This is a genomic window from Azospirillum sp. A29, assembly GCF_042604625.1.
GTDB classification, from domain to species: Bacteria; Pseudomonadota; Alphaproteobacteria; order Azospirillales; family Azospirillaceae; genus Azospirillum; species Azospirillum palustre.
In genome coordinates this window covers 1,225,001-1,280,423 of sequence record NZ_CP170466.1, presented here as the reverse complement: position 1 = coordinate 1,280,423, position 55,423 = coordinate 1,225,001, and the positions used below count along the sequence as shown (strand labels likewise).

52 protein-coding genes, 4 tRNA genes and 1 riboswitch (2 of these 57 cut by a window edge) are annotated in these 55,423 nt (G+C 67.7%); of the genes, 34 read left to right on the top strand and 22 right to left on the bottom strand.

Annotated elements, in window-relative coordinates:
* The 7 genes from yidC to thiC all read left to right on the top strand — a co-directional run.
* A protein-coding gene (yidC, locus tag ABNQ38_RS20915; RefSeq protein WP_377810010.1) for a membrane protein insertase YidC crosses the window boundary here: on the top strand, positions 1 to 263 show its final stretch. 1,465 nt of this gene lie to the left of the window's left edge; only the last 263 of its 1,728 coding nucleotides appear in the window; its start codon lies beyond the left edge, outside the window; its stop codon occupies positions 261 to 263.
* A gap of 205 nt (positions 264 to 468) precedes the next feature.
* Positions 469 to 1,152: a ribosome biogenesis GTP-binding protein YihA/YsxC gene (yihA, locus tag ABNQ38_RS20910; RefSeq protein ID WP_109047278.1), complete on the top strand. Its 684-nt coding sequence runs from the start codon at positions 469 to 471 to the stop codon at positions 1,150 to 1,152.
* A gap of 12 nt (positions 1,153 to 1,164) precedes the next feature.
* The gene (locus ABNQ38_RS20905) at positions 1,165 to 2,463 is read left to right on the top strand and encodes a cation:proton antiporter (protein ID WP_377810009.1); all 1,299 of its coding nucleotides are present in this window, start codon (positions 1,165 to 1,167) and stop codon (positions 2,461 to 2,463) included.
* An 82-nt stretch (positions 2,464 to 2,545) separates the two neighbouring features.
* The gene (argB, locus tag ABNQ38_RS20900; RefSeq protein ID WP_194914345.1) at positions 2,546 to 3,445 is read left to right on the top strand and encodes an acetylglutamate kinase; all 900 of its coding nucleotides are present in this window, start codon (positions 2,546 to 2,548) and stop codon (positions 3,443 to 3,445) included.
* A 32-nt stretch (positions 3,446 to 3,477) separates the two neighbouring features.
* Positions 3,478 to 3,762: a hypothetical protein gene (locus ABNQ38_RS20895; protein WP_377810008.1), complete on the top strand. Its 285-nt coding sequence runs from the start codon at positions 3,478 to 3,480 to the stop codon at positions 3,760 to 3,762.
* Between the two features lie 39 nt (positions 3,763 to 3,801).
* Positions 3,802 to 4,785, top strand: a complete 984-nt coding sequence (locus ABNQ38_RS20890; protein ID WP_109051378.1) for a magnesium transporter CorA family protein — start codon at positions 3,802 to 3,804, stop codon at positions 4,783 to 4,785.
* Positions 4,786 to 4,862: 77 nt separating this feature from the next.
* Positions 4,863 to 4,997, top strand: a riboswitch (TPP riboswitch).
* A gap of 131 nt (positions 4,998 to 5,128) precedes the next feature.
* The gene (gene thiC / locus ABNQ38_RS20885) at positions 5,129 to 6,856 is read left to right on the top strand and encodes a phosphomethylpyrimidine synthase ThiC (RefSeq protein ID WP_377810007.1); all 1,728 of its coding nucleotides are present in this window, start codon (positions 5,129 to 5,131) and stop codon (positions 6,854 to 6,856) included.
* Between the two features lie 48 nt (positions 6,857 to 6,904).
* Here thiC and greB read toward each other — a convergent pair whose 3' ends face one another.
* Both greB and ABNQ38_RS20875 read right to left on the bottom strand, forming a co-directional pair.
* Positions 6,905 to 7,456 carry a transcription elongation factor GreB gene (gene greB / locus ABNQ38_RS20880; RefSeq protein WP_109051376.1) on the bottom strand — a complete coding sequence of 184 codons (552 nt, stop codon included), beginning with the start codon at positions 7,454 to 7,456 and terminating at the stop codon, positions 6,905 to 6,907.
* 102 nt (positions 7,457 to 7,558) lie between these two features.
* Positions 7,559 to 10,552: a ribonuclease E/G gene (locus ABNQ38_RS20875; protein WP_377810006.1), complete on the bottom strand. Its 2,994-nt coding sequence runs from the start codon at positions 10,550 to 10,552 to the stop codon at positions 7,559 to 7,561.
* Between the two features lie 716 nt (positions 10,553 to 11,268).
* Between ABNQ38_RS20875 and ABNQ38_RS20870 the strand changes: the two genes are divergently transcribed.
* Positions 11,269 to 12,768 (top strand): N-acetylmuramoyl-L-alanine amidase, encoded by a 1,500-nt coding sequence (locus tag ABNQ38_RS20870; RefSeq protein WP_377810005.1) that lies wholly within the window; start codon positions 11,269 to 11,271, stop codon positions 12,766 to 12,768.
* Between the two features lie 215 nt (positions 12,769 to 12,983).
* A complete protein-coding gene (locus ABNQ38_RS20865) occupies positions 12,984 to 15,521 on the top strand; it encodes a penicillin-binding protein 1A (protein ID WP_377810004.1) in 2,538 nt (845 codons plus the stop codon).
* 71 nt (positions 15,522 to 15,592) lie between these two features.
* Here ABNQ38_RS20865 and ABNQ38_RS20860 read toward each other — a convergent pair whose 3' ends face one another.
* Together ABNQ38_RS20860 and ABNQ38_RS20855 are read right to left on the bottom strand one after the other, a co-directional pair.
* Positions 15,593 to 16,717 (bottom strand): hypothetical protein, encoded by a 1,125-nt coding sequence (locus ABNQ38_RS20860; RefSeq protein ID WP_174472689.1) that lies wholly within the window; start codon positions 16,715 to 16,717, stop codon positions 15,593 to 15,595.
* Positions 16,718 to 16,735: 18 nt separating this feature from the next.
* Positions 16,736 to 18,172 (bottom strand): MBOAT family O-acyltransferase, encoded by a 1,437-nt coding sequence (locus ABNQ38_RS20855; protein WP_377810003.1) that lies wholly within the window; start codon positions 18,170 to 18,172, stop codon positions 16,736 to 16,738.
* Between the two features lie 385 nt (positions 18,173 to 18,557).
* On the opposite strand from ABNQ38_RS20855, the gene prfB reads away from it, so the two are divergent.
* A protein-coding gene (gene prfB / locus ABNQ38_RS20850) for a peptide chain release factor 2 (protein ID WP_377810002.1) occupies positions 18,558 to 19,689 on the top strand; the annotation gives its coding sequence in 2 pieces (ribosomal slippage) (positions 18,558 to 18,626 and positions 18,628 to 19,689; 1,131 coding nt in all).
* A 140-nt stretch (positions 19,690 to 19,829) separates the two neighbouring features.
* On the top strand, positions 19,830 to 20,156 hold the full coding sequence (locus tag ABNQ38_RS20845; protein WP_377810001.1) for a peptidoglycan-binding protein: 327 nt from the start codon (positions 19,830 to 19,832) through the stop codon (positions 20,154 to 20,156).
* 25 nt (positions 20,157 to 20,181) lie between these two features.
* Here ABNQ38_RS20845 and ABNQ38_RS20840 read toward each other — a convergent pair whose 3' ends face one another.
* From ABNQ38_RS20840 to ABNQ38_RS20825, 4 genes are all read right to left on the bottom strand, one after another.
* Complete coding sequence (locus ABNQ38_RS20840) at positions 20,182 to 20,418, bottom strand: hypothetical protein (RefSeq protein WP_377810000.1); 237 nt, start codon at positions 20,416 to 20,418, stop codon at positions 20,182 to 20,184.
* Between the two features lie 99 nt (positions 20,419 to 20,517).
* A complete protein-coding gene (gene otsB, locus ABNQ38_RS20835; RefSeq protein ID WP_377809999.1) occupies positions 20,518 to 21,318 on the bottom strand; it encodes a trehalose-phosphatase in 801 nt (266 codons plus the stop codon).
* An 874-nt stretch (positions 21,319 to 22,192) separates the two neighbouring features.
* Complete coding sequence (locus ABNQ38_RS20830) at positions 22,193 to 22,348, bottom strand: hypothetical protein (protein ID WP_377809998.1); 156 nt, start codon at positions 22,346 to 22,348, stop codon at positions 22,193 to 22,195.
* 291 nt (positions 22,349 to 22,639) lie between these two features.
* Positions 22,640 to 23,530, bottom strand: a complete 891-nt coding sequence (locus ABNQ38_RS20825; RefSeq protein ID WP_377809997.1) for an ROK family protein — start codon at positions 23,528 to 23,530, stop codon at positions 22,640 to 22,642.
* Between the two features lie 218 nt (positions 23,531 to 23,748).
* Between ABNQ38_RS20825 and ABNQ38_RS20820 the strand changes: the two genes are divergently transcribed.
* Positions 23,749 to 26,184, top strand: a complete 2,436-nt coding sequence (locus tag ABNQ38_RS20820; RefSeq protein WP_377809996.1) for an ankyrin repeat domain-containing protein — start codon at positions 23,749 to 23,751, stop codon at positions 26,182 to 26,184.
* 43 nt (positions 26,185 to 26,227) lie between these two features.
* Here the strand turns inward: ABNQ38_RS20820 and ABNQ38_RS20815 are convergent, their stop codons facing one another.
* Positions 26,228 to 27,961 carry a caspase family protein gene (locus ABNQ38_RS20815; RefSeq protein ID WP_377809995.1) on the bottom strand — a complete coding sequence of 578 codons (1,734 nt, stop codon included), beginning with the start codon at positions 27,959 to 27,961 and terminating at the stop codon, positions 26,228 to 26,230.
* A 319-nt stretch (positions 27,962 to 28,280) separates the two neighbouring features.
* Between ABNQ38_RS20815 and ABNQ38_RS20810 the strand changes: the two genes are divergently transcribed.
* Entirely contained in the window at positions 28,281 to 28,544 is a 264-nt protein-coding gene (locus tag ABNQ38_RS20810) for a DUF3126 family protein (protein ID WP_098740518.1), read from the top strand.
* Positions 28,545 to 28,697: 153 nt separating this feature from the next.
* Here the strand turns inward: ABNQ38_RS20810 and ABNQ38_RS20805 are convergent, their stop codons facing one another.
* On the bottom strand, positions 28,698 to 29,327 hold the full coding sequence (locus tag ABNQ38_RS20805) for a hypothetical protein (RefSeq protein ID WP_377809994.1): 630 nt from the start codon (positions 29,325 to 29,327) through the stop codon (positions 28,698 to 28,700).
* 235 nt (positions 29,328 to 29,562) lie between these two features.
* Positions 29,563 to 29,724: a hypothetical protein gene (locus tag ABNQ38_RS20800; protein WP_377809993.1), complete on the bottom strand. Its 162-nt coding sequence runs from the start codon at positions 29,722 to 29,724 to the stop codon at positions 29,563 to 29,565.
* A gap of 197 nt (positions 29,725 to 29,921) precedes the next feature.
* On the opposite strand from ABNQ38_RS20800, the gene ABNQ38_RS20795 reads away from it, so the two are divergent.
* The 7 genes from ABNQ38_RS20795 to ABNQ38_RS20765 all read left to right on the top strand — a co-directional run bounded on the left by ABNQ38_RS20795 (position 29,922) and on the right by ABNQ38_RS20765 (position 36,076).
* Complete coding sequence (locus ABNQ38_RS20795; protein WP_377809992.1) at positions 29,922 to 30,785, top strand: ABC transporter ATP-binding protein; 864 nt, start codon at positions 29,922 to 29,924, stop codon at positions 30,783 to 30,785.
* Positions 30,778 to 31,641: an ABC transporter permease gene (locus ABNQ38_RS20790; protein WP_377809991.1), complete on the top strand. Its 864-nt coding sequence runs from the start codon at positions 30,778 to 30,780 to the stop codon at positions 31,639 to 31,641. The genes ABNQ38_RS20795 and ABNQ38_RS20790 overlap by 8 nt, the downstream gene beginning before the upstream one ends.
* On the top strand, positions 31,638 to 32,810 hold the full coding sequence (locus ABNQ38_RS20785; protein ID WP_377809990.1) for an ABC transporter permease: 1,173 nt from the start codon (positions 31,638 to 31,640) through the stop codon (positions 32,808 to 32,810). The genes ABNQ38_RS20790 and ABNQ38_RS20785 overlap by 4 nt, the downstream gene beginning before the upstream one ends.
* Positions 32,811 to 32,880: 70 nt before the next feature.
* Positions 32,881 to 33,207, top strand: a complete 327-nt coding sequence (locus tag ABNQ38_RS20780) for a hypothetical protein (protein ID WP_377809989.1) — start codon at positions 32,881 to 32,883, stop codon at positions 33,205 to 33,207.
* A 176-nt stretch (positions 33,208 to 33,383) separates the two neighbouring features.
* Positions 33,384 to 34,157 carry an ABC transporter ATP-binding protein gene (locus ABNQ38_RS20775; RefSeq protein WP_377809988.1) on the top strand — a complete coding sequence of 258 codons (774 nt, stop codon included), beginning with the start codon at positions 33,384 to 33,386 and terminating at the stop codon, positions 34,155 to 34,157.
* Positions 34,150 to 34,977 (top strand): ABC transporter permease, encoded by an 828-nt coding sequence (locus tag ABNQ38_RS20770; RefSeq protein WP_377809987.1) that lies wholly within the window; start codon positions 34,150 to 34,152, stop codon positions 34,975 to 34,977. Before ABNQ38_RS20775 ends, ABNQ38_RS20770 begins: the two co-directional genes overlap by 8 nt.
* A gap of 49 nt (positions 34,978 to 35,026) precedes the next feature.
* Positions 35,027 to 36,076, top strand: coding sequence for an ABC transporter substrate-binding protein (locus ABNQ38_RS20765; RefSeq protein ID WP_377809986.1), 1,050 nt, complete (start codon positions 35,027 to 35,029; stop codon positions 36,074 to 36,076).
* Positions 36,077 to 36,107: 31 nt separating this feature from the next.
* Here ABNQ38_RS20765 and ABNQ38_RS20760 read toward each other — a convergent pair whose 3' ends face one another.
* The 6 genes from ABNQ38_RS20760 to ABNQ38_RS20735 form a co-directional block, all read right to left on the bottom strand.
* The gene (locus ABNQ38_RS20760) at positions 36,108 to 36,821 is read right to left on the bottom strand and encodes an ABC transporter ATP-binding protein (RefSeq protein ID WP_377809985.1); all 714 of its coding nucleotides are present in this window, start codon (positions 36,819 to 36,821) and stop codon (positions 36,108 to 36,110) included.
* Complete coding sequence (locus ABNQ38_RS20755) at positions 36,818 to 37,588, bottom strand: ABC transporter ATP-binding protein (RefSeq protein WP_377809984.1); 771 nt, start codon at positions 37,586 to 37,588, stop codon at positions 36,818 to 36,820. The genes ABNQ38_RS20760 and ABNQ38_RS20755 overlap by 4 nt, the downstream gene beginning before the upstream one ends.
* Positions 37,585 to 39,417: an ABC transporter permease gene (locus tag ABNQ38_RS20750; RefSeq protein ID WP_377809983.1), complete on the bottom strand. Its 1,833-nt coding sequence runs from the start codon at positions 39,415 to 39,417 to the stop codon at positions 37,585 to 37,587. The genes ABNQ38_RS20755 and ABNQ38_RS20750 overlap by 4 nt, the downstream gene beginning before the upstream one ends.
* A gap of 28 nt (positions 39,418 to 39,445) precedes the next feature.
* Positions 39,446 to 40,729 carry an ABC transporter substrate-binding protein gene (locus ABNQ38_RS20745; RefSeq protein WP_377809982.1) on the bottom strand — a complete coding sequence of 428 codons (1,284 nt, stop codon included), beginning with the start codon at positions 40,727 to 40,729 and terminating at the stop codon, positions 39,446 to 39,448.
* A gap of 154 nt (positions 40,730 to 40,883) precedes the next feature.
* The gene (locus tag ABNQ38_RS20740; protein WP_377809981.1) at positions 40,884 to 41,324 is read right to left on the bottom strand and encodes a MarR family winged helix-turn-helix transcriptional regulator; all 441 of its coding nucleotides are present in this window, start codon (positions 41,322 to 41,324) and stop codon (positions 40,884 to 40,886) included.
* Positions 41,325 to 41,692: 368 nt separating this feature from the next.
* Positions 41,693 to 41,866: a hypothetical protein gene (locus tag ABNQ38_RS20735; RefSeq protein WP_158285612.1), complete on the bottom strand. Its 174-nt coding sequence runs from the start codon at positions 41,864 to 41,866 to the stop codon at positions 41,693 to 41,695.
* A 403-nt stretch (positions 41,867 to 42,269) separates the two neighbouring features.
* On the opposite strand from ABNQ38_RS20735, the gene ABNQ38_RS20730 reads away from it, so the two are divergent.
* Entirely contained in the window at positions 42,270 to 43,538 is a 1,269-nt protein-coding gene (locus ABNQ38_RS20730; protein ID WP_377809980.1) for an outer membrane beta-barrel protein, read from the top strand.
* Between the two features lie 350 nt (positions 43,539 to 43,888).
* Positions 43,889 to 44,473, top strand: a complete 585-nt coding sequence (locus ABNQ38_RS20725; RefSeq protein ID WP_109051350.1) for a polysaccharide biosynthesis/export family protein — start codon at positions 43,889 to 43,891, stop codon at positions 44,471 to 44,473.
* Positions 44,474 to 44,577: 104 nt separating this feature from the next.
* Here ABNQ38_RS20725 and ABNQ38_RS20720 read toward each other — a convergent pair whose 3' ends face one another.
* Entirely contained in the window at positions 44,578 to 44,772 is a 195-nt protein-coding gene (locus tag ABNQ38_RS20720) for a hypothetical protein (protein WP_377809979.1), read from the bottom strand.
* Between the two features lie 216 nt (positions 44,773 to 44,988).
* Here ABNQ38_RS20720 and ABNQ38_RS20715 point away from each other — a divergent pair, with 216 nt between their 5' ends.
* Positions 44,989 to 45,336 carry a hypothetical protein gene (locus tag ABNQ38_RS20715; protein WP_377809978.1) on the top strand — a complete coding sequence of 116 codons (348 nt, stop codon included), beginning with the start codon at positions 44,989 to 44,991 and terminating at the stop codon, positions 45,334 to 45,336.
* Between the two features lie 19 nt (positions 45,337 to 45,355).
* On the opposite strand, the gene ABNQ38_RS20710 is transcribed toward ABNQ38_RS20715, so the two are convergent.
* From ABNQ38_RS20710 to rlmB, 4 genes are all read right to left on the bottom strand, one after another.
* Complete coding sequence (locus tag ABNQ38_RS20710; RefSeq protein WP_377809977.1) at positions 45,356 to 46,492, bottom strand: hypothetical protein; 1,137 nt, start codon at positions 46,490 to 46,492, stop codon at positions 45,356 to 45,358.
* Between the two features lie 11 nt (positions 46,493 to 46,503).
* Positions 46,504 to 47,829: an MBOAT family O-acyltransferase gene (locus tag ABNQ38_RS20705; RefSeq protein WP_377809976.1), complete on the bottom strand. Its 1,326-nt coding sequence runs from the start codon at positions 47,827 to 47,829 to the stop codon at positions 46,504 to 46,506.
* 555 nt (positions 47,830 to 48,384) lie between these two features.
* A tRNA-Thr gene (locus tag ABNQ38_RS20700) sits at positions 48,385 to 48,460 on the bottom strand.
* A gap of 82 nt (positions 48,461 to 48,542) precedes the next feature.
* Positions 48,543 to 49,478 (bottom strand): 23S rRNA (guanosine(2251)-2'-O)-methyltransferase RlmB, encoded by a 936-nt coding sequence (rlmB, locus tag ABNQ38_RS20695; RefSeq protein WP_377809975.1) that lies wholly within the window; start codon positions 49,476 to 49,478, stop codon positions 48,543 to 48,545.
* 132 nt (positions 49,479 to 49,610) lie between these two features.
* Here rlmB and ABNQ38_RS20690 point away from each other — a divergent pair.
* The 11 genes from ABNQ38_RS20690 to rpoB form a co-directional block, all read left to right on the top strand.
* Positions 49,611 to 49,696, top strand: a tRNA-Tyr gene (locus ABNQ38_RS20690).
* A gap of 62 nt (positions 49,697 to 49,758) precedes the next feature.
* Positions 49,759 to 49,832, top strand: a tRNA-Gly gene (locus tag ABNQ38_RS20685).
* An 80-nt stretch (positions 49,833 to 49,912) separates the two neighbouring features.
* Positions 49,913 to 51,103 (top strand): elongation factor Tu, encoded by a 1,191-nt coding sequence (gene tuf, locus ABNQ38_RS20680; protein ID WP_109051341.1) that lies wholly within the window; start codon positions 49,913 to 49,915, stop codon positions 51,101 to 51,103.
* 191 nt (positions 51,104 to 51,294) lie between these two features.
* Positions 51,295 to 51,370, top strand: a tRNA-Trp gene (locus ABNQ38_RS20675).
* Between the two features lie 71 nt (positions 51,371 to 51,441).
* Positions 51,442 to 51,639 (top strand): preprotein translocase subunit SecE, encoded by a 198-nt coding sequence (gene secE, locus ABNQ38_RS20670; RefSeq protein ID WP_014246876.1) that lies wholly within the window; start codon positions 51,442 to 51,444, stop codon positions 51,637 to 51,639.
* A gap of 3 nt (positions 51,640 to 51,642) precedes the next feature.
* On the top strand, positions 51,643 to 52,173 hold the full coding sequence (nusG, locus tag ABNQ38_RS20665) for a transcription termination/antitermination protein NusG (RefSeq protein ID WP_012973192.1): 531 nt from the start codon (positions 51,643 to 51,645) through the stop codon (positions 52,171 to 52,173).
* 159 nt (positions 52,174 to 52,332) lie between these two features.
* A complete protein-coding gene (gene rplK, locus ABNQ38_RS20660; RefSeq protein ID WP_042690902.1) occupies positions 52,333 to 52,767 on the top strand; it encodes a 50S ribosomal protein L11 in 435 nt (144 codons plus the stop codon).
* A 4-nt stretch (positions 52,768 to 52,771) separates the two neighbouring features.
* Positions 52,772 to 53,479 carry a 50S ribosomal protein L1 gene (rplA, locus tag ABNQ38_RS20655; RefSeq protein ID WP_109051345.1) on the top strand — a complete coding sequence of 236 codons (708 nt, stop codon included), beginning with the start codon at positions 52,772 to 52,774 and terminating at the stop codon, positions 53,477 to 53,479.
* Between the two features lie 309 nt (positions 53,480 to 53,788).
* Positions 53,789 to 54,313 (top strand): 50S ribosomal protein L10, encoded by a 525-nt coding sequence (gene rplJ / locus ABNQ38_RS20650; RefSeq protein ID WP_098740499.1) that lies wholly within the window; start codon positions 53,789 to 53,791, stop codon positions 54,311 to 54,313.
* Between the two features lie 58 nt (positions 54,314 to 54,371).
* Positions 54,372 to 54,749: a 50S ribosomal protein L7/L12 gene (gene rplL, locus ABNQ38_RS20645; protein ID WP_014246882.1), complete on the top strand. Its 378-nt coding sequence runs from the start codon at positions 54,372 to 54,374 to the stop codon at positions 54,747 to 54,749.
* Positions 54,750 to 54,996: 247 nt separating this feature from the next.
* Positions 54,997 to 55,423, top strand: partial view of a DNA-directed RNA polymerase subunit beta gene (gene rpoB / locus ABNQ38_RS20640; protein WP_377809974.1) — the beginning only. It continues 3,767 nt past the right edge of the window; 427 of the gene's 4,194 nt are visible here — the first part of the coding sequence; the start codon lies at positions 54,997 to 54,999; the stop codon falls past the right edge of the window.

Below are 55,423 nucleotides of genomic sequence, written 5' to 3'. Positions count from 1 at the left end.
GCCTGATCCCCTGGGACCCGCCCGCCATGCTGCATCTCGGCCTGTGGCCGCTGATCATGGGCGTGACGATGTGGTTCCAGCAGAAGATGAACCCGGCCCCGCCGGACCCGATCCAGCAGAAGGTGTTCCAGTTCCTGCCCATCGTCTTCACCTTCATGCTCGCCGGCTTCCCGGCCGGTCTGGTGATCTACTGGGCCTGGAACAACACGTTGTCGGTCCTGCAGCAGTGGACCATCATGAAGCGCATGGGCGTGAAGGCCTGATCCTTCAGCCTCTGCCGAATGTCTGAGACCTGCCGCCGGCAAAGACCCTTGACGGGCCTCTGCCGGCGGTATGTTTTTTATAGCGTCATCCGTTTGTTGAAACGGATGACGCTATAAGCCTTTGTTTGACGATCGGATTCACGCTTCAAATCGAGTCCGATTTTACGCGATCCGATCTAGCCGACCAAAACGAAAGCGCACCGCCATGACCAGCTCCGCCACGCCGACCCCCGACACCCCCAGCATCGTTGCCGGCTTCGACGAGGCCGCGCTGGAGGCCGGCCGGCTGCTGTTCGCCAAGGAGTGCGACTTCGTCTGGGGCGCCAATGCGCTGAACCAGCTGCCCGAGGCCGACCTGCCGGAGGTCGCCTTCGCCGGCCGCTCGAATGTCGGCAAGTCGAGCCTTGTCAACGCGCTGACCGGGCGCAAGACGCTGGCCCGCACCTCCAACACGCCGGGCCGCACCCAGCAGCTCAACTTCTTCAACCTCGGCAATCGTCTGAAGCTGGTGGACATGCCCGGCTACGGCTATGCCAAGGAATCGAAGGAGAAGGTGGAGGCGTGGAACGACATGGTCCGCCGCTTCCTGCGCGGCCGGGTCACCCTGCGCCGGGCGCTGGTGTTGATCGATTCGCGCCATGGGATGAAGCCCCATGACCATGAGATCATGGAGATGCTCGACCGTACGGCGGTACCCTACGTCGTCGTGCTGACCAAGGCGGACAAGGTCAAGGCTGCGGATCTCGACAGGATCCGGCGTGAAACCCAGGCGGGGTTGAAGAAGCATCCGGCAGCCTTCCCCGACATCCACGTCACCAGCTCCGAGAAGGGCACCGGCATCGCGGAGCTGCGCGCCAGTCTGGCGGCGCTCGCCCTCGGCGCCGAATAAGGGGCGGCGGCGATGGGCGGTCTCTCTCCCGCGCTGCTGTTCCTGATGCAGGCCCTGCTGCTGATCGCCGGGCCGTTTCTGCTGTGGCGGCTCGGCGGCGGCCGTCACATCGCCCCGATGGTGGTGGTCCAGATCCTGTTCGGGGTGGCGCTGGGTCCGTCGCTGCTCGGCCGGCTGGTCCCCGATCTTTGGGGCGTTCTGTTCGCGCCCGCGGCGCTTGCGCCCTTGTCCGGGCTGGCCTTGATGGCCGTGGTGTTCTTCGCCTTCCTGACCGGCCTGCATCTCGATCCCGCCGAGTTCCGCGGGAGGGGCGGGGCCTTCGCCACCGTGGCACTGTCCAGCATGCTGGTGCCGACCCTGCTGGGCGGAGCCCTGGGCTGGTGGCTGGCCGGCGCCTTTCCCGCCATGACCGGAAAGCACGCCACCCCTGGCCTGTTCGCCGCCGGCTTCGGCATCTGCGTCGGCGTCACCGCCCTGCCGGTGCTGGGCGCCATCCTGCGCGAGATGGATTTGCTGGGCGACCGGGTGGGGCGGCTGGCGCTGGGCTATGCCGCGGTGAATGACGCGCTGCTCTGGCTGCTGATCACCGCGGTGCTGGCCTGGTCGACCGCCGATGGGGGGAACGGCGGCGGCGATGCCTGGGCGGTGGCGAAAGTCGGCCTGCTGGGCTTCGCCTATGTCGGGGCGACGGTCCTGCTCGTGCGCCCGCTGCTCGACCGCCTGCTGGAGCGGGTGGCCCCGGATGGGCGGATGGGCGACACCGCTGTGGTGGTGACCTGCGCGGCGCTGCTGGCCTCGGCCGCGGTGACCGAACTGATCGGGTTGCACTACATCCTGGGTGCCTTCATCGCCGGCAGTGCGATGCCGCGCCGCTATGCGGCGGCGATCCTCGACCGGCTGGAGCATTTCGCCACGCTGATCCTGCTGCCTTTCTTCTTCACCCTGACCGGGTTGAAGGTGAACCTGACGCTGGACGATCCGGCGCAATGGACCGTCTTCGCCCTCGCCAGCCTCGCCACCGTCGCCGGCAAGATGGCCGGCACCACGCTGCCCGCCCGCTGGACCGGGGAGCCCTGGCCCGATGCGCTCCGGCTCGGCACGCTGATGCCGTGCAAGGGGCTGATGGAGGTCATCGTCCTGACCGTCCTGCTGGAGGCGGGCGTGCTGTCCGGCCCCTGTTTCTCGGCGATGGTGCTGATGGCGGTGGCGGTGACCGCGCTGACGCAGCCGATGACGCGGCTGGCCGGATTGTGGCGTCCGGCCGGCGGCACGGCCACCGCAGCCGCGGGAGGCCGTCACGGGGGTGTGTGACCGTTAAATTGCCCCCTAGGCAACCGGCCGGCCTTTCCGTTAAAGAAGCCCGACACTCCACCCCGACAAAGGGCATCCTCCCGTGCAGACTCCCACCCGTGACGAGTGGCTCGCCAAGGCCCGTACCCTGTCCGAAGCGCTGCCCTACATGCGCCGTTATGCCGGGAGCACCTTCGTCATCAAGTACGGCGGCCACGCCATGGGCGACGCCAGCCTGGCGGAGCTGTTCGCGCGCGACATCGTCCTGTTGAAGCAGGTCGGCATCAACCCGGTGGTCGTCCATGGCGGCGGCCCGCAGATCGGCCAGATGCTGGAGCGGCTGAAGATTAAGTCCAGCTTCATCGACGGCCTGCGCGTCACCGACAAGGAGACGGTCGAGGTGGTCGAGATGGTGCTGGCCGGCTCCATCAACAAGCAGATCGTCGCCGCCATCAACGGCGCCGGCGGCCGTGCCGTCGGCCTGTCGGGCAAGGACAGCAACCTGATCACCGCCCGCCGTCTGGAGCGCGTGCAGCGCGATCCAGACAGCAACATCGAGCGGGTGCTGGACCTGGGCTTCGTCGGCGAGCCCTACAAGGTGAACCCACAGATCCTGCACGCGCTCGCCCAGTCGGACATCATCCCGGTGATCGCGCCGGTCGGCTTCGACGTGAACGGCGACACCTACAACATCAACGCCGACACGGCGGCCGGCGCGGTCGCGGCGGCGGTGAAGGCGGCGCGCTTCTTCCTGCTGACCGACGTCGCCGGCGTGCTCGACAAGGAAAAGAAGCTGATCGAGAAGATGTCGCTGGAGGATGCCCACAAGGCCATCGCCGACGGCACCGCCTCGGGCGGCATGATCCCGAAGATCGAGACCTGCATCGGCGCGGTGGAGCAGGGCGTCGATGCCGCTGTTATCCTGGATGGCCGCGTGCCGCATGCGCTGCTGCTGGAGATCTTCACCGAAGGCGGCGCCGGCACCCTGATCGGCAAGGCCTGACGCCGTCTATAGGGGACCGCCAAGGGGGGGCGATGAGCGATCTACGCAAGGAGTTGCTTCGCCAGATGAAGGCCATCCGGGAGAGGATGGACCCGAAGCTGGTGGAGCGTGCCAGACTGGCTGCTCTGGGCAAGGTCCCCTATGACAGCGACGCGGCGAAGGAGGCGGTCGGCCATTTCCTCGACGCCAAGCGGGACGGCGGTGCTTTCCGCCGCAAGCTGGAGCAGGCGCTGAAGGACGAGGGCGCAACGCTCGACCTCGATGGGGAAAAGGCTCCGCCCCCGGCGAAACCGCGGCGCGGTGGCCGGGTGACCTAGGCTGGGCGCCCGAACCGCGCCCATGCAAGGAGCACAGCCTTGCTGCATGTCTTCGTCAATGACGGCGGTCTGCTGCGCTGGGACAGGGAGGCCGCGGACGAGTCGGTCCCGTTCCCCGAGTCCGCCGTGTGGCTGGACCTGATCAACCCGACGCCCGACGAGCTGGCGCGGGCGGAGGCGCTGATCGGCACCGGCCTGCCCACCCGCGAGCAGATGGCGGAGATCGAGGAGTCGAGCCGTCTGCGCGTTGCCGGCGGTGCCTTGACCATGACCGTCACCGCCCTGGTCTGGGCCGACACCGACGAGCCGCGCATCGCCACCGTCAGCTTCGTGCTGGCCGGCCGGCGGCTGGTGACCATCCACGACATCGATCCGCAGGCGCTGCTGGCCTTCCGCCGCCGCGCCACCCATGGGCAGGTCTCCGCATCCCGCGGCGAACTGGTGCTGGCCGCACTGGTGGACGGGATGATCGACCGCACGTCGGTCGTGCTGCGGCGGACCGGGGTGGAGATGGATGCGTTGAACCGCCGCTATTTCCGTGGGCGCAAGCTGCGCTCCCGCGGCGAGACGCTGGACGACGCCCAGACGCTGAAGCGCATCGGCCATGCCGGCCACCTGATCGGCAAGGCGCGGATCAGTCTGGCCAGCCTCACCCGCATGACCGACTTCCTGGCGCGCGGCGATGGCTGGAACGCCGGCAAGGCGACTCGGCGCTGGGCCAAGACCACGCTGCAGGATCTGCGCGGGCTGGACCAGTATGCCCGCTTCCTCTCCGGCAAGGTCGCCCTGGCGCTCGACACCGCGCTGGGCCAGATCAATGTCGAGCAGAACGAGATCGTCAAGATCGTGTCGGTGTTGACCGTCCTGCTCTATCCGCCGACCCTGGTCGCCAGCATCGGCGGCATGAACTTCACCGACATGCCCGGCAGCCAGTCGCCCTTCGGCTATGCCAGCGCCTTGGGGCTGATGCTGCTGTCGGCCTTGCTGCCAATGGTCTATGTGCGGTCAAAACGCTGGATGTAGCACGTTTCCACAATATGGCAGGCGGACCGTCCGCAGCGCTTTCCTTTTGACACGACCGTCCGTCGGCGGCAGGATGGGCCGCATTCCAGGGGGGTCCCGACAGGGGGCTGAGATACCAACGGCCGGACGGCGCGATGCGCAAGCCGGCAGCGTGGTGACCCTTCGAACCTGATCCGGGTCATACCGGCGAAGGGAGGGACCTCGTGACGGGCCGAATCTCGCCCCGTCCGGCCGTATCGGCCCCGCCATGCCGGGGACACCATTCCGAAACGGCCCGCACGAAGATACCGCACCTCCGTCCGCAGTCCCGGGTTTGTCCGCCCAACTCCGACGGAGAAACCCAATGCCTAAGGACTTCAACGAGAACGCCATCCGCATTTCGACCGGCCCGCTGCCGTCGTCGCGGAAAATCCATGTGCCCGGCACGCGCTTTACCGATCTGCGCGTTGCCCTGCGCGAGATCGCGCTGTCGGGCGGCGAGCCGCCGCTGACCGTCTATGATGCCTCCGGTCCCTACACCGACGAGTCGGTCGCCATCGACGTGCGGGCCGGCCTGTCCAAGCACCGCCGTGACTGGATCCTGGCGCGCGGCGATGTCGAGACCGCCGACAACGGCGTGCTGCGCGCCAAGGATGGCGGTGCGGTGACCCAGATGGCCTACGCCCGCGCCGGCATCGTCACCGCGGAGATGGAGTACATCGCCGTGCGCGAGAATCTCGGCCGCGCCGCAGCGCTCGATGCCACGCGCGACGGCGAGGATTTCGGTGCCGAGATCCCCGACTTCATCACCCCGGAGTTCGTCCGTGACGAGGTGGCGCGCGGGCGGGCGATCATCCCGTCCAACGTCAACCACCCCGAGTCGGAGCCGATGATCATCGGCCGCAACTTCCTGACCAAGATCAACGCCAACATCGGCAACTCCGCCGTGACCTCCTCCATCGAGGAGGAGGTGGAGAAGATGGTGTGGTCGATCCGCTGGGGCGCCGACACCGTGATGGATTTGTCCACCGGCGCCGACATCCACCAGACCCGCGAGTGGATCCTGCGCAACTCCCCGGTTCCGATCGGCACCGTGCCGATCTATCAGGCTTTGGAAAAGGTGAAGGGCAAGGCCGATGATCTGACCTGGGAGCTGTTCCGCGACACGCTGATCGAACAGGCGGAACAGGGCGTCGATTACTTCACCATTCATGCCGGCCTGCGGCTGGCCCACATCCCGCTGACCGCCAAGCGAGTGACCGGCATCGTCTCGCGCGGCGGCTCGATCATCGCCAAATGGTGCCTGGCGCATCACCGCGAGAATTTCCTCTACGACCATTTCGCCGACATCGTCGAGATCTGCCGGACCTATGACGTGGCGCTCTCGATGGGCGACGGGCTGCGGCCGGGCAGCCAGGCCGATGCCAACGATGCCGCCCAGTTCGCCGAGCTGGAGACCCTGGGCGAACTGACGAAGATCGCCTGGGCGCGCGACGTGCAGGTGATGATCGAAGGGCCGGGCCATGTGCCGATGCACAAGATCAAGCACAATGTCGAGAAGCAGCTGGCGCTGTGCGGCGAGGCGCCCTTCTACACGCTGGGGCCGTTGGTGACCGACATCGCGCCGGGCTACGACCACATCACCAGCGCCATCGGTGCGGCGATGATCGGCTGGTTCGGCACGGCGATGCTCTGCTACGTCACGCCGAAGGAGCATCTCGGCCTGCCCGACCGCGACGACGTGAAGGCCGGCGTCATCGCCTACAAAATCGCCGCCCATGCCGCCGACCTCGCCAAGGGCCACCCGGCGGCGCGGTTGCGCGACGATGCCATGTCGCGTGCCCGCTTCTCCTTCCGCTGGCGCGACCAGTTCGCTCTGTCGCTCGATCCCGACACGGCGATGGCCTATCACGACGAGACCCTGCCGGCGGAAGGCGCCAAGACCGCGCATTTCTGCTCGATGTGCGGGCCGAAATTCTGCTCGATGAAGATCACGCAGGAAATCCGTGACGCCGCGGAGTCCGGCATGGCCGAGATGTCGGAGAAGTTCCGCCAGTCGGGCGGGGAAATCTACCAGCCGGCAGCGGAGTGAAATCTGGCAGAGTGAGATCTGGCAGGGGGCGGGTCGCCGCCCCCTCCGTCAGTCCGCGTACCGGATCTCCAGCACTTCGACCTGTTCCAGTCCCGCCGGAGTGCGGACATCCACCAGATCGCCCTCCCGCGCCTTCAGCAGGGCCCGGGCCATGGGGGAAATCCAGCTGACATGGCCGCGGTCGGGGTCGACCTCGTCGGCGCCGACAATGGTGATAGTGTTCTCCGCTCCATCCTCGCGGGCATAAGTGACGGTGGCGCCGAAGAAGACCTGTTCGCGATTCTTCTGGTCCTGCGGATTGACCACCACCGCCGATTCCAGCCGCTTGTTCAGGAAACGGATGCGGCGGTCGATCTCGCGCAGGCGCTTCTTGCCGTATAGATAATCGCCATTCTCCGAGCGGTCGCCGTTGCCGGCGGCCCAGGACACCACCTCCACCACCTTCGGCCGCTCCACCCGCAGCAGGTGGCGCAGTTCCTCCTGCATGCGCTGGAAGCCGGGCGGGGTCATGTAGTTCTTGAAGCCCTGCGGCAACGGTGCCGGATCGTCGAGATCGTCGTCGTCCTGCGTGTCGTTCTCGCGGGTGAAGGCCTTGCTCATGGTCCGACCTGTCCTGTGGCAGGGGTGATAACGTCCGGGAAAAGGAAAAGGCGCCTTGCGGCGCCTTTTCCCGTTCCAGAGGTCCCGGTTGGGCCGTTGGGCTTACCGCTTCCACCAGCCGCGGCGCGGCTTGGCATCGGCGTCGGCATCGTTGTCAGCCGCAGCCGGCTCGGGAGCCGGGGCCGGCTTGACGTCCGTGGGCTTGGCGGCGGCTTCGGCCGGGGCCTCGGCAGCAGCCTTGCGCTTGCGCGGCGACGCCTTCTTGGTCGGCGCGGCTTCGGCAACGGTCTCCGCCGGCGCCTCGACCGCAGCGGCGGCCTTGCGCTTGCGGCCCTTGGCCGGAGCTTCGGCGACAACCGCCGGAGTGGGCTCGGGCGCGGCTTCGACCGGAGCCTCGGCGGCGGCCTTGCGCTTGCGCGACGCCTTCTTCGGCGCGGTTTCGGCAACGGCTTCCACCGGCGCCTCGACCGGGGCAGCGACCTTGCGCTTGCGGCCCTTGGCCGGAGCTTCGGCGACGACTGCCGGAGCAGCCGCGGGGGCGGCTTCGACCGGAGCCTCGGCGGCGGCCTTGCGCTTGCGCGCCGCCTTCCTGGCGGGCGCCTTGGCGGCAGCTTCGGCCTGAGCCGGCGCGGTCACCGGAACCGGAGCGTCCTCGACTGCCGGAGCGGCTTCGCCGGCCAGGATCCAGTCGAGATCGCTCGCGTCGGCCGGAGCCTGCGCCGCCTGGGCCGGAGCGTCCTGAACCGGAGCGGCGGCGGGCTGCTGGTCGACGGCGTCCTCGCCGCCCTCCAGGCCTTCCGCACCCTCGCGGCGCGACCGGCGACGGCCACCGCGCTTGCCGCGGCGGCGCTTCTTGCGGCCATCGCCGTTGCGCTCGCCGGCATCGGCACCGGGCTCGTCCTCGCCGTCATCCTCATCCTCGTCGTCGCCTTCAGCGTCGGCGTCGGCGGAGTCGGCCGCAGGTTCGGAGATGGCGGCACCGGGGATGGCTTCGGTGGCAACCGGCAGAACGCTCTCATCGGCGTCCTGGCCGGCATCCTGATCGCCCTCGTCCGTCTCGGCATCGCCCTCGGCGCCGTCGGTCCGGCCGTCCTCGCGGTCACGGCCACGGCCGCGACGGCGGCGGCGGCGGCGGCGGCGATCCTCGCCATTGCCGTCGCCGTTGGTTTCGGCACGTTCGCCGGTCTCCTCGACCTGGACGGCCTCGGTCTCGGCTTCCGGCTCTTCCACCGTCTCGACCGGCTCGGCGGCGAGCGCGCGGTCGGTCTCGGCCATCACGCGGTCGGCGCTGACCAGCGGGGCGTCCTCGTCGGCCAAGCGGGCTTTGTTGCGCTCCAGACGGTGATCCGGGGCGATCAGCCCGTCGTCGGCCTGGACCATCACGCTGAAGGCGTGACGCTCTTCGATCTTGGCCAGTTCACCGCGCTTCTGGTTGAGGATGTAGAGCGCGATGGAGGTCGGGACGAAGATGGTGATCTCGGCCGAGCGCTTGCGGATGCCCTCTTCCTCAATGGCGCGCAGGACGTGCAGCGAGGCGGATTCGACCGACCGGACGACGCCGGTGCCCGAGCAGTGCGGGCAGCGCTCGAAGTTGGTCTCCAGCAGCGACGGACGCAGACGCTGGCGCGACAGCTCCAACAGGCCGAAGGCGGAGATGCGGCCGAGCTGGATGCGCGCCCGGTCGTTCTTCATCGCCTCCTTCATGCGGCGCTCGACGGCGGCGTTGTTCCGCGGCTCCTCCATGTCGATGAAGTCGATGACGATCAGACCGGCCAGATCGCGCAGACGCAGCTGGCGAGCCACCTCGTCGGCGGCCTCCAGGTTGGTCTTGTAGGCGGTTTCCTCGATGTTGCGCTCGCGGGTCGACTTGCCGGAGTTGACGTCGATGGAGACCAGCGCCTCGGTCGGGTTGATGACGATGTAGCCGCCGGAGCGCAGCTGAACCACCGGGCTATGGATGGCGTCGATCTGCGTTTCCACCTGATAGCGGTGGAACAGCGGGATCTGGCTGTCGCGGTACAGCTGGACGCGCTGGGAATGGCCCGGCATCAGCATGTCCATGAACTCGCGCGCCGTGCGGAAGCCGGCCTCGCCCTCGACCCAGATCTCGTCGATGTCGTTGGCGTAGAGGTCGCGGATCGACCGCTTGATCAGGTTCGCCTCTTCATAGATGAGGCAGGGCGCCGACGACTTCAGCGTCTGCTCGCGGATGTCGTCCCACAGGCGCAGGAGATATTCCAGGTCGCGCTTGATCTCGGGCTTGGAGCGCTCCAGCCCGGCGGTGCGCAGGATCACCGCCATGCCGTCGGGAATGTCGAGATCCGACAGGATTTCCTTCAGGCGCTTGCGGTCGGCCGGGTTGGTGATCTTGCGGGAAATCCCGCCGCCACGGCCGGTGTTGGGCATCAGGACGCAGTAGCGGCCGGGCAGCGACAGGTAGGTGGTCAGCGCCGCACCCTTGTTGCCGCGCTCCTCCTTCGTCACCTGCACCAGCATGACCTGCCGGCGCTTCACCACTTCCTGGATCTTGTAGGAACGCAGCGGGCGCGAGCGGCGGCGCTGGGTCTCCGCCTCCTCGTCCTCGTCGCCGCCGAGCGTATCGGGAGCGGCGCCCTCGGACGGGGCGGCCTGCTCGTCGCCGGCCTCGGCGTCTTCGCCGCTGTCGTCGCCGTCTTCCTCATCGGACGCCTCGGGCGCGATGGGGGAGGGCATCGGCGACCATTCCTCGACCACCTGCTCGGGGCGGATCGGCTCGGCCATCACGGCGCCGTCGGCGGCGGCCTCGGCCCGGGCTTCCGCCTGCTCCTCCAGCCGGCGTTCCTCGGCCAGCAGGGCCTCGCGGTCGGCCATCGGGATGCGGTAATAGTCGGGATGGATTTCGGAGAAGGCGAGGAAACCGTGGCGGTTGCCGCCATACTCCACGAAGGCCGCCTGGAGCGAAGGCTCGACCCGCGTCACCTTCGCCAGGTAGATGTTGCCCTTCAGCTGCTTGCGGCTGGCGATCTCGAAATCGAGTTCTTCCAGCCGGTTGCCATTGACCACGGCGACCCGGGTTTCTTCCGGGTGCGTGGCGTCCACCAGCATGCGCTTGGCCATATACGATCCTCAACGGCGCGACCCAGGGAACCCGCGCGACCGGTCGGGCCGCCTGGACGCAGCGTCTGTTGTGGGCGAAGCATACGGCACGACGGACCGGAACCGCCGAACGGCGCTGACGAGAGCAGCCAGGACGGCCCGGTCGACACGCGCCGGGCTGCCGCCTTGCGGCCACAGCCAGCTTCGAGGTTTCGTCCTCTCACCGCCAATCCGAACGCGCCACCCCGCGACGTCCCTCCGGCGCGGATGGCCGGACAGGCGGTGTCGAGGGCGACGCCGCAGCCCCTTGGGTAAGCCCCGTGACCGGCGATCGGCTGACCTTCGGCTCGATGGGATCGATGTCCGGGGATCAGCGAATCGGCGCTCACCTTGGGAGTCCGACCCTGGTCTGGCGAATTGCGGTCTGTCGCAAAGATACCATAGACAAGCGATCCCTCTTGCACAACGCGGAAATGCGCCGATTCGGCGAACAAGTTCGTCGCGGGGAAGCCGGGCTGCCACCTTCCACCGGGGCAACCCGTCCGGGGTACGATCCGGCCACGCCGAGGTTTGCCGTCCTGCTCACTGTTGCAGGAACGGCACCCCCGGCCGGAATTGACCAAGGGGATGACGATCCGCGTTGAGAGCGTTGAATTGGCTGGGCTATAGCTGGTCATCCGGCGCCGGTTTCCGCCGCTTGCCCATTGCCGCACACCCTCTGCCGCCGAGGAGATTTGATGCCACGGCCGCCCAGCCTGCCCACCGCCGCCGCACCCGACCGCCTGCCGCGTTGCGCCCGTTCGCCGCGGAGATCGGCTGGCCGTGTCCTCGGGGTGCTTGTGCTGGCGTTGGTGCTGCTGGGTTTCGGGTCGGCCGGGATGACGGCCGGGCCGGCGACGGCGCAGACCACGGCGGCCCTGCCATCGGCGCCGCCGCGCACGGCGGTGGTCGATGCCCGGCTGGGCATCCATCCGGACAAGACCCGCTTCGTGCTGGAACTGAGCGACCCGGTGTCCTTCACCGTGTCGGTCGCTGCCGAGCCCTACCGCGTCGTCGTCGATCTGCCCGACCTGATCTGGCCCGGCGGGGCGCTGCCGGTGGAGGGCAAGGGGGTGGTCGCGCGTTACCACCATGCCGGAGGTCCGCGCGGCACGCGGCTGACCTTCGAGACGGTCGGTCCCGCCCGGCTGCGCGAGGGCTACATGATTCCGGCGCGCGACGGCCATCAGCCGCGCCTCGTCCTCGATCTGGAAAAGACGACGCCGGCCGAGTTCCGGCAGCTCGCCGCGGCCGGCAGGGATGCGAAGGAGGTCGGCGGCAAGGGGCAGCTGACGATGTCGTCCATCGTGTCGTCGGCGATGGCGGTTCCGGCCCCGGTTCCGGCCCCGCAGCCTTCGCCGCCCGCCGCCGATCCCGCCAGCACGGTTTCGGCTCCGCCGCCCTTCGCCCCGCTGCCGCCGATCCCGCCGGCCCAGCTGATCCCGGCCGCTCTGCCCGTCGCTCCGCCGCTGCCGGACAACAAGCCGCCGACGGTGGCGGAAAAGCCGCTGATCGTGCTCGACCCCGGTCATGGCGGCCAGGACCCCGGCGCCATCGGCGTCGGCGGCATCTATGAGAAGGACATCACGCTCGCCACCGCCAGGGAGGTGAAGCGCCAGCTGGAGGCGACCGGCCGCTACCGGGTGAAGCTGACCCGCGACAGCGACGTGTTCATCCGCCTGCGCGACCGCGTCGCCATCGGGCGCGAGGCCGGGGCCGACCTGTTCATCTCGCTGCATGCCGACAGCATCAGCAGTGGCGACATGCGCGGCCTGTCGATCTACACCCTGTCCGACAAGGCGTCCGACCGTGAGGCGGAGATGCTGGCGGCCAAGGAGAACAAGGCCGACGCCCTGGTCGGTCTCGACCTGTCGGGCGAGAACCAGCTGGTCGCCAACATCCTGATCGATCTGGCCCAGCGCGACACGATGAACCATTCCAAGCGTTTCGCGACGTTGGCGTTGCAGACTCTGGGGCGCGACGTGCCGCTGATCTCCAGCCGGCCGCACCGGCAGGCCGGCTTCGCCGTGCTGACCGCGCCCGACGTGCCGTCGGCGCTGATCGAGATGGGGTATCTGTCGAACCGGCAGGATGTCGGTCTGCTGACCTCCGGCACGCACCGCGAGCGGCTGGGCAAGTCGCTGGCCCGGACCATCGACAGCTATTTCCGCTGGCTGCACGGCTCGCAGCGCAGCTGAGACGTGCCGGCGAGGGGCGGCTTACCCCTTCTGCGCCGGCGATTTCTTGTTCGCGCCCTCTGCGCGTCACATTTTCCTGACATGACGGGAACGGGGGCGGCGCTTCGCGGCGCGGCGGTGTAGGATGCGCCGCCCTGTCAGGCATGGCTCGCTGCCCCAACCCGGAAAAGGGCGGGCTTCAGCCACGCTCTTCGTCGTTTCTTGCGGGATCGGTCATGCGCCTCCTTCTGTCCTTGCTGATGGCCTTCGTGATGCTGGTTCTTGCCGGCGCCGGAGGGCTGGTCTTCCTGTTCGAGCATTACGACCACGACCTGCCCGACTACACCAAGCTGGCCAACTACGAGCCGCCGGTGACCACGCGCATCTATGCCGGCGACGGGCGCCTGATGGCCGAATTCGCGTCGGAACGGCGCATCTTCGTTCCCATCGACGCCATGCCGCGTCAGGTGATGAACGCCTTCATGGCGGCCGAGGACAAGAATTTCTATGGCCATCAGGGCGTCGACCCAATCGGCATCCTGCGCGCGATCCTGACCAACATCGAGAATTTCGGCCGCGAGCGCCGGCCGGTGGGCGCCAGCACGATCACGCAGCAGGTCGCCAAGAACATGCTGCTGACCAACGAGGTGTCGTTCGCCCGCAAGATCAAGGAAGCGATCCTGGCGGTCCGCATCGAGCGGGCCTTCACCAAGGACCGCATCATCGAGCTGTACCTGAACGAGATCTTCCTGGGCAACCGGTCCTACGGCGTGGCGGCGGCGGCGCTGAACTACTTCAACAAGGCGCTGGACGAGCTGAGCATCGAGGAGGTCGCCTTCCTGGCGGCCCTGCCCAAGGCACCGTCCAACTACAACCCCGACCGCCAGCATGACGCGGCCATCGCCCGCCGCAACTGGGTGATCGGCCGCATGGCGGAAGACGGCTACATCACGCCGGAGGAGGCGAAGGCAGCCCAGGGGCGCCCGTTGGTCACCCGCAAGCGCGACGAGCAGGAGGTGGTGACCTCTGAATATTTCGCCGAGGAGATCCGGCGCGAGCTGGTGAAGCTCTATGGCGAGCAGGCGCTGTACGAGGGCGGGCTGTCGGTCCGCGCCTCGATGGATCCGGTGCTGCAGGCCACCGCCACCAAGTCGCTGCGCGACGGGCTGATCGCCTACGACCGCCGCCATGGCTGGCGCGGCCCGGTCGCCAAGATGGAGAATTTCGACAACTGGCCGAAGAAGCTGGCCGCCATGCCGCCGCCCGCGGGCTCCGAGGGCTGGAAGCTGGCGGTCGTGCTGAAGGACGACCAGGCGGACGGGCTGGACATCGGGGTGGCCGACGGCACACGCGGCCGCATCCCGCTGTCCGAGCTGCGCTGGGCCCGCGCCTCCAAGGACGGCGACATCGCCGGGCCGGCGATCCGCAAGCCGTCCGACGTGGCCAAGCTGGGCGACATCCTGCTGGTCGAGGCGGTGAGCGGCCCGCCGGCCAAGGACGAGGACGAGAAGCCGGCCAAGAAGACCGACAAATCGGCCGCGAAGGAGCTGCCGCCGGGCAGCTACGGCCTGCGCCAGATCCCGCAGGTGCAGGGCGGTCTGGTGGCGCTCGACCCGCACACCGGCCGCGTGCTGGCGATGGTCGGCGGCTTCTCTCCGGCGATGAGCGTGTTCAACCGCGCCACCCAGGCGCTGCGCCAGCCCGGTTCGTCCTTCAAGCCCTTCGTCTACCTGACGGCGCTGAACCAGGGCTTCACCCCGTCGTCGCTGGTGATGGACGCGCCCTTCTCCTTCGATCCGGGCGGCGGGCAGCCGGTCTGGCGGCCGGAGAACTTCAGCCACGAGTTCTACGGCCCGACCCCGCTGCGTGTCGGCATCGAGAAGTCGCGCAACGTCATGACCGTCCGCCTCGCCCAGCAGATCGGCATGGACAAGGTCAAGGCGCTGGTCGAGAAGTTCGGCATCGTCGACAATCTCCAGCCCTATCTGCCGATGTCGCTGGGCGCCGGCGAGACGACGGTCCTGCGGCTCGCCACCGCCTACGCCATGCTGGACAATGGCGGCAAGCGGGTGGTGCCGACCTTCATCGACCGTGTGCAGGACCGCAACGGCAAGACCGTCTTCCGCCACGACAACCGTGCGTGCGAGGGCTGCACCAACGTCAGCTGGAAGGACGGCATGGCCGTCCCCGCCGTGCCCGACACCCGCGAGCAGGTGAACGACCCGCGCACCACCTACCAGATCGTCTCGATCCTGGAAGGCGTGGTCCAGCGCGGCACCGCGGCGGCGCTGAAGTCGCTGGGCAAGCCGCTGGCCGGCAAGACCGGGACCACCAACGACAGCCACGACGCCTGGTTCATGGGCTTCTCGCCCGATCTCGTGGTCGGCACCTATATCGGCTTCGACCAGCCGCGTTCGCTGGGCGGTCACGAGACCGGCGGGTCCGCCGCTGTGCCGGTGTTCAAGGAGGTCATGCAGGTGGCGCTGAAGGACAAGCCGGCGACGCCGTTCCGCGTGCCGCCCGGCCTGCGCCTTGTCCGCGTCAACCCGGCCAACGGCCAGCTGGCCCAGTTCGGCGACAGCCGGGCCATCTGGGAAGCCTTCCTGCCGGGCACCGAGCCCAACCCCGACCAGCCGCAGATGGTGCTGGACGGGTCCTCGCAAGGTGCTGGCGCCATGATGGGCGGCGATCCGAACGCCGGTTTCGGGGCCCAGCAGCCGGGCATACCGGCCCCGCCCGCCGCGGCGACGCTGGGAACCGGCGGGCTGTACTGAGCCGGAAAGAGAAAGGGGCGCCCACCGCGGGCGCCCCTTTTTCGTTGGCTACAGTGATGGCGCTCAAGCGATCAGTGCGTCGTGTTTCCGGTCCCCGACAGCGACGCCATCGCATCGACCGGGCAGCTGCCGAGCGGGCGCAGGTCGGGTTCCATCGCCGCGAACATCGCGCGCACGCCGTCCTCGTTGACATGCAGGGCGTCCATGAACAGCTCGTCCTTGTCCACCGCGCGGCGGGCGTCGATCACGGTGACGCCGGCGGGCAGGCGGCCCTTCAGGTCGGCGAAGAAGGCGTCGAAATTCTTCAGCTTGCCGGCATAGGTCGGGAAATAAGGGGTGATGACCACCGCCACCCGGGTGCCCTGCGCCTGGGCGCTGGCGATGATGTGGTCCAGCGCCTGCCAGTTGGCGGCATCGGCGGTCATCATCTCCTCCGGTGCGGCGGCGAGCTGCGCCTTCATCGGGTCCGGGATGGCGCCCACCAGGGTGCGGTCGGCGGCGGGCTTAACCAGCCCGGCGATCAGCCGCATGGTCTGATTGTTGTTGAAGGTCATCAGGTTGAAGGCGTGGTTGGCCATCCACAGCTCCTGGTTTTCCTGACGGACGAAGGCGTCGATCCGCGGCGAGTAGTAGGCCAACAGCGGCAGGTCGGCCAGATCGTGCGGGTTGTCGACCAGGCCGGTCGGCTCCAGCACCAGCAGGCGCGGCGCGCCATGCCGCTCGACGTAATCGTCCCACAGCAGCGCCGACAGGACGGTCGGCGCCCCGCCCATGCCGAGGTTCAGCGCCCGGCCGCAGGTCATGTCCTGAAGTGCGGAAACCGGGAAGTGGTTGTCCGCCCGCGAGTTGCCGAGCACCAGCACGTCGGCCGGGCCGCTGGCCGGCTTGGCGGCGGGGCCGGTCGCCGGACCGTTGGCCGGCCGCGGCTGCGTCGTCAGGGCGGCCTTCACCAGCAGGGCGTTCGGCTGCTCCTCCTGGCCGGCGGGCGGCTTGATGCCGGGCTTTGCGCCCGGCTGGGCGCCCGGATTGGTCCCTGGGCCGATGGCGGGCTGCGCCTCCGCCTCGAACGGGCGGTAGACCGTCATGAAGCGATCGCTGGAGCGCAGCAGCAGATCGCCCAGCGCCGAGGCCAGAACCCGGTCCATCGCGGTTACGGTGGCGAGGATCAGCGCGATGCAAGCCAGAAGGCGGTACATGGGGAGGTCTCCGTCCGATCAGAACTGGAAGTAGATGAAGGCGTGGTTGGCGAAGCTGCCGAACAGCAGCATCACAAGGATCAGGGCTGAGCAGGCCATCGAGCGGGCCACCACATTGGTCCCGGCATAGCGGCGGCCGGCGCCGCGCTCGACCAGCGCATCGACCAGCAGAACGATCAGGCCGGTGACGGCGACGCGGATCAGCGAGCTGGCCTGCTGGTTGCCCTGCTGGAGGCCGAAATCGCCATGGCCGATGATGCCGAGGATGGTCCAGACGGTTTGCAGGTTGTCGGCGCGGAAGGGCAGCCAGGTCAGCGTCACCACCATGAAGACGAGGCCGATCATCACCAGCCGCCCGGCGGCCAGCATCGGGCCGCTGAGGCGCACCGGGCTGGCGGCGGCCAGCCGGCGGGCACCGTCCTCAACCAGCATCAGGCCGCCATGCATCGCGCCCCACAGCACGAAGGTCCAGTTGGCGCCGTGCCACAGGCCGGAGATCAGCATGGTGATGACGACGTTGCGGATGCGCAGCCAGCGCGTGCGGCTGCCGCCCATCGGCACATAGACGTAATCGCGGAACCAGGTGGACAGCGAGATGTGCCAGCGGCGCCAGAAATCGCGCATGCCGGTGGCGAAGTAGGGGCGGGCGAAATTCTCGCACATGGTGTAGCCGAAGATCTGCGCCAGCCCGATGGCGATCAGCGAATAGCCGGCGAAGTCGCCGTAAATCTGCAAGGAGAAGCAGAACAGCCCGATCACATGCTGGAGCGCGTTGAAGAACTCCGGCTGGTGGAAGCGGGCGTCGACCACCACGGCGGCGTTGTCGGCCAGACCGATCTTCAGGAAATAGCCCCAGATCACCTTTTCCAACCCGGCGAAGCGTTCCTCGAACGGGATCTCGCGCGGGCGCTGCTGGATTTGCGGCAGCAGGTCGCGCGCCCGCACGATCGGGCCGGCCACCAGCTGCGGGAAGAAGGCGACGAAGGTGGCGTATCGCATCAGCGAGCGCTCCGGCTCCTTCACCTCGCAGGTGTAGAGGTCGATGCCGTAGCTGAGATTCTGGAAGGTGTAGAAGGAGATGCCGACCGGCAGCAGGATGTCCAGCGTACGCCGTCCGATCTCGACCCCCAGCGAGGCCAGCGCGATCTCGGCGCTGTCGGCGAAGAAGTTGTAGTATTTGAAGAAGAACAGCATGCCCAGGTTGGCGCCCAGGCTGATGAACAGGTACATCTTCTTCGTGCTGCGGTCGGGCGAGTCTGCGATCTTCAATCCGCAATAGAAGTCGATGAAGGTGCTGAGCGCCAGCAGCCCGCAGAACCGGTAATCCCAATAGCCGTAAAAGATATAGCTGGCCACCAGCAGGAAGGGCGTGAAGGCGCGCGTGCGGGCCAGCGCCATGAAGCCGGCGCTGAACACGGTGATGAACAGCAGGAAATTCAGGCTGGTGAAGCTCATCGTGCCCCCGGCAGAGGTGTCGCGCGTCCAGGCGTTCGCGCAAGGAATGCCCTGCGCGGAATCGCGCCAGGGGATGCCCGGCGAGATCGCGCAAGAAAGGTGAAGAACGACGCAGAAGATAAGCTCGATTTCGGGGAATCCCGGCTGCCGCGGTAGGGTTGTGCGGCCGGATATGGGACGTACTCTGAAATGAACCTGTCCGATGATTCCAAACGGCTAGGACCTCCAAGCAGGGGCTCGGCCATACTCGAAAGTGGCAAGCCGTCCCGGTGCGGCGGCGCGGTCCGGGATGGAGCTGCTCATTAAGGGGGTGCAAGCCGGGGGGCGAGCGGCTACATATGCAGCCGACACACCCTTCAACTCTGGCTGACGAGGAGGCACCGCCATGCGGGCCGAGATCGAAGCGGCCGCCGGCGAGATCAGAGAATCGCTGGCGCTGCTGAGGAGGCATCTTTGACTGGGACAATGCACTGCGGCGTCTCGACGAACTGAACAACCTCGCCGAGGATCCCAAGCTTTGGGACGATCCGACGCGGGCCCAGACCATCATGCGCGAGCGCACCCAGCTCGACACCTCCGTCGCCGGCTACCGCGCGCTGGAGCGTGACCTGTCCGACAGCCTGGAGCTGATCGAGATGGGTGAACTGGAGGGGGATGCCACTGTCGTCGCCGATGCGGAGGCCCAGCTCTACGGCCTGCGCGACCGCGCCAACAAGCTGCAGATCGAAAGCCTGCTGTCGGGCGAGGCCGATGCCAACGACTGCTTCGTCGAGGTGAATGCCGGCGCCGGCGGCACGGAGGCCCAGGACTGGGCGCTGATGCTGATGCGCATGTACACCCGCTGGGCGGAACAGCACGGCTACAAGACGGAGTGGCTGGACGAGACGCCGGGCGAAGAGGCAGGCATCAAGTCCGCAACCGTTCAGATCAAGGGCCACAACGCCTATGGCTGGCTGAAGACCGAGGCCGGCGTTCACCGTCTGGTGCGCATCAGCCCGTTCGACAGCCAGGCGCGGCGCCAGACCAGCTTCGCGGCCGTCTCGATTTCCCCGGTGATCGACGACAAGATCGACATCGAGATCAACGAGAAGGACTGCCGCATTGACACCTACCGGGCGTCGGGCGCCGGCGGCCAGCACATCAACAAGACGGACTCGGCGGTGCGCATCACGCACATCCCGACGAACATCGTGGTGAGCTGCCAGCAGGAACGGTCGCAGCACAAGAACCGCGCCAAGGCGTGGGACATGCTGCGTGCCCGCCTGTACGAGCGTGAGCTGAAGATCCGCGAGGATGCCGCCGCTGCGCTGGAAGCCACCAAGACCGACATCGGCTGGGGCCACCAGATCCGTTCCTATGTCCTGCACCCCTACCAGATGGTGAAGGATTTGCGGACGGAGGTGGAAACCTCGCAGAGCCAGGCGGTGCTGGACGGTGCGCTCGATCCCTTCCTGGAGGCCGCACTCGCCGCCCGGATCAAGGGGCAGAGCGACGACGCGCACGCCGCCGGGGGCTGACCGGTCGGATGGGAAAGGGCGGTCGCTTGCGGCCGCCCTTTTCGATTCGGTGCGTTTTTGGAATGTCCATCCATGGAATGGAAGGGTGGGCTCGGCTGTTTCAACAGGCTGCTACTCCAACGATGCGGAGCGACCGATCCATGAACAGACGTCTTCTTCCGGCCCTGAGTGGTGCCGTGCTGTGCGGCGCCATGCTGCTGGCGACCCCGGCCCTTGCTGCCTGCGAAACGGACAATCTGCCCGACGAGATGCGCCGGGCCTTCATCTCCGGCGCCCAGGAGGCGCTGAACGAGCATGGCTTCAACGCCGGCTCGGTCGACGGCCAGATGGGATTGCGCACCCGCACGGCGATCCGCTCCTACCAGCGCGCGGCCAAGCTGCCGGTGGACGGCTGTGCCACCCAGGGTCTTCTCGATCACCTGAATTTCAGCCAGCCCAAGATCTACGGTCCCAGCAAGCCGCGCTGATCCGGCGGCAGGGCTCAGGCCAAGGTCAGGCCAGCATGTCGAGCAGGCGCTTGCTGTTCTCCTGCGTGGCCTGGAGCACCTTGGCGTTCGCGGCGAAGTCCACCTGGGCCGAGGTCAGGTCCAGCACCACGGCGGGGTCCAGGTTGCCGGAGGCGATCTGTTCCGACGCCGCTTCGGTGCGCGCCTGCGCGTCCTGAAGGCCGTCGACGGCGCTGGCCTGCGGCCGGTAGGGCGTGGCGGTGGTGGCCGATCCGATGTCCATGGCGCGCTGTCCGGCTGGTTGAGCGGCCAGCATAAGGCGGCGGGGGTTTAGGGTTGGTGAATGGGGGAACTGCTCCCCCAGACTGTCAACTGTCCGCCATCACCCCTGCGCCAGCCAGTCGGCCAGCCGTCCCAGGAAGGCCGCAGCCTCTGCCGGGTCGTGCAGGCTCCAGGTCGCCGCCGTCTCCGCCGGGCCGTCCATCACCCGGATGCCGATCCCGTTGCCGTCGCCCCGGCCGGCCAGGGCCCGGAAGGCATCCTCGTCGGTTTCATCGTCGCCGAGATAGATCGGCATGGTGCCGTCCCCCTCCAGCCCCAGCGCCTCCAGCAGGGCGAGCACGGCGCGGCCCTTGTCCCAGGGCAGGTTGGGGCGAAGCTCGAACAGTTCCTTGCCACCGGTCATGCGCAGGCGCGGCTGGGTCTCCACCACCGCACGGACGGCGTCGGCGACCCGAGGCTTCTCCGGCGGCGCGACCTGACGGGTGTGGATGGCGATGGCGAAGCGCTTGCGCTCCACCAGCGCGCCGGCAATACCGCCGAGCCGGTCGCGCAGACTCCCATCGGCAATGTCGAGGTCGGGGACATACTCCACCCCCACCTGCCGGCGCAGGTCCGGACCGCGCAGGTCGAAGCCGTGGCTGCCGGCATAGACCAAGCCATCCACCGCCACCATCGCGGTCAGATCGTCCAGGTCGCGGCCGCTGACGAAGGCGACCGGGCAGAGCGCCGACAGCCGCTGCACCACCGTGCGCGCCAGGTCGGGCATCACCGCCAGTTCGGGGCGCGGCGCAATGGCGGCCAGCGTTCCGTCATAGTCGAGGAACAGCGCGGGGAGGCGGCCGTCCAGGGATGCGGTGAAGGCGTCGAATTCCGCCAAGGCGGAGGGGGGAATGAGGGTCAAGGCTGGGTCCTCAGCGCCGCTGCCGGTCGGAATGCGGCGGCCGACTAATGCCTGCACGCCGCGTTGATGTAACGGCCGGACTGCGGGACTGGCTTCCGTTCCAGAAAAAGGAATGACCCGGCTGTGGCCGATGCGCAACAGACCCCTCCAAAAGCTGCGGCCCCATGCAGGGGCCGGCTTTGGGGGTTGCAGCGCCCCCCGCTTCTGGTACTGTTGCAGTGCAGCAAGCGATTGCTGCTTCGCCCTTCTTGGGCGTTTCCTCCCTAAACTCAAGGCCGCTGTTTCCAGCGGCCTTTTTCTTGCCAGAAAGCCCCCTGGTAAGGCAACCCCTGACAAAAGTCATAGCGCTGCGATCTTCCGGTCTGGAGCCGGCGGATCGGCGCGAGAGCCGGACGGGGCCATCACAGCGGCGAGGGACCGGCGACTGCAAAATTCCTTTTGTTTACAAATAGATGAAGCGCGGTTTTCCGGCTCTTCGATCCGGACCGCCGGGCGGCCGACGCCAGCGGGAAGGCCGCGTCCCCAAGTTTGCCGGCATCACTGGGCAGCATGCGCCCCGCAGATTTTTTTCGTGCGGAGCGGGCAGGGGAGCGAAAAACCGCCGCGGGGGGAACAGAGGCACTGCCGCCGGGGGGCGAACTGTCGTATAGATCGAAGCGAAACACTTATCTGCCGTCATCCACAGGAGCCGTTCCCATGGACATCGCCATCATGGTTCTCGCCGTCGCGTTCTTCTTCTGGCAGACCATCACCGACTGAGCGCATTGCCGACCGAACCGGCATCCGACGGTCAGGCGAACGGAAGGGGCGGTCCCATCGGGCCGCCCTTTTTCCATGTCGCCAATTCCATGCCGTCAATCGGCGTGACGGCGCGTCAGTCTGCGGCGATGGGCGGTTCCAGCCGGGCATGTGCCGACGCGATCAGTTGCAACGTCTCCATGATCGAGCCGATAGCCTCGTGCAGGTCGGCCTGCTCGTCGCCGGGCAGGGTCGCCAGCACCGTCTCCAGTTCGACCGCCGCGTCCTGCAAACGCGCACAGGCATGCTCCAGATGGAGGCCGGTGCCTAGGCCTGCCTGCTGAGCGCTTGCGCCGGTATCATTTGCAGAATGCAAACGCGCAGCCGGTTTTCCGGCCCGCGTCGCGTTCCGGTTTGCAAAATGCAAATGAACGCTGCTGCCCGTGGCTCGCGTCCCCAATTTCTTCCGCATCATGGGCATGTCCCCCGTTCGGTCTGAGCGGAGAATGCGCAAGTCCCGTGCCACCCGTGACCGTTGGTTGCGGCTGCTGTCTCGAAAGTGGTGCTTTGGCCGGAATGCCGGTCAGTCCGGCCACAGGCGGGCGGCACCGCGCATGCCGCTTTCCGCGCCATGGCGGGCAATAACCATCCGGGTGCGCGGATGGGCTGCCAGCGTCCAGGCGCCCCAGCGCCGCGTCACCGCCTCGCACAGGCCGGGCAGGGCGGACAGGCCGCCACCGACCACCACCATGTCGGGATCCAGCAGGTTCAGCACCGGCGCCAGCGCGCGGGCCAGGGCATCGGCATGCCGGGCCAGCGTTGCGGCCGCGGCGGCCTCCCCGGCCTGGGCGCGGACGGCGATTTCCGGCGAGTCCAGCGTCTCGCCGGTCAGATGGCGGTGCAGGCGCGACAGCCCGGCCCCGCACAGCATGGTTTCCAGGCAGCCCATTCGGCCGCAGCCGCAGGGCACCGGCGGGCCGTCCGCCTCCTCGCGCCAGGGCAGCGGCGCATGGCCCCATTCGCCGGCCAGCCCGGTGGCGCCGGGCAGGATGCGGCCATCCACGACGATGCCGCCGCCGACCCCGGTGCCGAGGATGACGCCGAACACCACCGGACCTCCGCCGGCTGCCGCCCCATCGGTCGCCTCCGACAGGGTGAAGCAGTTGGCATCGTTGGCGATCCGCACCGGCCGCCCGAGCCGCCGCGTGGCGTCCGCGACGACTCTATGGCCCTCCAGCCAGGGCAAATTGACCGCACGCACCCGTCCGGCCGTGGCGTCGACCAGACCGGGAAGGCTGATGCCGACACCGCCGGTTCCAGCCGGGTCGAGGGCGTTCACCGTCTCCGCCAGGGCGTCCAGCGTGGCGTCGTAGCCGCGGGGGGTCGGACGGCGGTGGCGGGCGAGTTCCGTCCCGTCGCGGTCCAGCGCCACGGCGGCGATCTTGGTGCCGCCCAAATCGATTCCGACTCGCATGACTGTCGCTGTCCGGATGGTGGGATATGACCGAATTTCGGCGGCAACCCTATACGCCTCCCCCGTCCGGCGGACCAGGGTTGCTTTCGTGCCGGAAGGGTCAGTCCACCCACCCCGGAAGAGAGGGGGCAACCGCCCTTTGCTCCGTCGGGGCTTGGGGGGCGCATCACTAGAGTCTCATCAGCGCATCCTTCACTGATCGGCGTCTTGAGATGTCCATGGACCGTTCTGCCCCGAAACATTCCTCGCGCGCCCGCCGCGCTGCTCCGGGCCACCACGATCCCGTTTCCGAGTCCGCCGGTGTCACGGCGGCCGAGATTCGCGATGGACTGGTGCTCGCCTTCCTGGCGCGCAAAAGGCTGCTGGTGCTGGTGGGCGACGCCGGCTCGGGCCGTCCCGCCCTGTTCCGCCAGCTGGTCGAGCATGTCGAGGCCGACGGCGCCATGGCGCTGCCGGTCGCGGCGTCGGTCGGATCGGAGGTGGAGGATCTGGTCGCCGCCGCTGGCACCGGCGCCCTGCCCTATCTGGTTCCGGGGGAGGACGGCGAGACCGATTTCGACGCGCTGATCGCGGCGCTGGAAGAGCGGCTGGAGCTTGCAGGATCGGGGCTGCTGGCGGTGGACAACGCCGCCGTGCTGGCGCCGCCGGTGCTGGCCGATCTGGTCGATCTGACGCGGGCGGAGACGCCGGCCGGCCGCTTCATGCAGGTGCTGCTCTGCGGCACGCCGGAACTGGAAGGCACTTTGGCGCGCGCCGGCCTGACCGACGAGTTGCGCGACATGGGCGTGATCTACCGGATGACGGCGGGCGGCGGCTTCGTCGACGACGTGCGCGAGCCTGCTCCGGCGCCTCAGCCCGTGCCCCGGCCTGCACCACATCCTGGGCCGATGCTGGCGGTACCGCCCCAGCCCCAACCGCAGCAGGTTCCGGTGCAATCCGCCGCGATTCCGCCGGCGAACGATTGGTCGGTGGGGCAGCGCCGGGAACACCTGCCGCAGGAGGATCGCTGGCAGGGCGACCAGAGCTGGACCGACCGCGGCGCCGGGCCGATGGCTGGCGCAGAGGGCCAGGGCTGGTCGCCGGACGGCGGTCAGGCCGGTGCCATGCGGGCGCCGCGGCGGACCGCGCTCTATGCCGGGGCGGCCCTGACCACGCTGGTCCTGCTGGGGGCCGCCGGTGCCGCCATTGCCACCGCCATGCCGGGCGCCTTCCCCGACCGTGCTCTGGCCATGGTCGAGGAGGGCTGGGCCAAGGCGCGCGATGCGGTCGAACGGACCGTGCAGGGCCTGACCGGGGCCGCAGCACCGGCCGAGCAGCAGCATGCCGTCACGGTGCCGGTCGCACCCGCTCCCGAAATGAGAGTGTCTCCCGCGGTCGCTCCTTCCACCGCACCGACGGCCCCGACCACGCAGACGGCTTCCCAGCCTCCCGCCGCGCCGCCGCCCGCCGCTGCCGGCACCCAGACGGTGTCGAAGCCAGTGACGCCTGCCTCGACGACGGTGCCGACAGCGGCGGCTCCGGTTGAAACCGCGGCGTTGCCGCCGGCCCAGGGGCTACCGTCCGCCGCCAAGGCCTCCGCGACCGGCAACACGGAAGCGGCGCCGGGCGTCGCCTCGCTGCCACCGCTGGAAGACCCGTCGACGACCGCCGCGGTTCCTCCTGCTCCCCAGCCTGCCGCTCCGGATGCCGATACCGCCCAGCGCGTGCGGACGATGGTCGATCAGGCCCGCCGCCAGATCGCCGGCAAGCGCCTGACCACCCCGCCGGGCGACAACGCCTATGAGACGGTGCAGCGCATCCGCCAGATCGCGCCGTCGTCGCCGGAGGCGGTGGAGCTGCTGACCACCATGACGGACACCTATCGCCGCTGGGCGATGCTGGCCGAGCGGGACGGCGACTGGTCGGAAACGAAGCGCTTCTACGAGCGGGCGCAGATGATCGCGCCGGAAAGCCCCGATCTGGCCGAGCGCATCCGTGCCGCGAGCGAACAGCGGGTCTACACCGGTCCTTCCGTCGGCCCTGCCACCGGGACCGCTGTCGGCACCGTGCCGGGAAGCTCCGCGGCGCCGGTGAACGCGACGCCGGGGCTGGGCGACCGCGAGTCGGTTCTGGCCCTGCTGCGCAACCCGGCGGAGCTGTCGCGCACGCTCCAGGCGGGCGCCAGCGCAGACACGCGGCTGGACAACGGCAAGACCCTGCTGATGATCGCCGCCGAACAGGGGCTGGCCGACGCAGTGCGCGTGCTGCTGGACCGCCACGCCCGCACCGACCTGCGCACCTCCGACGGCGCCACCGCGGTGATGTATGCCGCCTGGGGCGGGCATGACGGGGTGGTCCGGGCGCTGGCCGAGGGCGGCGCCGACCTCGACACCACCAACAGCGACGGCAAGACCGCGCTGATGGCCGCCGCCGCCCGCGGCCACCAGGAGGTGGCGCGCACGCTGATCCAGCGCGGGGTGATGGTCGACCGCACCACCGCCTATGGCTGGTCGGCGCTGATGTACGCCGCCAACAACGGGCACGAGGCGGTGGCGAAGCTGCTGCTCGACAGCGGGGCGAACCCCTACCGCATGGATGCCAACGGCAACTCCGCCCTGACGCTGGGCGCGTTGCAGGGGCATGTGCAGGTGGTGGAAGCCCTGAAGCCGCGCTGATCGAAGCCGGGTTGATCCTACCGTCGGATCCCCCCGGTAGCGTCTACTGGTCGAGGCGGACGGAGCCGCGCCACATCCCGGCGCTCTGTCCGCCATTGGCGTAGTGGAAGATGCCGGGGCCGTCCGGCTGGCCGTTGCGGAACCGTCCGGCGAAGCGGCTGCCGTCGTTGAAGGTCATCACGCCGAAGCCGGACATCAGGTCGCCCGACCATTCCCCTTCATAGGTCTGCCCGTTGGCGAAATGGTAGACGCCGGTTCCCTGGCGGATCGGGCGGCCCAGTGCCGTGTTGGTTCCCGAATTCGACGAAGGCTGTGCCCAGCCGCCTTCATAGCGGTCGCCACCGGAAAAGCCGTAGCTCCAGAACCGGCTGTCGGGGCGGCTGCGCGCCCGCTCCGCTGCGGTGCGGGCATCGCCCAGCGCGCGCATCGCCTGCTGCTCCGCCTCCACCGCCGGGCCGTCCGGGGTGGAGAAGCCGGTTCCGGCCGGTGCGGTGGGGAAGCTGCGCTGCTCGGTCTGGACCGGGTCGGAGTTGCCTGCGGCAGGCGGCTCGCTGCCTTGCTCTATACCGGGATCGCCGAAGGACGGTCCGGCCTCCACCGGGCCACGGCCACGGGCAGCCTGCGGCGACGGGTCGGCCCAGCGGGCCGACAGCGCCCCTGCGGTGAGATAGCCGGTTCGCCCGGCCGAGTCGCGCACGCGCAGCCAGCTTCCTTCCGGCACCGACTCCAGCACCGTCACGGCGCTGCCCGCCGCCAACTGGGCGACACCGCGGGCGCCGACCGCCGGCCGGTCGAACAGGACGCCCGACTTCGCCATCTCATAATTGCCGGGCGGAAGGCTGGAACCTGTCACCGCCGGCGGTTCCTTCGCCGGAGCGGCGGCGGAGGGCGTGGGCGCTGCCGGAGGCGTGGCTGGCGGGGTGGCCGGTGGTTTGGCAGGGGCGGCGACGGCCGGCACCAGCACCAGAGTGCTGCCCAGCCTATCCTGGAGCCAGGGCAACTGCCGGCCGTCGCTGCGTTGGGCGACCGAACGCGCGACCTCGGCCAGCGAATCGCGGAAGGCGACACCGGGCCTGACCATCTCGCGCGCCAGCGCGGCAGTGAAGGCATCGGGCCCCTTGCCCGACTTCGGCGGCACCGGCGGCACGCCCGGACGGTGGGCATAGACGACGAACAGGCCGTCGGCCTCCATCGGCGTGCCCAGCGCACTGCCGCCGACCCGCTGGGCCAGCGCCTCGGCGACGCCGGGATCGATCACCACGATGGATTTGCGCCCGCTGTCGCGCAGGTCGCTCAGCACGCTGTCGAGGTCGAGGGCGTTGCGCGGCAGGTCGTCCGCTCCGGTGGGGGCGGCATCGGCGGGCAGCAGAAACTCCCGCTCCCCCAGCCCGACGGCGAGGCCGGTGTAATAGACGAAGCCGAGGTCGGCCCCCGACAGCGCCTCACGGAAACGCTCCAGCGCCGATTCCATGGCGACCCGTCCGACATTGTCGGCCCGCGTCACCGAAAAGCCGGCGCTGCGCAAGGCCGACGCCATGGCCGAGGCGTTGGCTGCCGCCTGATCGGACCGGCCGTCGAGCGCGGTGTAGCGGCCGTTGTCGACGACCAACGCCACGCGCTTGCCGGTCTCCGCCTGGGCGCCGCCCGCCTGCATCCCGCCGAAGGGCAGGGCGGCCAGCAGTGCCGCCGTCAGGACGGTTGCCTCGAGCCGGCGCCTCCACCGGCCGGCCGGGCGGCGGTCTGCATGGCTTGCGGGCGGGAGTGCGGTCTTCGTCACGGCGTTCCATCCTTCGTAATCGCGGCAGCCACTTGCCATGGGAGTGGGCATAAACCCACGGCCATGCCCCACAGCCATGACCGTGGGCGCCGCCCGTCGCCGGGAAGCGTACCGCCGCGGGGAGCATAGCCTTTTCCGCAAGTCGGGAGCGCCGCTCATTCGGAGCGTCGGACTGTGCCGGCGTTACCCCGCGTGGGCGAGGGTAGCTCTGGCGCACGCGTCACACCTCCGGTAGCAGCGGGAGATCCGGCGATGTATCGCTTTCCCTTCGCGGCGAAGCCGCCTATATGACGCTCCTTCGCAGACAACGAGGTTCGCCATGCCGCCCGCCAAGCCGTCCGCCGTCCGGATGTCCGACACCGAAATCGCCCGCGTGCAGATGTACCTGCGCAAGACGCTGGGCAATCCCAAGATCGTGATCGAGCCGCCGGCCAAGCCCGGCCAGTCGGCCGAAGTGACGGTGGATGGCGAATTTTTCGGCACGCTGAACCGTGACGAGGATGAGGGCGAGGTGTCCTATGCCCTGAACGTCGTCATCCTGGAAGAGGACCTGCCGGAGCCGCCGGCCATTCCGCGCCGCTGATTTTCCGGTCTTTTCCAGCCTATCGCCCTGGGGCGCCCTATGGCGTCGTGCGTTTGATGTGAAACGCACGACGCCATAGCTTTATGTTTGGCAGCTTTATGTTTGGCGATCGGATTCACGCTTCAAATCGAGTCCGATTTTACGCGATCCGATCTAGCGGCTGCGAGCGCGAAGCTCCGCTGCCAGGGCGGCCAGCAGGGTCTGTCCGCCCGACAGGGTCAGGCCGCGGACGAGGACAATCGCCTTGTGGCCGCCGCGCCGGTGCATGACCAGCCGCACATTGCGGCTGCCGGCAGCCTTCAATTCCGCCTTCACCGCATCGTTGGGCGCCACGTTGCCGGCGACGAGAGTCATCTCCGCCTTGTGACGGTAGTCGTGCGCCGGATCGATCCAGGCGACGAACAGCGGCTTGCCGCCCACCATCGGATAAAGCGCCAGATCCCGGATCGTCTCGTGCGGATGGATGCGCGCGCCGTCCACCGTCAACCCGCGTTCCGTCACGCCGAGCCGCACGGCGCGGCGCTGCACCGTCTCCGACAGGGTCACCACCCACAGCAGCAGCACCGGCACCGCGCAGAAGGCGGCCAGCCATTGCAGCATGCCGGACAGCTCGTCGGGCGCCAGCCCGGCCCCGGCGATGAAGCCGGTCGCCAGCAGTCCCGCGATCAGCAGGTAGCGCGTGCGGATCACCGGCGTCAGAACCGGCGTCGCCACGAAGACGGCGCCGGCCGTGCCGTCTTCGCGCGTGACTTCCAGACTGGGGGGCGGCTTGGCGGCGGGCATGTCGCTGGCACAGTCGTGAATGGGGGGTGATCCTGTTCCGGCGGGGTGCCGCCCGTCCAGTTCTTTCGCCCTATCCCAATTACAGGACATCCGCACCCGCGCTGCGTGTTCGGGTGGGTCGGTCCCTCGCCCATGCCTTGAAAATGACGGGGGGCGTGGTATTCTGCGGGGCAGGAGGTGACGCGAGCCGCTTCCTGAATGACGAGACCGGTCTCCCGGCCCCGCCAATGTTGGTTTACCTGTCCTGGTCCGTGTTGAAGCCGGCTTCAAACTCGAACTTCAGCTTGAACCAGAAGCGGCCAAGCCACTTCAGGAATTTTCTCACTCGCGTCACCTTCTTCCGGTTGCCATCGACGCGTGATGCGTTTCCGGCGGCGCGAGAATGCAGGGCATGCATGCGTGTGCCAACCGCCCGACGGCGAAAACTTCCCTCAAAGTTGCGTTCCAATGCCCTTGGGTGAGAGGGCTGGGCTTTTGCAACCCTGGTGCCCTGGTCGGGGTGGTGATAGTTTGCGGGGTGGATGGTTTCTGACCAAACCGTCAGATCCGTTTTCCAAATCCGCCCCATATCCGCCCTGTGAAGGACCGCCGCCCGTGACCTTCCCAAATCCGCTCGATGTCCGGGAGACGACCGCTTCCAGGCAAGGCTCGGACCGGGCCGCTTCTTCGGCCAAGTCCCCGGTGGTTGTCGAGGCACGCAAGCTCTCTCTGGTCTATCCCACGGCGGACAAGCCGGTTACGGCGCTGAGCGAGGTCGACCTGACCATCGCCAGGGGCGATTTCGTCTCGCTGATCGGTCCCAGTGGCTGCGGCAAGACCACGCTGCTGCGCGTGATCGCCGATCTGGAACGTCCGACCTCCGGCCGGATCGCCATCGAAGGCATGACGCCGGAGCAGGCGCGGCTGAAACGCCTCTACGGCTACGTCTTCCAGGCACCGGCGCTCTACCCGTGGCGGACGGTGGAGCGCAACGTGATGCTGCCGCTGGAGATCATGGGGATCGCCCGCGCAGACCGGCAGGCACGGGCCCGCGAGCAACTGGAGCGCGTCGGCCTGTCGGGTTTCGAGCGCAAGTTCCCTTGGCAGCTGTCGGGCGGCATGCAGCAGCGCGTTTCCATCGCCCGCGCTCTCGCCTTGCAGCCGGACCTGCTGCTGATGGACGAGCCGTTCGGCGCGCTCGACGAGATCACCCGCGACCACCTGAACCTGCATCTGACCCAACTGTGGCGGGCGACCGGCAAGACCTGCGTCTTCGTCACCCATTCGATTGCCGAGGCGGTGTTCCTTTCCACCCGCATCGTGGTGATGAGCCCGCGGCCGGGCCGCATCCTCGACGTCATCGACTGCAACAGCCTGCCGCGCGAGCGCACGCTGGACATCCGCGAGTCGCCGGAATTCGCCGCCATCGCCCACCGCGTGCGCGAGGGGCTGAAGGAGGGGCACAGCTACGATGACTAAGCGCGCGCTTCCCGTCACCGTGATGACGCTGCTCCTGCTGGCGGCCTGGTACATCGGGGCGGCGTGGCTGAACTGGCCGCAGGCAGCGGAGACGTTGGCGCGCGCCAATAAGCCGGCCGGCTTCGCAGACGTGCTGGCCCAGGCCTATGCGATGAAGCGGCCGATCCTGCCCACCCCCGATCAGGTGGTGGTGGAGCTGTGGAACTCCCTGACCGGCTACGCGCCGACCAGCCCGCGCAATCTGCTGTTCCATGCCTGGGTGACGGCGGAGGCGGCGCTGACCGGGCTGGCGATGGGGCTGGCGCTGGGCATCCTGCTGGCCGCCGGCATCGTCTATACCCGGACGCTGGAGGCCAGCCTGCTGCCCTGGGTGATCGCGTCGCAGACCATCCCGATTCTGGCGATTGCCCCGATGATCGTCGTCATCCTCGGCAACATCGGGCTGACCGGGCTGCTGCCGAAGGCGGTGATCTGCATGTATCTCTGCTTCTTCCCGATCACGGTGGGCATGGTGAAGGGGCTGCGCTCCGCCGATCCGCTGTGGCTCGACCTGATGCGAACCTATTCGGCGAGCGGGCTGCGCGCCTTCTGGTCGTTGCGGCTTCCGGCCTCCATGCCCTTCCTGTTCGCCAGCCTCAAGGTGTCGGTCGCCATCAGCGTGGTCGGCGCCATCGTCGGCGAGCTGCCGACCGGCGGTCAGGCCGGGTTGGGGGCGCGGCTGCTGTCGGGGTCTTATTACGGCCAGACCGTGCAAATCTGGGCGGCGCTGATCATGGCCTCGCTGCTGTCGGTGGCGCTGATCGCCGTGGTGCGCGGGCTTGAGCTGGTCCTGCTGGGCCGGGCGGGGGTGCGATGAGCGATTCGGCCAGCGATTCGACGAACGATGAGGCGACGACTCCCTACCGCACCAGCCTGCGCACCGCCGCCGATTGGGGGCTGGTCGCCATCGCCCTGCCGGCGCTGGCGGCACTGTCCCTGCCGGTGGGTGTCCGGAATGGCGCCGTCCTTGGCTGGTTCGGCGGAACCATGGCGCCGCTGTTCCTGATCGGTGTGGTACTGGCGGTCGTCGCCGGTGCCTCAGCACCCAAGCGGGTCTGGGGCGCCTGGGTGGAGCTGGCCGGCGTGGCGCTGGCCTGGCTCCTGCCGCTGCATCTGCTGAACGAAGGGCTGGATCTCTCGGCCGGCTGGGGGCTGTGGCTGTTCCTCGCCGCGGCGACGCTGCTGCTGTGGCGGGTGATGGGGGTGCTGGCCGGGGTGCCGGGCTGGACCCGCTCCGTCATCGTGCCCGGCCTGTTCGGGCTCGGACTGCTGGTGGGATGGGAGGTGCTGGTCCGCGGCTTCCAGGTGCCGGCGATCCTGCTGCCGCCGCCCAGCCGCATCGCCGTGGCGCTGGCCGCCAACGCGCCGGTGCTGTGGGACGATTTCCGCCAGACGGTGCTGACCTCCGTCCTGCGCGGCTATGTGATGGGCTGCGGTGCCGGTTTCCTGGTGGCAATCCTTGCCGACCGCGTGCCGTTTCTTGCCCGCGGATTGCTGCCGCTCGGCAATCTTGCCAGTGCCATCCCGGTGGTCGGCATCGCGCCGATCATGGTGATGTGGTTCGGCTTCGACTGGCAGTCGAAGGCAGCGGTCATCGTCGTCATGACCTTCTTTCCGATGTTGATCAACACGCTTGCCGGCCTCGGCAATTCGGAGCGCCTCCAGCTCGACCTGATGCGCAGCTACGCCGCTGGCTATGGCCGCACGCTGGTCAAGCTGCGGCTGCCCAACGCGTTGCCCTTCCTGTTCAACGGCTTGAAGATCAACTCGACCCTGGCGCTGATCGGCGCCATCGTTGCCGAATTCTTCGGCACGCCGGTGGTCGGCATGGGGTTCCGCATCTCGACCGAAGTGGCGCGGCTGAATCTCGACATCGTCTGGGCCACCATCGCCGTGGCGGCGCTGACCGGCTCCGGCCTGTATGGCGCGCTGGCACTGCTGGAGCGGGCAACCACGGCCTGGCATCCGTCGCTGCGGGGGCGCTGACCGGCCTCGCGGCGCCGCTGGCACGGCCATTGCTTTCACCTGGCCATTCCAGCCGGCAAGGGAGGTGGGCATGGCCGATGTCGTCGTTCTGAAGCATGTCCGCCTGACGCGGGCCCTGCTCGCCATCGAGATGGCCGCCGCGTCGCTGGACGGCGAGCTTGTCGCCCTGCGCACCGCCGGCGGCCTGCTGGGCGATTATGCCGAGGAAGCCACGCTTCTGCGCACCTATGTCCGCACTCTGCGCGTGCTGTTGCAGGCGATGACCCCCGACGAGGTGGACGAGGCGGGGCTGAGCGAGCGCCATGCCCTGGCGGAAGCGGCGGTCGGTCGCTGCGCCGCTGCATTGCGGGTGCTCGACCTGCCGGTCGGTGGTGGCCCGGTCAGCGGAACCGCCTGACGACCGCTGTCGCGAAACCGACAGCGCCTTGACGCCTTCCGGCCACTACCATACTGCCGTATGGCTGGGATGCGGAACGCCTTTCCCCTCTCCGCCGCCGGATCGCCGCGCTATAGTGGCAGGCCCAACGAACAGTCGGACTCCACCGACAAAGCATCAGGCTTGATAAGGGCGCGATGAGGCTTCTCGTTTCCGATCTGACCCACCGCTATGACGATCTGACCGTGCTGGACGGCATCGACCTGACCCTGGCGGAGGGGGAAATTCTGGCGGTGATCGGCCCCAGCGGCTGCGGCAAGTCGACCTTGCTCGGCATCGCCGGCGGCATCGTCGCCCCGACCTCCGGCAGCATCCGGGTGGAGGGGGAGGTGCCGGACGGCTGCCTGAACCCGATCACCTTCATCTTCCAGGACTTTGCCCTGCTGCCCTGGCGCACGGTGGAGGACAATGTCGCCCTGGTGCTGGAGCATCACCCGCTCTCCGCCGCCGAGCGGCGCGAGCGCATCGACAGCGGCCTGCGCCGCATGGGGCTGTGGGAGTTCCGCAAGGCGCTGCCCAAGCAGCTGTCCGGCGGCATGCGCCAGCGGGTCGGCATCGCCCGCGCGCTGGCGGTGCGCCCGGCGATGCTGCTGCTGGACGAGCCGCTGTCGGCGCTGGATGCCCAGACGCGCGAACTGCTGATGGACGATTTCCTCGAGCTTTGGCGACGGGAGAAGACTACCGCGCTTTATGTCACCCACAATCTGGACGAGGCGCTGCGGCTGGCCGACCGTGTCTGCGTGCTGAGCCGCCGCCCCGGCCGCATCCGCGAACTGGTCACCATCGAGGAGCCGCGGGAGCGCCGGCAGGAGCCGTCGGCCCAGGCCCATCTTGCCGAAGTGCGCGACCGTTTGTGGCACCTGATGAAGGCCGAAGCCCAGATGGCCGATCGGGAGATCGCCCGTGCCTGACAGCCTGAACCCGCCCACCGCAGCCGCTGCGTCCGCGATGGGCCAGCCCGTCCGCTTCCGTGGCGGCGGTTTTACCGTGAAACGCCATCCCTGGGCGGCGCTGGCCGCCTTCGCCGTGCTGATCGCGGTGTGGGAGGGGGTGAGCCGCCTCGGCCTCGCCAGCCCGCTGTTCCTGCCGCCGCCGAGTGCCGTCGCCCATGCCCTCTCGGGCATGGTGACGGACGGATCGCTCTGGCTGAACCTGAAGGCGTCGCTGGGGCGCATTGCCGTCGGCTGGGTGCTGGGCACGGCGGGCGGCATGCTGGTCGGCTTCGCCATGGGCATCTTCTCCACCGCCCGCGCGGTCGGCGTGCCGCTGGTGTCGGCCTTCTTCCCGATCCCGAAGATCGCGCTTCTGCCGCTGTTCATCCTGTGGTTCGGCATCGGCGAGCCGTCGAAATTCGCCACCATCGGCTTCGGCGTCTTCTTCCCCACCGTCATCGCCACCTACAGCGCCATCGATTCGGTGCCGCGCAACCTGATCCGCATGACGCAGAGCTTCGGCCTGCCCTGGCGGTCGATCCTGCGCTCCATCGTTCTGCCGGGCGCCCTGCCGGGCATCCTGGCGGGATTCCGCATCACCGCGTCGATTGCGCTGATCCTGGTGGTGGCGGCGGAGATGATCGGGGCGGAATACGGCATCGGCGCCTTCGTGCTGATGGCCGGCAACCTGATGCAGACCGACACGCTGCTGGCCGGGGTGCTGGTGCTGTCGCTGCTCGGTCTCGCCATCGGCACGGTGCTGTCGCAGCTTGAACGGCGCCTGCTGAACTGGCGCTGACCGGCTTTTCCCAAGAAACCTGAACCATCCATCGGGAGGATTTCCGTCCATGACCGCCGCCATGACCGTGGCCCGCCTCGCCCGGCGCGCCGTGATCGCCACTGTGTCCCTGGCCGCCGGGGCCGCCTTCGCCGCCGGTACCCTGATGTCCGCCGCGCTGGCGCAGCCGCTGGAGAAGGCGACGGTCGGCGTGCTGGCGCTGTCCTCCTCCGGTCCGATCTTCATCGCCAAGGCCAAGGGCTATTTCGAGAAGGAAGGGCTGGACGTCGATCTGAAGATGTTCACCTCGGCCCAGCAGGTGCCGGTCGCCGTCACCTCGGGCGACGCCGATTTCGGCGTCACCGGTCTGACCGCCGGCTTCTACAACCTCGCTTCCAAGGGGGCGGTCACCATCATCGCCGCGCAGAGCCGCGACGAGCCGGGCTTCCCCCTCAGCGCCTATCTCGCGACCAACGCCGCCTATGATGCCGGGTTGAAGACGCCGGCCGACCTGAAGGGCAAGCGGGTCGCCATCACCACCGTCGGCTCGACCTTCCATTACATGATCGGGCTGCTGGCGCAGAAGCACGGCTTCACGGTCAAGGATGTGACCATGGTGCCGTTGCAGGACGTGCCGAAGATGGTCGCCGCTTTCAAGGGCGGGCAGGTCGACGCCATCATCGCGCCGTCCACCGTGTCGCGGCAGCTGGTTGCCGATGGTGCCGGCAAGATGCTGGGCTGGGTCGGCGACGAGACGCCCTGGCAGCTCGGCGCCCTGTTCACCGCGCCGAAGACGATGAAGGACCGCCGTCCGCTGGTCGAGAAGTTCGTCCGCGCCTACAAGACCGCGCTGGCCGAATACCACGCCGCCTTCAACGGCAAGGACGCCTCGGGCAATCTGGTCAAGGGGCCGGGTTACGACGAACTGCTGGGCATCATCGCCGACGCCACCAAGCAGAAGCCCGACATCGTCGCCGCCGGTCTGCCCTATGTCGATCCGCAGGCCCGCCTGCTGGTCGACGACATCGTCAATCAGGTGAAGTTCTGGCAGTCGGAAGGTCAGGTCGACAAGGCGCTGGATCCGAAGTCGGTGATGGACCTCAGCGTCGCCGGGCAGTGACATCCCTCTCCTGGGGGCGGGGGAGGGGCGGTCACACCGCCAGATAGGCCGCCCTCACCCCATCGTCCGCCATCAGCTCCGTCATCGTGCCGGTCCAGCGCAGGCGGCCGGTTTCGATGACGCAGGCACGGTCGGCGACGGATGAGGCGAAGGACAGGCTCTGTTCGGACAGCAGCACCGACAGCCCCTCCGCCTTCAGACGCCGCACCGCCTCGGCCATCTGCCTGACGATCAGCGGCGCCAGCCCTTCCGACGGCTCGTCCAGCAGCAGCAGCGACGGATTGCCCATCAGCGTGCGGGCCAGAGTCAGCATCTGCTGCTCGCCGCCGCTCATCCGGGTGCCGCGTCGGCCGCGCATCTCCGCTAGGTTGGGGAACAGCGCGAACAGCTTCTCCGGCGTCCAGGCCGGGGCGCCGGGGCGGGGCGGCTGGCGGCCGACCTCCAGATTTTCCTCCACCGTCAGGTCGGCGAAGATGCGGCGGTCCTCCGGCACATAGCCGACGCCGAGCCGGGCGATGCGGTGGGCGGGCAGGGCCGACAGGTCGCGCCCGTCGAAGCGCAACACCCCGGCACGCCGCTCGACCAGCCCCATGATCGCCTTCAGCGTGGTGGTCTTGCCGGCGCCGTTGCGTCCCATCAGCGCCACCACCTCGCCCCGCCCGACGGTCAGGGCGATGCCGTCGAGGATGTGGGCGCGGCCATACCAAGCCTGGAGGCCGTCGACCGTCAGCAGGGGTTCGCTCACGCCTCGCCTCCCAGATAGACGGACTGCACACGCGGGTTGGCGCGCACCTGATCCGGCGAGCCCTCCGCGATCAGCCGGCCGCGGTCGAGCACCAGCACGCGGGTGGCGTGGCCGAAAACCGCATCCATGTCATGCTCGGTGAACAGAACGGCGAGGCCGCGTTCGCGCACCAGCTCCGCCGTCAGCGCCATCAGGGCGAGGCGTTCGGCCGGCGCCATGCCGGCGGTCGGCTCGTCCATCAGCAGCACCGTCGGCTCGCTCGCCAGCGCCATCGCCAGTTCGACCCGCTTCACGTCGCCATAGGCCAGCACGCCGCAGGGCCGGTCGGCTTGGGGGCCCATGCCGACGCGGTCCAGCAGGGCCAGCGCCGGCTCGCGGAACTGGGCGGCGGCCGGGCGCCACAGCCCGAACAGCCGGCGGGCGCGCGACAGCAGCACCATCTGTACATTCTCCGCCACCGTCATCGAGGCGAAGGTCGCGGTGATCTGGAAGGTGCGGCCGACCCCCAGCGCCCAGATGCGCCGGGGCGGCAACCCGACCAGTTCGGTGCCGTCCAGCCGGACCGATCCCGAGTCGGGACGCAGCTGGCCGTTCAGCAGGTTGAAGCAGGTGCTCTTCCCGGCGCCGTTCGGGCCGATCAGCGCCAGCAGGTCGCCGGACCGCAGGGTGAAGGACACGCCGCCCACCGCCTGCACCCCGCCGAAGGAGCGTTGCAGGTCGCGCACCACCAATTCGCTCCCAGGCGGCTTCAGGGGCGGTTCGCTCATGCCCGCCTCCCGATGCCGGACAGGAAGCCGACGACCCCCTTGGGGAACACCAGCACCAGCGCGACGATGATCAGGCCCAGCACCAGCCGCCACCAGTCGGTCAGGCTCATCACCTCCGACTCCAGCAGGTGGAACACCACCGCACCGGCCAGCGGCCCGGCGACGGTCTGGATGCCGCCCATCAGCACCATCACCAGCGCGTCGACCGACTGCGGCACCGCCAGCAGGGTGGGGAAGACGCTGCCCTTGGCGAAGGCATAGAGACCGCCGGCCAGCCCCGCCGCGGTGCCGGCAAGCATGAAGGCCATCCATTGGAAGCGGCGCACGTCGATGCCCACCGATTCGGCCCGCAATCCCGAGTCGCGACCGGCCCGCAGCGCATAGCCGAAGGGGGCGAAGGCCGCCCGACGCAGCAGCCACAGCGCCCCGCCGCATAAGCCCAGCGTCAGCCAGTAATAGGTCGCCTTGCCCGCCGCCCAGCCCGGCGGCCAGACGCCGAGGATGCCGTTGTCACCGCCGGTCACCGCATACCATTGGAAGGCAATCGACCAGACGATCTGGGCGAAGGCCAGGGTCAGCATGGCGAAATAGAGGCCCGAGCGCCGCACGCAGAACCAACCGGCCACCAAGGCCCCCAGCCCGGCCAGAACCGGCGCCCCGGCCAGCGCCAGCGGCATCGGCGCGCCCAGATGCTTGACCAGCAGGGCCGAACCGTAGGCGCCCAGCCCGAACCATGCCGCATGGCCAAAGGACACCAGCCCGCCGAGCCCGATCAGCAGATGCAGGCTGGCGGCGAACAAAGCGAGGATCACCACCTCAGTCAGTAGGATCAGCGCGTAATCGCCGGCGACCAGCGGCGCGGCGGCGAGAAGTGCCAGCAGCGCCAGCGCCCACGGCCCGGCATGGCGCCCGGCCGACAGCGGCACGGTCACCGTGGCCGGTGCGGTCGGCGGCACCTCCTCGGCCCGGCCGAGCAGACCGTGCGGGCGCAGGACGAGAACCACCGCCATGAACAGGAAGACCAGCACCAGCGTGATCTGCGGGAAGACCAGGATGCCGAAGGCCTGCAACTGTCCGATCAGCAGCGAGGCTAGGAAGGCGCCGGTCAGGCTGCCCATGCCGCCGACGACGACGACGACGAAGGCCTCGACCACGATGGCCATGTCCATCTGCAAGGTCACCGATTCGCGCGGGACCTGCAGGGCGCCGCCCAGCCCGGCCAGCGCGCAGCCCAGGAACAGCACGCCGGTGAACAGCCGCGCCGGATCGACGCCGAGCGCGCTGGTCATCTCGCGGTCCTGCGTCGCCGCCCGTACCAAAGTGCCCCAGCGGGTGCGGTTGAACAGCAGCCACAACAGCCCGAGCACCAGTGGCCCGAGGCCGATCAGCACGAGGTCGTAGAGCGGGAAGGGCTGGTCCAGAATGTCGATGGAGCCCTTCAGCCCCGGCGCGCGTCGGCCCAGCAGATCCTCCGGCCCCCAGGCCCAGGCGGTCAGATCCTGCACCACCAGCACGACGCCGAAGGTGCCCAACAGCTGGAACAGCTCCGGCGAGCGGTAGAGCCGGCGCAGCAGTCCGATCTCCATCGCCGCCCCCAGCACGCCCATCGCCAGCGCGGCGGCAGCGACCGAACCCCAGAAGCCGACCGGTGTGCCGCCGAACCGTTCGATCAGCGACCAGCCGGCATAGGCGCCGACCATGTAGAAGGAGCCGTGCGCGAAATTCACGATCCGCGTCACGCCGAACACGATGGTCAGCCCCGACGACACCAGAAACAGCGTCGCCGCGGTCGCAAGCCCGCTGAGGGCCTGGACGAGCAGGAAGGACATGGGGGGGAGGCGCCGGAAACCGGGCGCCTTACTCCGCCGGCCGCATCTTGCGCGCCGCGTCGTCGGGCGGCAGGTAGTTGGCGCCGTCGGCGTAGCGCCAGTCCTTCATGGTGCCGCGGCCGTCCTTCACGGTCGTGGTGCCGACATAGGCGCCCATGGTCGCCTGATGGTCGGACGCCCGGAAGGTCACCGGGCCGACCGGGCTGTCGATGGTCAGGCCGGCCAGCGCATCGACGATCGGCTCCGCATTGGCCGACTTGGCCTTGGTGATGGCGGCGGCGACCGCCTTCATGGTGATGTAGCCGACGATGGACCCCGCCTTGGGCGAGTCCTTGAAGCGCGCGGTGTAGGCGGCGACGAAGGCCTTGTGGGCGGGCGTGTCGATCTGGTCCCAGGGGTAGCCGGTGACGATCCAGCCTTCTGGCGCCTCGTCCTTCATCGGCTCCAGATATTCCGGTTCACCGGTCAGCAGGCTGACGATTTTGCGGTTGCGGAACAGGCCGCGGCCCTCGCCCTCGCGCACGAACTTGGCAAGATCGGCGCCGAAGGTGACGTTGAAGATGGCGTCGGGCTTGGCTGCGGCCAGAGCCTGCACCGTCGGGCCGGCCTCCAGCTTGCCCTGCACCGGCCACTGTTCGGCGACGAACTCGACGTCTGGACGCTTTTCCTTCAGCAGCTGCTTGAACCACGCCACCGCCGACTGGCCGTATTCGTAGTTGGGGGCAACAGTGGCCCAGCGCTTGGCCGGCAGCTTTGCCGCCTCCTCCACCAGCATCGCCGCCTGCATGTAGGTGCTGGGGCGCAGGCGGAAGGTGTAGCGGTTGCCCTTCGACCAGGTGATGGCGTCGGTCAACGGCTCGGCCGCGACGAAGGGCATCTTGTTGCGCGCGGCGAAATCGGCGACCGCCAGCCCGATGTGGGAGAAGTAGGTGCCGGCCAGCACGTCGACCGCCTCGTTCGTCACCAGCTCCTGCGCGACGCGCACGGCGTCGTCGGGCTTGCCGGCATCGTCGCGCGAGACGACCTGAAGCTCGCAGCAGCCGATCACGCCGCCTTTGGCGTTGATCTCCTCCAGCGCCAGCTGCCAGCCCTGGCGGTAGGGAATGGTGAAGGCGGGCAGGCCGGTGTAGCTGTTGATCTCGCCCACCCGCACGGGTGCGCCGGAGAATTTCACCGGTTCCTTCGCTGACTGAGCCGCGGCGGGGCTGGCAGTGAGAGCCGCCGCTGCAAGTGCGACGGACAGGGTGGCGCCCAGAGCGGCGGGGCGGAGGAGCTTCGCCAGCGGCGAGGCGGTCGGGTGGCGGTGCTTCATCCTGCGGGGACCCCGGTTCGTAAGAGACCAGCGGCGTGTCCGGTCGCGGTGCGACGCAACACACCGCGTTCATAGCAAACCCGGCGCAAAAGTCACCGACTGATCGGGGTTTTCCCGCCCGTGCCCCTCCCGCAGATGTCCCCTCGGGTGCTGCCTACATCAGGCGGGCCAGCAGCGACATGAACTGCACCCGCTCCTCCTCGCTCAGCGGGGTCAGCGTCTGTTCGTGGGCGGCGGCGGCGTTCGCCATCAGGTCGATGACCAGGGCCTGGCCGATCCGGGTCAGCCGGACGCTGGTGCGGCGGCGGTCCTGCGGGTCGGGCTGGCGTTCCACCAGATTGCGTTCCACCAGCCGCAGGATCACGCCCTGGGTCGTGGCGGGATCCATGTAGGTCAGGCGGCCGAGCTGGTTCTGCGACAGCGGGCCTTCGGCATGCAGCGTGGCCAGCGCGCCCCATTGGGTGGGCGTCAGCAGCTGATCGCCGATCAGGTCTATGAAGATCGCCGAGGCGCGCTGATGGGCGCGGCGAAGGCGGTGGTGAACCTGGCCGGCCAACTGGTAATCGCCGGGAGGCAGTCGTCCGAAGTCGTCCATGTCAACGGGCCCGTGGTTCGCGCCCGCCTTCGGTCCGGGGCGAAGGCTGGGGCGGACACGGATCGCCGCTCCCGGCTGCGTGGGCAGGGATGGCGCGGCGTTTCCCGCCTGTCACCATCCGATGCGTCCATCATGCGTTCCTCATGGAAAGGGTAGAAAACACAATGGGCGCAGTGCAATCTTCGCAGATGCGGCATAGAGCCACAGGAATGCGAATGTCATCGCTTGCGCAACAAAAGAAGCGCCGCAAGCCTGAAAATAAGCTGCGAGCGGATGCTGTGGCAATTCGGAGAGTCTGCACTGCCGATTCATGACCGCGGCGGCGCGATACGCGTCCGCTGCCGCCGCATTTCACCGGCTGCTTTTGGTCAGGGCGTCCGTTTGGGCGGGTAGCTGTCGGGCGGAGCGGTCTTTTCGGCCGGGCTGGCGGCATCGTCTTTTTCGGGGGGAGTCACGCCGCCCGGCGTGTAGGGCGGGGTGGTGGCGTCGGGCGGGCGCTTGGTCGAGGGCGGCGGGGGCGGTGTGTCGAGTCGGCGGGTCATGCGGCACCTTTGCGGCTCAAGAAACGTGATGAACAACCCACCACCGGGCGGGCGGTTCCAAAGCAGGCCCCTTGTTGCGTCATCGGCTTCGCCTCATTGCTCTATGACCTTCATCTTAGGACCATTTGAAAAAGACGCTGAAATCAAGCAGACCACCGTTTCAGGCGACACTGACCGGCCGGCAGCTTTTTGTTGCGGCCACACCACAGGGTCCGGCAAAAGCAGCGGTGCATGGGCTTCACTGTTGCGTGGGAAGCACGGTTTGTTGTGTCTTTGCCGAGGATGCGTCCGCACTGGTCCCGGTTGGGGTTCTGGCCGAAGACCGGCGGCAGTGCGCCTCCCACCAAGGAGCCGGACCCCCGGCCCAGTGAGCCGACCGAACCCAGCCAAGCGCGGTGACTCCATGAAGACCAGCACCCTTTCCCTTCTCGCCCTCGCTCTCGCCTCGACCGGGCTGACGTCGCTTCCCGCCGCCGCCCAGGACGACCTGCAGCGTGGCGAAACCGTGCTGGAGCGCCGCCGGCCGGAACTGGAGCAGCTTGGGCTGCGCGCCGGTTCCTTCCTGTTCCTGCCGCGGGTGGAAGCCGGTGCCACCTATGACACCAACGTCTACGCCACGCGCGACAACCACGAGGACGACGTCATCTGGACGGTCCGGCCGCGGCTGGACATCAAGTCGGACTTCTCGGCCCACGCGCTGAATTTCTCGGCCTCGGCCGATGCCGGCCGTTACAGCGACCATTCCGGCGAGAACTACACGGACTATGCCGTGCAGGCCGACGGCCGCTTCGACGTGAACAAGGGCGGTGCGCTGGACGGCCAGCTGTTCCACCGCCGCAATCACGAAGGCCGCGGCGACATCAACAGCCTGCAGGGCTATGCCGAGCCGGTGACCTTCCTCACCAGCGGCGGCGAGGCCGGCTACACCCAGCGTTTCAACCGCCTGCGCGCCCGCGTTTCCGGTTCGGCGCAGTACATCTCCTACGACGACGTCGACCTGATCGGCGGCGGCGTCGCCCGCCAGGGCGACCGCGACCGCTGGGAATACGCGTCGGTCGGCCGCGTCGGCTATGAGTTCATCGCAGGCTACGAAGCTTTCGTCCAGGGCACCTATTCCTGGACCCGCCACAAGAACGACCGCGACGCCTTCGGCCTCGACCGCGACTCGGACGGCTACGAGGTGGTGGGCGGTCTGGCCACCGACCTGACCGGCCTGATCACCGGCGAGGTCTTCGCCGGCTACCTCGTCCGCAACTACAAGGATTCGCGGCTGGAGGACTTCAGCGGCCTGTCCTTCGGCGGGCGCGTGAACTGGGCGGTCACCCAGCTGACCGGCATCAGCGCCACCGCCAGCCGTCAGGTGCGCGAGACGTCGGCCAGCCCCGGCTTCGGCACCGCCTCCAGCTACACCCGCACCCTGGTCGCCCTGGGCGTCGACCACGAGCTGCTGCGCTCGCTGGTGCTGAACGGCCGCCTGCAGTACCGCCAGGACGACTTCAACGGCAACGACCGCAACGACAAGGTCTATACGGCCGGTGTCGGCGGCACTTACCAGATGAACCGCAACCTGTATCTGACCGGCGGCTATACCTACGAAAAGCGCAATTCCAACATCAGCTCCGCCGAGTACAGCGACAACCTGATCTATCTGCGACTCGGCGCCCAGATGTAATCCAGCAGGTAATCCGGCGGAATCGGGTTGACCGACCGAGAAAGTCCCGGCCGAAGGTCCTAAAGGTTCCGCTGAACAGGGCAGGGCGTCCGTCCTATGACGGGCGCCCTTTTCTTATGCCTGCTCTTATGATCGATGACGATGTACTGAACAGATCCGAAGGCGGTAATTCCTCTCCACTTTTTCCCAAGCGCTTGCGAGTTGCTAGTCTCCACCCGAATTCAGGTGCGTGACCAAAGGGCGCCGCTGCAAGGCGGCCGGCGGAAGGGGCGGTTTCTCGGAACCGACCCGTCGAAGGGGCCGGACCGGCGCTGTGGCAGGCATCCACCAGCCAGGGAAAGGGTTTAGGGATGAATCGACGTCAGGTGATCCGTGCGCTGGGCCAGGGGATCGGGTTGGCCGCGCTCGCCGTTGCCATGGTCGGCTGTGCCGGCGGCAACGACGCGCCGATGGAGACCGCCAGCGCCGGTCAGATCGGCGAATACCGTCTCGGCCCGGGTGACGCGCTGCGCGTCATCGTGTTCGGCGAAGAGCAGCTGTCCGGCGAATTCCGCGTCGACGGAACCGGTAAGGTCGCCATGCCGCTGATCGGCGAGGTTTCGGCCAAGGACCGCAACACCCGGGATCTGGAGAAGGAAATCGCCACCCGGCTGTCCGCCGGCTATGTGAAGGACCCGAAGGTCAGCGTCGAGGTGCTGAACCATCGTCCGTTCTTCATCCTGGGCGAGGTGCGCAATCCCGGCCAGTACCAGTATGTCAACGGCATGACCGCCCTGTCGGCGGTGGCGATGGCCGGCGGCTACACCTATCGCGCCAAGGAGGACTACGTCCTCATCACCCGCGGCAGCGATCCCAAGAAGGAAATCCGCAAGGCCCCGATCACCACCTCGGTGATGCCGGACGACGTGGTCCGCATTCCGGAGCGCTATTTCTAAGCATCGCTTTCCAGACCGGTGGCAGGGCGCCGCCGAATCGCAAGAAAGCCCGGCCGGGGAACACCCGGCCGGGCTTTCTGCCGTCTGCGGATAGGGACTTCCGATCAGGTGTCGAGCGTGTCGCCGCCCTTCTTCTGCCCCGGCGGCATACGCTGGTCGCTGGGAACGACCGCATCGCGGGAGATGCCATGCGGCGGGGTGGTGCCGGCGGCTTCGTCATCGGTGCCGAGCGGCGCTGCGGCGGGATCGGTGGCGGGAACCTTGTCGCCGGTCAGGCCGCGGTCAATGTCCGCGCGCATCCGATTCGCTTCCGCGCTGGGGGTGGTGGGCGTCCGGTCGTCCGACTCGGGATGGGGCTTGGTCATGGTCGGCCTTTCGCGCAAACTGCTGTGAGGGGCATTCCGATGCCTTCACCAACCGCCACGTCCAGTCGGGGGTTCCCTGCCGGGACATATCGGTAGGCTATCGGTGATCGTAAGACCCGGCCAGACCACTCCACGCCATGGGAGCGCCCGATGCCTGACACCGGACTGACGCTGTTGGCGTTCGGCATCCTGGCGATTGCGGTGGGCCTGTTGCTCTCGGCGACGGTCCTGACGCTCCGCGCCCACGGATGGCGGCGGCTTTATTGGGCCTGCTGCGCGATCCTGATCGCCGGCGGCAGTGCAGGGGCGGCCAGTGCCCTGTGCTGCCTGCCTCCGACGGTGCTGCCCGACGGGTCCATCAGCGGAGAAATGCCGCCGACCTTCGGAGCCGGACTGATGGTGGCGTTCATGGGATGCGGCGGGGCCCTGCTCGGCCTGATCTTCGTCGTGGGCAGGGCCCGTCTGCGTCAGCGCCAGGGCGCAAATTGGCGAGGGTAAGCTCCCGACCTACGCTTGCTCACTCCGCCGGGACAGGGTTGTTGAGCGAGCGCTCGACGAACTGGTAGACGACGACGTCCGGCTTCTGCTCCTCGATCAACGCCTTGTCGAAGCGCAACCCCTTATGCTCCGTGACCACCGCCTTGCTGAAGCTTTCGGCGATGTATGGGAACATCGGGATGGTGAAGGAGTCGCGGAACCACACCACGCTGGGGGCCGTAGGCAGATCGGCGCGCAGGATGTTCTGGACAATGCCGTTCGGCATCGAGACGTCGTTGGCGCGCAGCTTGGGCGGTCTCAGGGAATCGTAGCGGACTTCCTCTTCCTGATAAACCGCGGCCAGTCCCAGCATGCGGGCGAGGTCGAGGTCGACGCCCTGGCGCATGACGTGGACCTGCTTCATGTCGGCCGGCGTCAGCGGCGTGAAATCCGGGCGGACCGTCTTGATCCACTCCACGATCCGCCGATAGCCGATGGCGAAGGCGGCATCGCCCGTCCAGTGCGTGTCGGCCTGGAGGTAGACCTTCATGTTCTTCTTCGCGGCGACGAGGTCGGCGGTCATGTCCTTGAACACCAGCGGCGAGCGACGCTCCGCCAGCCGCCGCACGATCTGGTCCATCCGGCTTTCCGGATTCACCTGGGTGGCCCAGGCCGGCAGGTCCTCGAGATAGACGCGCTCCTTGTTGGGGATCGCGACCATCAGCATGGGGATGCCGCGCTCCGCCAGCCATGCCTGCCGCCGCTCCATCACGTCGATCCAGCGGTCCAGCTCCTCCGGCGAGAAGCGGTCGATGCCGCGCGTCTGCTCCAGCGCATGCTCGCCCGTGTAGAACAGCCAGCCGTTCCGGCCGAGCACGACCAGCGGCGAGGTGCTCTGGCCGAACACCTTGACCCGGATGAAGTTGTTGGCGAGGACGAGATTGTTGCGGAAGCCGAAATGGTCCTTCAGCCACGCCTCGATGCGCTGCGGCAGGACGGAAAACTCATCGAAGGTGCCGGGCAGGCCGGGCAACTCGTTCGGCGCCCGCATCTCGGTCGCCGTCACGCCGGTTCCGACGGACAGCGTCTGGCCGATCATGGGCAGCAGGAGGAGCGCCAGGAAAATCCCGATGCACAGCTTCTGCAAAAGCGTGCTGTGCACGATCCCGAGAGACATCGCTCGCATGGTCAGAACCGGAAGTAGATGAACGGGTTGTAGGTGCCGGCCGCGAGGCTCATGACGGCCAGTGCGAACATGCCGAGCAGGCCGGCAAGGTACAGCGCCTCGCCGGTGCCGACCAGCATGCGCCCGCCGGCCGCGTTCCGCACCGCATCCAGCCCGCTCCGCACCAGCCGGCCGAGCAACGGCGTCGCGGCGACCGCGCCGATGACCAGCGCGGTGACGGTTTCCGGCGTCAGGAACTGCAGGACATGCGGTGCCAGAGGACTGGGATGGCCGGCGCCGGCCATGGCCTTGAGGAAGATCCAGGCATGGTCCAGCGTGTCGGCACGGAAGAAGACCCAGCCGATCATCACCACCAGCAGCGTGTAGACATGGCGGACCGCCGGCACCGACCGGTCGAGCATCCGGGCGATGCCCAGCCGTTCGAGCACCAGGAAGGCGCCGTGCCACAGGCCCCAGACCACGAAGGTCCAACTGGCGCCATGCCACAGGCCGCACAGGAAGAAGACGATCAGCAGGTTGCGGTAGGTGGCCAGCGGACCGGCGCGGTTGCCGCCCAGCGGGATGTAGAGATAGTCGCGGAACCACATCGACAGCGAGATGTGCCAGCGGCGCCAGAATTCGGTGATCGACTGGGCGATGTAGGGATAGTTGAAGTTCAGCGGGAAATGGAAGCCGATCATCAGCCCCAGCCCGATGGCCATGGTCGAATAGCCGCAGAAATCGAAGAAAATCTGCAGGGTGTAGCAGACGATACCCAGCCACGCGATCGGCAGGCTCAGCCCCGTCGGGTCGAGCGCGAAGATCTGGTCCGCCGCCACCGCCACCGTGTTGGCGATCAGAACCTTCTGCGCGAGGCCGATCACGAAGATCTGAATGCCCTCGGCAAACAACCCGGCACTGACCCTGCGGTTATGGATTTCGTCGCGGATGTCATGGAAGCGGATGATAGGCCCCGCCACGAGCTGCGGGAACATGGTGATGTAGACGGCGACATAGATCAGGCTGCGCTCGACCGGAACCTGACGGCGATAGACGTCGATCAGGTAGGACAGCGCGTGGAAGGTGAAGAACGAGATGCCGAGCGGCAGATGCACCTGCGGCGGCCCGGAGAACAGGTTGGGCACCAGCGCGGCCACCATCCCGTAGAAGAATCCCAGATATTTGAAATAGACGAGAATGCCCAGGTTGACGACGACGCCAGCACCCATGGCGAGCTTGCGGCCCCGCCCCTCCTGGCCGGCGATCCACAGCCCGAAAGCATAATTGACGAGGATCGACAACAGCATGACGTAGGTATAGATCACCTCGCCATACGCATAGAAAACCAAGCTGAAGAAAAGCAGCGTTCCGTGCTTCAGCGGCAGGGAATAATAGCAAAAAATAAAAATTGGCAAAAAATAAAAGATAAATACGATAGAGCTGAAAACCATCATCCACCCTTATGCTATACCTGCTGCGCGCTTGTGGTTCCGGAACTCCAAATTCAAGCCGCATTTCGGTCCAGAGCGGCATGGGGTATAACCCAGATCGGGTACCGTATCCAGACCTATGCGGGAACAGCGCAACCCTACAGCGACAAGCCGGCGGAGCTTCCCGGCGCGCGTTGCCATCCTGGCGACTGCAAAGGGTCGGAAAGCCCTCTGGTTGCAACCGGATGGGGGCGTCGATGCCGGATGCTTGGCAGAAATGTCAGTATGCCGGGGCGAAGCGGGACAGATAGGAAGACCGCCCTGCGTGGGATTCCAAGCGATTGGACGGCCCAGAAATCCGATGAGTCCGTCGTGTCGGCGGATCGAATCTGCCTCAACAGACCGGCACCCGGCCATTTTTTCCTGGGAAAGCAAAACGGCCTAGGGCGATGTGCGCTAAGCCGTTGAAAAATCTGGTGCCGGATACAGGAATCGAACCCGTGACCTTCTGATTACAAATCAGCTGCTCTACCAGCTGAGCTAATCCGGCACGCCGCCGCTTGCGGGACGCACACCTTAGCGTCCCTTTTCCGCGTAAACAAGCGCTTGACCGAGACAACCTCGCGGTTCGGTCACTCGCGCAGGCGGGCAACCTCGTACAGCGCCACCGCGGCGGCATTCGAGACGTTGAGGCTGCCGACGGGTCCGCCGGTCGGCAGTCGGGCGATGGCGTCACAGCGCTCCATGGTCAGCCGGCGCAGGCCGCTGCCTTCCGCCCCCATCACCAGCACCGTCTTGCCGGTCAAATTCAGCTTGGCCAGCGTCGAAGGCCCCGATTCGGCGAGCCCGACCGACCAGAAGCCGTTCTGTTGCAGATCCGTCAGTGCCCGGGCCAGATTGGTAACGCGGATCAGCGGCACCGCCTCCAAGGCACCCGAAGCGCTCTTGGCGAGAACGCCGGTCGTCTCCGGAGCATGGCGCTCGGTCACCACGACGGCACGGGCGCCAAAGGCGGCGGCGGAACGCAGGATGGCGCCGACATTGTGCGGGTCCGTCACCTGGTCGAGCGCCACGATGACCGCCGACGTTTCCCCGGCCAGTTCGTTGCAAAGATCCTCGATGCCCAGATCGGGCAGGGGAGACGCATCGATGACGACGCCCTGATGCACCGCACCCGGCGGCAGCATCCTGTCGAGCTCCATCCGGTCGGCCGGCGAGGCCTCCGGCCTTTGCAGACCCCGGGCGCGGGCGGCGGCGATCGCCGGCTCCAGCGCAGCGCGGCCCGAGTCGGTCACCAGCAGGCGGTGGATGCGCCGTTCGGGGTTGGTCAAGGCAGCGGCCACCGGGTGCAGTCCGTAAAGAAGCACGCCGCGTGCCGCCGGCCCCCGTCCTCCCTTTGCCGCCTTGCGGCCGCCGCGCGCTCCCTCGTCCCCTTCGTCCTGCCGCGGCGACGCGCCTTGCTGTTGCCTGCCGCCGGACCGGTCTCCACTGCGGTCGGTGTTGCGGTCTGCGGGACGGGCGGAGGAGGGGGTGGAGCCGGGATGTCTGGAGCGCGTCATGATACCCACGAAGAAGGGGAGGGGGCCGCAGCGGACTGCGGCCGAATTTTTTCTGGTGTGAACCGCTTAACCCGTGTTGACAAGGCCTGAAAAATTCGCATATTGCCGAACTCCGCGGCGGGCATCGCCAGGCCGCGGACTGGAAGGGTGGCCGAGTGGTTAAAGGCAGCAGACTGTAAATCTGCCCGCGTACGCGTACGCTGGTTCGAATCCAGCCCCTTCCACCATTACTTTCCACGGCTTGTCCGTGATCGCGTTTGCCCCGGACGGTCGCGCCGGCGGGATGCTTGCGGGTGTAGCTCAATGGTAGAGCAGAAGCCTTCCAAGCTTACGACGGGGGTTCGATTCCCCTCACCCGCTCCAATCCCGCGTGCGCCACGGAAAACCGATCTCGGCCGGGCCATTGTGTGCGTCCGGAACGTCGGGAACGAAAGACCAAAGCGATGGCGAAGGCAAAGTTTGAGCGGAACAAGCCGCACTGCAACGTTGGCACGATCGGCCACGTCGACCACGGCAAGACGTCGCTGACGGCGGCGATCACGAAGGTGCTGGCGGAGTCCGGCGGCGCGACCTTCACCGCTTACGACCAGATCGACAAGGCGCCGGAAGAGAAGGCGCGCGGCATCACGATCTCGACGGCGCACGTCGAGTACGAGACGTCGAACCGCCACTACGCGCACGTCGACTGCCCGGGCCACGCCGACTACGTGAAGAACATGATCACGGGCGCCGCCCAGATGGACGGCGCGATCCTGGTCGTGTCGGCCGCCGACGGCCCGATGCCGCAGACCCGCGAGCACATCCTGCTGGCGCGCCAGGTCGGCGTTCCGGCGCTGGTGGTGTTCATGAACAAGGTCGACATGGTCGACGATCCGGAGCTGCTTGAGCTGGTCGAGCTGGAAGTTCGCGAGCTTCTGTCGTCCTACCAGTTCCCGGGCGACGACATTCCGATCACCAAGGGTTCGGCGCTGTGCGCTCTGGAAGACCGTCAGCCGGAGATCGGCCGTGACGCCGTCCTGGCGCTGATGAAGACGGTCGACGAGTACATCCCGCAGCCGGAGCGTCCGGTCGACCGTCCGTTCCTGATGCCGATCGAAGACGTGTTCTCGATCTCGGGCCGCGGCACGGTTGTGACCGGCCGCGTTGAGCGTGGCATCGTGAAGGTCGGCGAGGAAGTCGAGATCGTCGGGCTGAAGGCGACGGTCAAGACGACGGTGACCGGCGTCGAAATGTTCCGCAAGCTGCTCGACTCCGGGCAAGCCGGCGACAACATCGGCGCTCTGCTGCGCGGCACGAAGCGCGAGGACGTCGAGCGCGGCCAGGTTCTGGCCAAGCCGGGTTCGATCACCCCGCACACCAAGTTCAAGGCCGAAGCCTACATCCTGACGAAGGAAGAGGGTGGCCGCCACACCCCGTTCTTCACGAACTACCGTCCGCAGTTCTACTTCCGGACGACGGACGTGACGGGCATGGTGGCGCTGCCGGAAGGCGTCGAGATGGTGATGCCGGGCGACAATGTCGCCATGGAAGTGACGCTGATCGCCCCGATCGCCATGGACGAAGGCCTGCGCTTCGCCATCCGCGAGGGTGGCCGCACGGTCGGCGCCGGCGTCGTTGCCAAGATCGTCGAGTGATGCTATAAGCCTGCCTCCCCCGCCGGACCACGGTTCGGCGGGGGAGTTTTATCCGCGTACAGAGTTTGGTTGGGCTTCCGGCAAGCCGGTATCAAAGTTCTTCCGAAAGTCGGGTCGAAAGGCCTTGACACCGCCGCCTAAAGAATGGTTTAAGCGGCCTCCCACGCCGAAAGGTGTGGCCGGACGGAGATAGGAGTGTAGCTCAATTGGTAGAGCACCGGTCTCCAAAACCGGGGGTTGGGGGTTCGATCCCCTCCACTCCTGCCATCCCGTCCCAATAACGGTTAGGGCAAAAGCGACGCCCTCACAGTCGCTCCGGAGCTCGCACGGTTCGCACGATGGCTAAAGTCAATCCCGCAGAATTCGCGCGCGAGGTCCGCCGCGAGGTAGCCAGGGTCACCTGGCCGACCCGCAAGGAAACCGGCATCACGACCGCCATGGTGTTCGTCATGGTCGTGCTCGCCGCCCTGTTCTTCCTCGTCGTCGATCAGGTGCTGGCGGTTGCCGTTCGCTTGATCCTTGGGCTGGGGGGCTGAGACATGGCTGCGCGCTGGTACGTCGTTCACGTTTATTCGGGTTTCGAAAAGAAGGTCTCCCAGGCCATCCGCGAAAAAGCGGCTCAGAAGGGTCTGGAAGACAAGTTCGAGGAAATCCTGGTCCCGACCGAAGAAGTGGTCGAAGTGCGCCGGGGTTCCAAGATCAACACCGAACGCAAGTTCTTCCCCGGCTATGTCCTCGTCAAGATGGACCTGACCGACGAATCCTGGTCGCTGGTGAAGAACACGCCGAAGGTCACGGACTTCCTGGGTGGCGGCGGCAAGCCGCAGCCGATTTCCCAGCGCGAAGCCGAGCGGATCATCCATCAGGTGCAGGAAGGCTTTGAGCGCCCCAAGCCCTCGATCACCTTCGAGGTGGGCGAGCAGGTGCGAGTGAGCGACGGTCCTTTCACCTCGTTCAATGGTGTCGTCGAGGAAGTCGACGAAGAGAAGTCCCGCCTCAAGGTGGCGGTTTCGATCTTCGGTCGCTCCACGCCGGTCGAGCTGGAATACACGCAGGTCGAAAAGATCTGATCGCAAGGTTCCAAGGTTTATGAGTCGGAGCTGCCGGTGCTTGCATCGGTGGCTCCATTCTGTTGCGGGAGGCTCGCCATGGCCGAACCGCAAAACCCCGCGGCGCCGCGCCGGACCATCCGGTCAAGTGCGTGAGGCGTCGTCCCAGGAGGTTGTGAGATGGCGAAGAAAATCGTCGGTTACATCAAGCTGCAGGTCCCGGCCGGCAAGGCCAACCCGTCGCCGCCCATCGGCCCGGCGCTCGGTCAGCGCGGCCTGAACATCATGGAGTTCTGCAAGGCGTTCAACGCCAAGACGGCGGACCTGGAAGTCGGCATGCCGATTCCCGTGGTCATCACCGCCTACGGCGACCGCACCTTCACCTTCGTGACGAAGACCCCGCCGGTCAGCTACTTCCTCAAGAAGGCTTCGGGCAAGGACAAGGGTTCGACGACCCCCGGCAAGGGCGGTTTCGTCGGCCAGGTCACGACCTCGCAGATTCGCGAGATCGCCCAGAAGAAGATGGCCGACCTGAACGCGCACGACGTCGAAGCCGCCGCGAGCATGATCGCCGGTTCCGCCCGCTCGATGGGCCTCGAAGTGGTGGAGGGCTGATCCTATGGCGAAGCTGGGCAAGCGTCTGACCGACGCCTACAAGACCGTTAACCGCGACTCCTTCTACTCGCTGGAAGAGGCCGTCACCCTGGTGAAGGGTGCCGCCAAGGCCAAGTTCGACGAGACGATCGAAATCGCGATGAACCTCGGCATCGATCCGCGCCACGCCGATCAGATGGTCCGCGGCGTCGTGAACCTGCCGAACGGCACCGGCAAGACCGTCCGCGTGGCGGTGTTCGCCCGTGGCGCCAAGGTCGATGAGGCTCTGGCCGCCGGCGCCGACGTTGTCGGCGGCGACGATCTGGCCGAACAGATCCTGGCCGGCAACATCAACTTCGACCGCTGCATCGCCTCGCCCGACATGATGGGCGTGGTCGGCAAGCTCGGTAAGGTGCTGGGCCCGCGCGGCCTGATGCCGAACCCGAAGCTGGGCACCGTGACCCCCGACGTCGCCGGCGCCGTGAAGGCCGCCAAGGCCGGCGCAGTGGAGTTCCGTGCGGAGAAGACCGGCATCATCCACGCCGGCGTGGGCAAGGTCAGCTTCTCGGAAGAGGCGCTGGTCCAGAACATCCGCGCCTTCGTCGATGCCATCACCCGTGCCAAGCCGACCGGCGCCAAGGGCCAGTACCTGCTGAAGGTCTCGCTCTCGTCGACGATGGGCCCGGGCCTGAAGCTCGACCTCTCCAGCGTGTCGGCTCCGGCCGCCGCCTGACGACCCGTTTCGCCGCCGTCTGCTCTCGGGCAGCGGCGGCGTCCGGGCGGACCGCCTGAGGGGGAAGCCCCAAGGGCACCCGCCCACCCCTGTCCGAGACCGCTGGTGCCCATCCCCGACCGCAAGGAGAGGGAAGAGCTTAAAATTCACCCGCGCAGACAGGAGTTGAACCCGTTTACCCCTCCGGCCCCGCCGCCATGTGCGACGGGAACCGGTTCAGGAACGGCTTGACTTCTGGGACAGGTTCGCCGGATCTCCGGCCCTTCGGGGGCGGGGGTCCATGTACACCTCTGTGCAAGGAGGCGATCCGTGGATCGTACACAAAAAGAAGCGACGATCGCGGCTCTGCAATCGAAGCTCCAGGACACGGGCCTGGTGGTGGTCACCCACCATCTGGGCCTGACGGTGAAGGAAGTCACCGACCTGCGTGCGAAGGTTCGGGCTGCTGGCGCCAGCTTCAAAGTGACGAAGAACCGGCTCGCCCGTCGTTCCCTTCAGGGGACGCAGTTCGAAGGTCTGGACGGTCTCTTCAAGGGACCGACGGCGATCGCCTACTCGAAGGATCCCGTTGCGGCTGCCAAGGTGGTGGCCGACTACGCGAAGACCAACGAGAAGCTCAAGATCGTCGGCGCCAGCCTCGGCACCCAGATTCTGGACGCGGAGGGGGTCAAGGCCCTCGCCTCGCTCCCGTCGCTGGACGAACTGCGTGGCCGCCTCGTGGGCATGATCCAGACCCCGGCGACCCGTATCGCCGGTGTCCTCCAGGCTCCGGGCGGCCAGGTCGCCCGCGTGCTTGCTGCCTACGCGAAGAAGGACGACGAGGCGGCGGCCTAACCAGGCCTAGTCACTCGTTTTTTACATCCCCAGAACTCAAGTCGTTTGGAGTAGTAACATGGCTGATCTGCAGAAGCTCGTCGACGATCTGTCGGCCCTGACCGTCCTGGAAGCCGCCGAGCTGTCGAAGCTCCTCGAAGAGAAGTGGGGCGTCTCCGCCGCCGCTCCGGTGGCCGTCGCCGCCGCCGGCCCGGCCGCTGCCGCTGCCGCTCCGGCCGAAGAGCAGACCGAGTTCACCGTGATCCTCGCCGATGCCGGCGACAAGAAGATCAACGTGATTAAGGAAGTCCGTGCGATCACCGGCCTGGGCCTGAAGGAAGCCAAGGACCTGGTCGAGGGCGCTCCGAAGCCGGTCAAGGAAGGCGCCACGAAGGACGAGGCCGCCAAGATCAAGAAGCAGCTTGAAGAAGCCGGCGCCAAGGTCGATATTAAGTAAGACCTTGTTGCCTACGAAGCACACAGTACCAAGCCGGACGGCGGTCGGTTCCCTAGGGGACCGGCCGCCGCACGGCATTTTCTGCCTTCCGCCGGACCGGGCTTGCCCGGCCCGGCTCTTTCCGTCCCCATCATGGGGATGGCCCGCGCGGGCGCCCTAGGGACCGGTCGACACCAGTCGGCTCGATCCTACGGTCGGTTGAACGGTCGGTATAACGCGCATCACGTACAGACGTTTGGGGACATCCATGGCCAAATCCTTTACGGGTCGTAAACGTGTTCGGAAGAGCTTCGGGCGCATCCCGGAAGTCACCCAGATGCCCAACCTCATCGAGGTGCAGCGCAGCTCCTACGATCACTTCCTGCAAATGGACGTCGCCCCGGAAAAGCGGGCGAACCTGGGCCTGCAGGAAGTCTTCAAGTCGGTCTTCCCGATCAAGGACTTCTCCGACCGCGCGGTGCTGGATTTCGTCAAATACGAGCTTGAGCAGCCGAAATACGACGTCGAGGAATGCCAGCAGCGCGGCATGACCTTCGCCGCCCCGCTGAAGGTGACCCTGCGTCTGTCCGTGTTCGACGTCGAGGAGGACACCGGCCTCCGTTCGATCCGCGACATCAAGGAGCAGGACGTCTACATGGGCGACATGCCCCTGATGACGGCCAACGGCACCTTCG

What these genes read in the sequence shown, in the direction of transcription:
- ABNQ38_RS20780 (WP_377809989.1), top strand. Translation starts at nt 32,881, where the DNA reads ATGGCCGATGTCGTCGTTCTGAAGCATGTCCGCCTGACGCGGGCCCTG.
- yihA (WP_109047278.1), top strand. Translation starts at nt 469, where the DNA reads ATGACCAGCTCCGCCACGCCGACCCCCGACACCCCCAGCATCGTTGCC.
- rplL (WP_014246882.1), top strand. Translation starts at nt 54,372, where the DNA reads ATGGCTGATCTGCAGAAGCTCGTCGACGATCTGTCGGCCCTGACCGTC.
- ABNQ38_RS20825 (WP_377809997.1), bottom strand. Translation starts at nt 23,530, where the DNA reads ATGCGAGTCGGAATCGATTTGGGCGGCACCAAGATCGCCGCCGTGGCG.
- ABNQ38_RS20735 (WP_158285612.1), bottom strand. Translation starts at nt 41,866, where the DNA reads ATGACCCGCCGACTCGACACACCGCCCCCGCCGCCCTCGACCAAGCGC.
- tuf (WP_109051341.1), top strand. Translation starts at nt 49,913, where the DNA reads ATGGCGAAGGCAAAGTTTGAGCGGAACAAGCCGCACTGCAACGTTGGC.
- ABNQ38_RS20765 (WP_377809986.1), top strand. Translation starts at nt 35,027, where the DNA reads ATGACCGCCGCCATGACCGTGGCCCGCCTCGCCCGGCGCGCCGTGATC.
- ABNQ38_RS20730 (WP_377809980.1), top strand. Translation starts at nt 42,270, where the DNA reads ATGAAGACCAGCACCCTTTCCCTTCTCGCCCTCGCTCTCGCCTCGACC.
- rplA (WP_109051345.1), top strand. Translation starts at nt 52,772, where the DNA reads ATGGCGAAGCTGGGCAAGCGTCTGACCGACGCCTACAAGACCGTTAAC.
- ABNQ38_RS20725 (WP_109051350.1), top strand. Translation starts at nt 43,889, where the DNA reads ATGAATCGACGTCAGGTGATCCGTGCGCTGGGCCAGGGGATCGGGTTG.
- ABNQ38_RS20710 (WP_377809977.1), bottom strand. Translation starts at nt 46,492, where the DNA reads ATGTCTCTCGGGATCGTGCACAGCACGCTTTTGCAGAAGCTGTGCATC.
- ABNQ38_RS20860 (WP_174472689.1), bottom strand. Translation starts at nt 16,717, where the DNA reads ATGTACCGCCTTCTGGCTTGCATCGCGCTGATCCTCGCCACCGTAACC.
- ABNQ38_RS20895 (WP_377810008.1), top strand. Translation starts at nt 3,478, where the DNA reads ATGAGCGATCTACGCAAGGAGTTGCTTCGCCAGATGAAGGCCATCCGG.
- secE (WP_014246876.1), top strand. Translation starts at nt 51,442, where the DNA reads ATGGCTAAAGTCAATCCCGCAGAATTCGCGCGCGAGGTCCGCCGCGAG.
- ABNQ38_RS20720 (WP_377809979.1), bottom strand. Translation starts at nt 44,772, where the DNA reads ATGCGCGCGGACATTGACCGCGGCCTGACCGGCGACAAGGTTCCCGCC.
- ABNQ38_RS20785 (WP_377809990.1), top strand. Translation starts at nt 31,638, where the DNA reads ATGAGCGATTCGGCCAGCGATTCGACGAACGATGAGGCGACGACTCCC.
- ABNQ38_RS20775 (WP_377809988.1), top strand. Translation starts at nt 33,384, where the DNA reads ATGAGGCTTCTCGTTTCCGATCTGACCCACCGCTATGACGATCTGACC.
- greB (WP_109051376.1), bottom strand. Translation starts at nt 7,456, where the DNA reads ATGAGCAAGGCCTTCACCCGCGAGAACGACACGCAGGACGACGACGAT.
- ABNQ38_RS20845 (WP_377810001.1), top strand. Translation starts at nt 19,830, where the DNA reads ATGAACAGACGTCTTCTTCCGGCCCTGAGTGGTGCCGTGCTGTGCGGC.
- ABNQ38_RS20750 (WP_377809983.1), bottom strand. Translation starts at nt 39,417, where the DNA reads ATGTCCTTCCTGCTCGTCCAGGCCCTCAGCGGGCTTGCGACCGCGGCG.
- ABNQ38_RS20740 (WP_377809981.1), bottom strand. Translation starts at nt 41,324, where the DNA reads ATGGACGACTTCGGACGACTGCCTCCCGGCGATTACCAGTTGGCCGGC.
- ABNQ38_RS20800 (WP_377809993.1), bottom strand. Translation starts at nt 29,724, where the DNA reads ATGCATGCCCTGCATTCTCGCGCCGCCGGAAACGCATCACGCGTCGAT.
- rplK (WP_042690902.1), top strand. Translation starts at nt 52,333, where the DNA reads ATGGCGAAGAAAATCGTCGGTTACATCAAGCTGCAGGTCCCGGCCGGC.
- ABNQ38_RS20870 (WP_377810005.1), top strand. Translation starts at nt 11,269, where the DNA reads ATGCCACGGCCGCCCAGCCTGCCCACCGCCGCCGCACCCGACCGCCTG.
- thiC (WP_377810007.1), top strand. Translation starts at nt 5,129, where the DNA reads ATGCCTAAGGACTTCAACGAGAACGCCATCCGCATTTCGACCGGCCCG.
- ABNQ38_RS20865 (WP_377810004.1), top strand. Translation starts at nt 12,984, where the DNA reads ATGCGCCTCCTTCTGTCCTTGCTGATGGCCTTCGTGATGCTGGTTCTT.
- nusG (WP_012973192.1), top strand. Translation starts at nt 51,643, where the DNA reads ATGGCTGCGCGCTGGTACGTCGTTCACGTTTATTCGGGTTTCGAAAAG.
- ABNQ38_RS20715 (WP_377809978.1), top strand. Translation starts at nt 44,989, where the DNA reads ATGCCTGACACCGGACTGACGCTGTTGGCGTTCGGCATCCTGGCGATT.
- ABNQ38_RS20875 (WP_377810006.1), bottom strand. Translation starts at nt 10,552, where the DNA reads ATGGCCAAGCGCATGCTGGTGGACGCCACGCACCCGGAAGAAACCCGG.
- ABNQ38_RS20840 (WP_377810000.1), bottom strand. Translation starts at nt 20,418, where the DNA reads ATGGACATCGGATCGGCCACCACCGCCACGCCCTACCGGCCGCAGGCC.
- ABNQ38_RS20855 (WP_377810003.1), bottom strand. Translation starts at nt 18,172, where the DNA reads ATGAGCTTCACCAGCCTGAATTTCCTGCTGTTCATCACCGTGTTCAGC.
- ABNQ38_RS20790 (WP_377809991.1), top strand. Translation starts at nt 30,778, where the DNA reads ATGACTAAGCGCGCGCTTCCCGTCACCGTGATGACGCTGCTCCTGCTG.
- ABNQ38_RS20805 (WP_377809994.1), bottom strand. Translation starts at nt 29,327, where the DNA reads ATGCCCGCCGCCAAGCCGCCCCCCAGTCTGGAAGTCACGCGCGAAGAC.
- ABNQ38_RS20755 (WP_377809984.1), bottom strand. Translation starts at nt 37,588, where the DNA reads ATGAGCGAACCGCCCCTGAAGCCGCCTGGGAGCGAATTGGTGGTGCGC.
- ABNQ38_RS20810 (WP_098740518.1), top strand. Translation starts at nt 28,281, where the DNA reads ATGCCGCCCGCCAAGCCGTCCGCCGTCCGGATGTCCGACACCGAAATC.
- ABNQ38_RS20745 (WP_377809982.1), bottom strand. Translation starts at nt 40,729, where the DNA reads ATGAAGCACCGCCACCCGACCGCCTCGCCGCTGGCGAAGCTCCTCCGC.
- ABNQ38_RS20820 (WP_377809996.1), top strand. Translation starts at nt 23,749, where the DNA reads ATGGACCGTTCTGCCCCGAAACATTCCTCGCGCGCCCGCCGCGCTGCT.
- ABNQ38_RS20905 (WP_377810009.1), top strand. Translation starts at nt 1,165, where the DNA reads ATGGGCGGTCTCTCTCCCGCGCTGCTGTTCCTGATGCAGGCCCTGCTG.